At 58.1% G+C, this 57671-nt stretch carries 45 protein-coding genes and 1 tRNA gene (1 of these 46 running past the window's edge); 31 read left to right on the top strand and 15 right to left on the bottom strand.

The genetic code is table 11. The annotated features are described in order from the left end of the window. The 4 genes from GKG36_RS12555 to rpsF all read right to left on the bottom strand — a co-directional run. Positions 1–377, bottom strand: the 5' portion of a protein-coding gene (locus GKG36_RS12555; RefSeq protein WP_154261035.1) for a hypothetical protein. Its footprint begins 340 nt before the window's first position; the window shows 377 of its 717 coding nt (coding positions 1–377); its start codon is at positions 375–377; the stop codon falls past the left edge of the window. A gap of 154 nt (positions 378–531) precedes the next feature. Then, complete coding sequence (gene rpsR / locus GKG36_RS12550; protein ID WP_015538096.1) at positions 532–789, bottom strand: 30S ribosomal protein S18; 258 nt, start codon at positions 787–789, stop codon at positions 532–534. A 46-nt stretch (positions 790–835) separates the two neighbouring features. Beyond that, the gene (gene ssb, locus GKG36_RS12545; RefSeq protein ID WP_120081442.1) at positions 836–1318 is read right to left on the bottom strand and encodes a single-stranded DNA-binding protein; all 483 of its coding nucleotides are present in this window, start codon (positions 1316–1318) and stop codon (positions 836–838) included. A gap of 30 nt (positions 1319–1348) precedes the next feature. Beyond that, entirely contained in the window at positions 1349–1633 is a 285-nt protein-coding gene (gene rpsF / locus GKG36_RS12540; RefSeq protein ID WP_005938979.1) for a 30S ribosomal protein S6, read from the bottom strand. Between the two features lie 329 nt (positions 1634–1962). Here rpsF and GKG36_RS12535 point away from each other — a divergent pair, with 329 nt between their 5' ends. After that, positions 1963–3159, top strand: a complete 1197-nt coding sequence (locus GKG36_RS12535) for a cation:proton antiporter (RefSeq protein WP_173012975.1) — start codon at positions 1963–1965, stop codon at positions 3157–3159. 56 nt (positions 3160–3215) lie between these two features. Here GKG36_RS12535 and GKG36_RS12530 read toward each other — a convergent pair whose 3' ends face one another. Further along, on the bottom strand, positions 3216–4091 hold the full coding sequence (locus GKG36_RS12530) for a UTP--glucose-1-phosphate uridylyltransferase (protein ID WP_154261055.1): 876 nt from the start codon (positions 4089–4091) through the stop codon (positions 3216–3218). 68 nt (positions 4092–4159) lie between these two features. After that, positions 4160–5134, bottom strand: coding sequence for an RING finger protein (locus GKG36_RS12525; protein WP_154261033.1), 975 nt, complete (start codon positions 5132–5134; stop codon positions 4160–4162). Between the two features lie 216 nt (positions 5135–5350). Between GKG36_RS12525 and prfB the strand changes: the two genes are divergently transcribed. Continuing rightward, positions 5351–6472 (top strand): peptide chain release factor 2, encoded by a 1122-nt coding sequence (gene prfB, locus GKG36_RS12520; protein WP_097775423.1) that lies wholly within the window; start codon positions 5351–5353, stop codon positions 6470–6472. A gap of 64 nt (positions 6473–6536) precedes the next feature. Here prfB and GKG36_RS12515 read toward each other — a convergent pair whose 3' ends face one another. Beyond that, a complete protein-coding gene (locus GKG36_RS12515) occupies positions 6537–7085 on the bottom strand; it encodes a DUF1836 domain-containing protein (protein ID WP_005938962.1) in 549 nt (182 codons plus the stop codon). 267 nt (positions 7086–7352) lie between these two features. Here GKG36_RS12515 and GKG36_RS12510 point away from each other — a divergent pair, with 267 nt between their 5' ends. The 18 genes from GKG36_RS12510 (at position 7353) to GKG36_RS12425 (ending at position 30721) form a co-directional block, all read left to right on the top strand. Continuing rightward, a complete protein-coding gene (locus GKG36_RS12510) occupies positions 7353–8195 on the top strand; it encodes a DegV family protein (protein WP_154261031.1) in 843 nt (280 codons plus the stop codon). A 134-nt stretch (positions 8196–8329) separates the two neighbouring features. Next, positions 8330–9871, top strand: a complete 1542-nt coding sequence (cls, locus tag GKG36_RS12505; RefSeq protein ID WP_154261029.1) for a cardiolipin synthase — start codon at positions 8330–8332, stop codon at positions 9869–9871. Between the two features lie 326 nt (positions 9872–10197). Then, positions 10198–11232 (top strand): hypothetical protein, encoded by a 1035-nt coding sequence (locus tag GKG36_RS12500; RefSeq protein ID WP_154261028.1) that lies wholly within the window; start codon positions 10198–10200, stop codon positions 11230–11232. Between the two features lie 231 nt (positions 11233–11463). After that, entirely contained in the window at positions 11464–12303 is an 840-nt protein-coding gene (locus GKG36_RS12495) for a transporter substrate-binding domain-containing protein (RefSeq protein ID WP_154261026.1), read from the top strand. Between the two features lie 170 nt (positions 12304–12473). After that, positions 12474–13118: an amino acid ABC transporter permease gene (locus tag GKG36_RS12490; RefSeq protein ID WP_005938622.1), complete on the top strand. Its 645-nt coding sequence runs from the start codon at positions 12474–12476 to the stop codon at positions 13116–13118. Positions 13119–13139: 21 nt separating this feature from the next. Next, positions 13140–13922: an amino acid ABC transporter ATP-binding protein gene (locus GKG36_RS12485; RefSeq protein ID WP_005938624.1), complete on the top strand. Its 783-nt coding sequence runs from the start codon at positions 13140–13142 to the stop codon at positions 13920–13922. Between the two features lie 192 nt (positions 13923–14114). Further along, positions 14115–15488, top strand: coding sequence for an MATE family efflux transporter (locus tag GKG36_RS12480; RefSeq protein ID WP_097775428.1), 1374 nt, complete (start codon positions 14115–14117; stop codon positions 15486–15488). A gap of 387 nt (positions 15489–15875) precedes the next feature. Continuing rightward, on the top strand, positions 15876–18098 hold the full coding sequence (locus GKG36_RS12475) for an ATP-dependent RecD-like DNA helicase (RefSeq protein WP_097777679.1): 2223 nt from the start codon (positions 15876–15878) through the stop codon (positions 18096–18098). A 353-nt stretch (positions 18099–18451) separates the two neighbouring features. Continuing rightward, positions 18452–19477, top strand: coding sequence for a rod shape-determining protein (locus tag GKG36_RS12470; protein ID WP_097782222.1), 1026 nt, complete (start codon positions 18452–18454; stop codon positions 19475–19477). 163 nt (positions 19478–19640) lie between these two features. Continuing rightward, positions 19641–20000, top strand: a complete 360-nt coding sequence (locus GKG36_RS12465) for an OadG family transporter subunit (RefSeq protein WP_005941465.1) — start codon at positions 19641–19643, stop codon at positions 19998–20000. Between the two features lie 15 nt (positions 20001–20015). Next, entirely contained in the window at positions 20016–21224 is a 1209-nt protein-coding gene (locus GKG36_RS12460; protein WP_154256136.1) for a sodium ion-translocating decarboxylase subunit beta, read from the top strand. Positions 21225–21627: 403 nt separating this feature from the next. Continuing rightward, the gene (locus tag GKG36_RS12455) at positions 21628–24306 is read left to right on the top strand and encodes a UvrD-helicase domain-containing protein (protein WP_154261024.1); all 2679 of its coding nucleotides are present in this window, start codon (positions 21628–21630) and stop codon (positions 24304–24306) included. 7 nt (positions 24307–24313) lie between these two features. Then, a complete protein-coding gene (gene thyX, locus GKG36_RS12450; protein WP_120081495.1) occupies positions 24314–25093 on the top strand; it encodes an FAD-dependent thymidylate synthase in 780 nt (259 codons plus the stop codon). Next, positions 25090–25761: a deoxynucleoside kinase gene (locus GKG36_RS12445; RefSeq protein WP_005941476.1), complete on the top strand. Its 672-nt coding sequence runs from the start codon at positions 25090–25092 to the stop codon at positions 25759–25761. Before thyX ends, GKG36_RS12445 begins: the two co-directional genes overlap by 4 nt. Before the next feature lie 28 nt (positions 25762–25789). Further along, positions 25790–26605 (top strand): hypothetical protein, encoded by an 816-nt coding sequence (locus GKG36_RS12440; RefSeq protein ID WP_154261022.1) that lies wholly within the window; start codon positions 25790–25792, stop codon positions 26603–26605. Positions 26606–26623: 18 nt separating this feature from the next. Then, positions 26624–27763, top strand: coding sequence for an endolytic transglycosylase MltG (gene mltG, locus GKG36_RS12435; protein ID WP_154261020.1), 1140 nt, complete (start codon positions 26624–26626; stop codon positions 27761–27763). A 14-nt stretch (positions 27764–27777) separates the two neighbouring features. Next, positions 27778–29001: a U32 family peptidase gene (locus GKG36_RS12430; protein WP_005941481.1), complete on the top strand. Its 1224-nt coding sequence runs from the start codon at positions 27778–27780 to the stop codon at positions 28999–29001. Between the two features lie 10 nt (positions 29002–29011). Beyond that, positions 29012–30721 carry a PASTA domain-containing protein gene (locus tag GKG36_RS12425; protein ID WP_154261018.1) on the top strand — a complete coding sequence of 570 codons (1710 nt, stop codon included), beginning with the start codon at positions 29012–29014 and terminating at the stop codon, positions 30719–30721. Between the two features lie 76 nt (positions 30722–30797). Here GKG36_RS12425 and GKG36_RS12420 read toward each other — a convergent pair whose 3' ends face one another. The 5 genes from GKG36_RS12420 to GKG36_RS12400 form a co-directional block, all read right to left on the bottom strand. Continuing rightward, entirely contained in the window at positions 30798–32276 is a 1479-nt protein-coding gene (locus tag GKG36_RS12420; protein ID WP_154261016.1) for a glutamate synthase subunit beta, read from the bottom strand. 13 nt (positions 32277–32289) lie between these two features. Then, a complete protein-coding gene (gltB, locus tag GKG36_RS12415; protein WP_243139090.1) occupies positions 32290–36825 on the bottom strand; it encodes a glutamate synthase large subunit in 4536 nt (1511 codons plus the stop codon). 251 nt (positions 36826–37076) lie between these two features. Continuing rightward, complete coding sequence (hcp, locus tag GKG36_RS12410; protein WP_097782211.1) at positions 37077–38657, bottom strand: hydroxylamine reductase; 1581 nt, start codon at positions 38655–38657, stop codon at positions 37077–37079. A 113-nt stretch (positions 38658–38770) separates the two neighbouring features. Continuing rightward, positions 38771–40123: an NADP-specific glutamate dehydrogenase gene (gdhA, locus tag GKG36_RS12405; RefSeq protein WP_097775438.1), complete on the bottom strand. Its 1353-nt coding sequence runs from the start codon at positions 40121–40123 to the stop codon at positions 38771–38773. 427 nt (positions 40124–40550) lie between these two features. Further along, positions 40551–41384, bottom strand: a complete 834-nt coding sequence (locus GKG36_RS12400; RefSeq protein WP_044953699.1) for an Mrp/NBP35 family ATP-binding protein — start codon at positions 41382–41384, stop codon at positions 40551–40553. A gap of 197 nt (positions 41385–41581) precedes the next feature. On the opposite strand from GKG36_RS12400, the gene GKG36_RS12395 reads away from it, so the two are divergent. The 4 genes from GKG36_RS12395 (at position 41582) to GKG36_RS12380 (ending at position 47193) form a co-directional block, all read left to right on the top strand. Then, on the top strand, positions 41582–43153 hold the full coding sequence (locus GKG36_RS12395; protein WP_154261012.1) for an oligosaccharide flippase family protein: 1572 nt from the start codon (positions 41582–41584) through the stop codon (positions 43151–43153). A 168-nt stretch (positions 43154–43321) separates the two neighbouring features. After that, positions 43322–45217 carry a nucleoside-diphosphate sugar epimerase/dehydratase gene (locus GKG36_RS12390; RefSeq protein WP_097782240.1) on the top strand — a complete coding sequence of 632 codons (1896 nt, stop codon included), beginning with the start codon at positions 43322–43324 and terminating at the stop codon, positions 45215–45217. A gap of 272 nt (positions 45218–45489) precedes the next feature. Next, positions 45490–46776, top strand: coding sequence for a diaminopimelate decarboxylase (locus GKG36_RS12385; protein WP_154261010.1), 1287 nt, complete (start codon positions 45490–45492; stop codon positions 46774–46776). Positions 46777–46788: 12 nt separating this feature from the next. Then, a complete protein-coding gene (locus tag GKG36_RS12380; protein ID WP_097777690.1) occupies positions 46789–47193 on the top strand; it encodes a hypothetical protein in 405 nt (134 codons plus the stop codon). A 62-nt stretch (positions 47194–47255) separates the two neighbouring features. Here GKG36_RS12380 and GKG36_RS12375 read toward each other — a convergent pair whose 3' ends face one another. Beyond that, positions 47256–48263 (bottom strand): RluA family pseudouridine synthase, encoded by a 1008-nt coding sequence (locus GKG36_RS12375; RefSeq protein WP_154261009.1) that lies wholly within the window; start codon positions 48261–48263, stop codon positions 47256–47258. A 162-nt stretch (positions 48264–48425) separates the two neighbouring features. Here GKG36_RS12375 and radC point away from each other — a divergent pair, with 162 nt between their 5' ends. The 5 genes from radC to GKG36_RS12350 all read left to right on the top strand — a co-directional run bounded on the left by radC (position 48426) and on the right by GKG36_RS12350 (position 54874). Further along, positions 48426–49145 carry a DNA repair protein RadC gene (gene radC, locus GKG36_RS12370; protein WP_044953632.1) on the top strand — a complete coding sequence of 240 codons (720 nt, stop codon included), beginning with the start codon at positions 48426–48428 and terminating at the stop codon, positions 49143–49145. 111 nt (positions 49146–49256) lie between these two features. Next, complete coding sequence (gene uvrB, locus GKG36_RS12365; RefSeq protein ID WP_097775443.1) at positions 49257–51314, top strand: excinuclease ABC subunit UvrB; 2058 nt, start codon at positions 49257–49259, stop codon at positions 51312–51314. Further along, on the top strand, positions 51301–54162 hold the full coding sequence (gene uvrA, locus GKG36_RS12360) for an excinuclease ABC subunit UvrA (protein WP_154261006.1): 2862 nt from the start codon (positions 51301–51303) through the stop codon (positions 54160–54162). Before uvrB ends, uvrA begins: the two co-directional genes overlap by 14 nt. A 139-nt stretch (positions 54163–54301) precedes the next feature. Then, positions 54302–54379: transfer RNA gene (locus tag GKG36_RS12355), tRNA-Pro, on the top strand. A 243-nt stretch (positions 54380–54622) separates the two neighbouring features. Next, positions 54623–54874 carry a DUF6061 family protein gene (locus GKG36_RS12350; RefSeq protein ID WP_097782164.1) on the top strand — a complete coding sequence of 84 codons (252 nt, stop codon included), beginning with the start codon at positions 54623–54625 and terminating at the stop codon, positions 54872–54874. A 38-nt stretch (positions 54875–54912) separates the two neighbouring features. Here the strand turns inward: GKG36_RS12350 and GKG36_RS12345 are convergent, their stop codons facing one another. Then, positions 54913–55380 (bottom strand): MerR family transcriptional regulator, encoded by a 468-nt coding sequence (locus tag GKG36_RS12345; RefSeq protein WP_154261004.1) that lies wholly within the window; start codon positions 55378–55380, stop codon positions 54913–54915. Between the two features lie 117 nt (positions 55381–55497). Between GKG36_RS12345 and GKG36_RS12340 the strand changes: the two genes are divergently transcribed. Beyond that, positions 55498–56037, top strand: coding sequence for a flavodoxin family protein (locus GKG36_RS12340; protein WP_154261002.1), 540 nt, complete (start codon positions 55498–55500; stop codon positions 56035–56037). Continuing rightward, positions 56037–56789, top strand: a complete 753-nt coding sequence (locus tag GKG36_RS12335) for a carboxymuconolactone decarboxylase family protein (protein ID WP_154261000.1) — start codon at positions 56037–56039, stop codon at positions 56787–56789. Before GKG36_RS12340 ends, GKG36_RS12335 begins: the two co-directional genes overlap by 1 nt. 180 nt (positions 56790–56969) lie before the next feature. Here the strand turns inward: GKG36_RS12335 and GKG36_RS12330 are convergent. Further along, the coding region (locus GKG36_RS12330; protein ID WP_154260998.1) for a DUF4368 domain-containing protein at positions 56970–57671 on the bottom strand (702 nt) is incomplete at its 5' end.

Here is a 57671-nt window from a genome sequence, read left to right as displayed (position 1 = left end):
GTGACCACCTTCAGCGCTTCCTGATATGCCTGCGCAAACTCCTCATCGGTGCATTTGCGCTTGAGAGACTTGTAGTGGGCCAGCTTGTTGATGGCCACCGGCGACCAGACGGAAGAAAACTGCGCTTCGGTCAAAGAAAGCTCGTCATCACCGGCAATGCCGTCCGCAGAAGGTTTGCGGCCTTCGTCAATGCCGTGATCCAGATAATGACGCAGCAGTGCACCCTCGTCATTGCCGCATACGGCCGCAACATCCGGATACTGTGCAGCGTAGTATGCGGCATCAAAGGTAGAAAGCGCAGCAGCGGAAAGACCGGTCTGTGCGGCCAGTAGCACACCGGCTGCCAGCGCCGCAAGTCTAAGATACCGTTTTTTCATGACAAAAACCTCCTCAAAAAGAATAAAACGCCTCCTGAGCTCAGTATAGCACATCCGGGCCGGAGGGAAAAGACAAAAAAGCGCTCCCACCTTGTCATCGGTGAGAGCGCTTTGCTGATTGCTGATTATTTTGATTGAGTTGATTCTTTAAAGATTAGTCACTGACGTAGGGCATCAGAGCAACGTGACGAGCACGCTTGATGGCGATGGTCAGTGCGCGCTGATGATAAGCGCAGGTGCCGGTCACACGGCGGGGAATGATCTTTGCACGCTCAGAGACGTACTTACGCAGACGGGGCACGTCCTTGTAATCGATGGTGTCGATACGATCGACACAGAAGCTGCAAACCTTCTTGCGGCCGCGACGCATGGGGCGTGCGGGGCGAGAGCCTTCGGTTCTTTCAAAAGCCATTGCTTATTACCTCCTATTGGATTTTTAACGGATTGACCGTTTCGTGTCAGAACGGCAGGTCGTCGCTGTCGTCGATGACGGCGAAGTCGTCTGCATTGCCGGCAGAGTAGCTGGGAGCTGCCTCCACAGCGGCCGGGCGGGCAGGCGCTGCGTTCTGGTAGGCGGGAGCAGAATGATTCTGATAATTTGCTCCGCCGCCTGCATTGCTGTTTTTGGAGCCTGCAAAGTTGATATTGTTGGCTACCACTTCCACAGCGGTGCGGTTGTTGCCGTTCTTATCCTGATACTGGCGGGTCTGAAGACTGCCTTCAATGGCGATCAGACTGCCCTTCTGGAAATACTTGCTAACAAACTCGGCCTGCTGACGCCATGCAACGATATCGATGAAATCGGCCTGACGCTGCTCGCCCTGACGCGCAAAATTGCGGTCACAGGCAATGCGGAAGCTGCACACATTGGTACCCTGCGGGGTGGTGCGCAGTTCGGGATCCGCCACAAGACGGCCCATGATGGCAACAACATTCAACATTTTACGGTCTCCCTTTCTGTCACAGAAGAATTACTCCTCGTGAGCAATGATCAGGCTGCGCATAACACCTTCGGTGATCTTGTACACACGGTCCAGCTCAGCAGGGAAGCTGGGCTCGCTGGTGAAGTCGATCACGGTGTAAACGCCTTCCTCCTCGTCGTTGATGGGGTAGGCCAGACGGCGCTTGCCCCACTCGTCGATGGAATCGATCGTACCGTTAGCCTCGATCAGGGACTTGAACTTACCAACCAGAGCGGCGGTAGCCTCCTCGTCGAGAGCGGCGCTGGTAATCAGCATGGTTTCGTACTTTGCCATTTTGTAGCACCTCCTTTTGGACTTAAGGATCCTGCAATCACAGGACCAAGGGTACACACAAAACGCGGCATCGCGCCTTGTGTGCGGCGTGTCTGTTCAGACAGCAATTTATTATAGCAAGCTGTGTGGATTCTGTCAAGCTTTTTCCGAAAAAAGATATAATAAAAAATATTTTGATTTTTTTGTGAAAGAGGAATATAATATAGTGGCTTTCAGAGGATGAACGGCAGGGCAGCCGGGGATCGGCCGTCTCTCTGCTCTCTGTTATCCGTCTTCGAAAGGAATGTATATATGGTTCTGGGAATTTTATAGTAAAGGAAGGATTCTTTGTGTATTCGGTTTTCCGTAACCTGGCAATCATCATCCTCAGCGCAAAGTTCTTTGGTCTGGTGGCCCGCAAGTGCAAGGCCCCGCAGGTGGTGGGTGAGATCCTTGCCGGTTTGATCATCGGCCCCTGTGTGCTGAATCTGGTGCAGACCAGTGATGCCATCTCCACCTTTGCGGAGATCGGCGTGGTCATGCTGATGTTCACCACGGGCCTTGGCACCAATCTGAAGGAACTGATCAAAGCCGGCCCCATCGCCACCCTGGTCGCCTGCGTGGGCGTAGCCGTTCCGCTGGTGGGCGGCACCCTGCTGTACAGTGCGTTCTACGGCTTCTCTGCCGTGGGCAGCCCTGAGTTCTACCGTGCCCTGTTCATCGGCACCATCATGACGGCCACCAGCGTGTCCATTACGGTGGCAACCCTGCAGGAGCTGGGCCACCTGAAGAGCTTTCTCGGCACCACCATCGTCAGTGCCGCCGTCATTGATGATGTCATCGGCATCGTAGTCCTCACCTGCGTACTGGGCGCAAGCTCCGGCACCGGCACGGGTCTGGGCAAGGTGCTCATTAATACGGTGCTGTTCTTTGCCACTGCCGTGGGCGTGGGCGTTGTGGCTCACTTTGCTATGACATGGCTGGACAAGCGCAATCCCCACACCCAGCGCATCACCATCGTGAGCATGGCGTTCTGCTTTGCCATGGCCTACATCGCCGAGGAATACTTCGGCATTGCAGATATCACCGGTGCCTATATCGCCGGTATCGTTCTGTGCACCATGGACGATGCCCCCTACGTGGAGCGCCGCGTGGATATCAGCAATTATATCATTTTTGCGCCCATCTTCTTTGCATCCATCGGCTTGAAGACCGACATCAGCGGCCTGACGCCGGAAATCTTCCTGTTCTGTGTCTGCTTCGTCATTGTGGCACTTATCACCAAGATCATCGGCTGCGGTTTGGCCGCAAAGCTCTGCCGCTTCAACTGGGGCGACTCCCTCAAGATCGGCGTTGGCATGATGACCCGCGGCGAGGTGGCACTGATCGTGGCCCAGAAGGGCCTGGATGTCGGCGTGGTGGACTCGGTCTACTTTACCGCTGTGATCCTGCTGATCGTGGTGTCCAGTGTGGCAACGCCGCTGGTGCTGAAGGCACTCTTTACCAAGATGCCGCCGCAGAAGCACCCCAGTCAGGTAAATGGGTAAACAATAAAAAGATCCTCCGACAGGTCTGCCGGAGGATCTTTTATTTTCAGGATAAGTTACAGTGTCTTGCAGAACTCCTTCAGGTAAGTGCGGAATTCTTCGCCGATCTCCGGATGCTGCAGGGCCAGCTCCACCTGAGCTTCCACCACCTTGAGCTTGTTGCCCATGTCGTAGTGCTTGCCGGTGAACTCTACGGCCGTCATGCCGCCGCGGGTGCGGGCATACTCGGCCATGGCATCGGTCAGCTGGATCTCGCCGCCTGCGCCGGGCTTGGTGTGGGCAAGGATCTCGTAGATCTCCGGGGTCAGCAGCACGCGTCCCAGAATGGAGTAGTTGCTGAACTCCTGTCCCTTCTTGGGCTTCTCAATCATGTCGTCCACAAAGAAATAGTTGTCGTGGATGGGGGTGGTCTTCAGGCTGCAGTACCGGCTCACATCTTCCCATGGCACTGCGGAAACGCCTGCCACCGGGCGGCCGAACTCCTCGTAGGCGCGGATCAGCTGAGCGCAGACCGGGTCCTCGCCCCAGATCACGTCGTCGCCATAGATCACCACGAAGGGATCATCGCCGGTGAAGGCCTTGGCGGTGTTCACAGCATGGCCCAGACCCAGCGTTTGCTTCTGGCGCACAAAGAGGATGTTTGCCATGTTGGCGATGCCAAGGCACTCTTCCAGCGCCTTTTCCTTGCCGGGCTTTGCCAGCTTTTCTTCCAGCTCGGGGCTGCGGTCGAAGTGATCCTCGATGATGCTCTGGTTGCGGCCCAGAATGATGAGGATATCGGTGATGCCGGAACGCACAGCTTCTTCCACCAGATACTGGATGGCAGGCTTGTCCACGATGGGCAGCATGCCCTTGGGCATGGCTTTGGTGGCGGGCAGCACGCGGGTGCCAAGACCGGCGGCAGGGATGACGGCTTTGGTGACTTTCTTCATCATGATCCATATTCTCCTATTACTATTTTGAAATCCGCAATGCCAGCCTCTGCAGGCGGCATTGCAGATCAGAGCATCCCGGCCAAAGCGTCCAGATTTGGACCCATCAGCACGGTAGCGCAGGCACCCAGCACCATCAGCAGTACAAAGGCACCGACCACACCGGCGATGCTCACGCCGCCCTGCGCAGACAGGACCGCACGGCGCTGGGCAGCGTCCGGGAACTCGGCACGGATGCGGCGGATGCGCTCGGCTGCGCTTTTGCGGTACAGCCACTTGGCGTACAGGGTGCGCAGCATCACCAGCGCAAAGCTGAACACTGTCATAATGCGGGAAAGCACGACGATGGCAGTGCTGCTGATGCCCGCAGTGAGCGGACTGCCGGTGGCCTGCATCATGCTCAGCAGGGTGGGCAGGGCCACCACCAGCTCTGCGGCCAGAAAACCAAAGGCCGGCTTCCACGCCTTGCGGTAGAAGAAATAGAACGGGCCGAACACCAGCGCCGAGAAGCACATGGAAATTTTGGTGTGTTGCAGCTGCATCCGGCTGTAATCGTTCAGGTAGACGGGCGCGGCCTTGCCAATATAATCGTTCCAGTCGCTGTAAGGGATGCCGTCGATCAGCTCTTCCTTGCCAAAGGCCGCCTGCACGTTGCGGCGGGTGGGTTCCTCCACCGTCTGCTGATACTGGCGGTAAAGGTCGTTGTAATCAAAGCGTCCGTCTGCGTCGGTGCCGGGTTGGCTTTGGGTGGGCGGCTCCGGGCACTGGCTCTCCGGCGGAAGAACGGCACCGCAGCAGCGGCAGCGCTCTTCGGTGCGCAGGGTGCGCTCACCGCAGCTGGGGCAGGTGCGCAGAGCATCGTCTTTGTACGGGAACGTCCATTCATAGCCCGCGCCATGGGCGGGGGTGTGGATGCAGCGGCCAAGCTTTTCGTAGCACTCGCGGTGATAGGGTGCGCCGCAGTCCGGGCAGACCACGATATCATCGGTCAGCGCCAGCGGTCTGCCGCAGCCTTCACAGGGACAGCCATAATATTTCGGCATGATTTCCTCCTGTTGTATGGTTCATACTGGTATTATACTCCCCTGAAAGAGAAAAGAAAAGGTGAAAATCTTCAAAATTCCAGCAGGATAATCCATTTACCCCTTTACTTTAGCATAGATTCTCGGTATACTAATGAAGTATCTGTGTATAAACTGTGTCTTTTGGCAAGTACAAAGGACTTTATCTTATTTATCATTTCGAGAGGGATTTAGAGAATGATCACGATTGACGAACTGAAGGTGCAGCTTGCCGATTACGGCAAGGCGGTCAAGGACTTGGAAGAAGCCCTTGCCATTGATGCCTCCCGCAAGCGCGTGCAGGAGCTGGAGCACACTATGAGCCGCCCCGGCTTTTATGATGATGCAGACCTGAGCAAGAAGGTCTTTGACGAAGTGGGCGACCTGAAGGGCAAGCTGAGCCGCTTTGAAAAGCTGCAGGGCCTGTACGATGATGCCGAGACCATGCTGGAAATGCTGGATGAAGAATACGACCCCGCCATGATCCCCGAAGCAGAGGAGTCTGTGAACGCTGTGGGCAAGGCAGTGGATGAGCTGCAGCTGATGACCATGCTGAACGGTGAGTACGACCACAGCAACGCCATCCTGACCTTCCATGCTGGTACCGGCGGCACCGAGGCACAGGACTGGGCCGAAATGCTGTACCGCATGTACAACAAGTGGGCTTCCAACCACGGCATGACCGTGGAGGTTCTGGATTATCAGGACGGTGATGAAGCCGGCATGAAGAGCGCCTCCATGATGGTGAAGGGTGCCAACGCCTACGGCCTGCTCAAGAGCGAGAACGGTGTGCACCGTCTGGTGCGCGTGTCGCCCTTTGACGCCAACGCCCGCCGCCAGACCAGCTTTGCTTCGCTGGAAGTGATGCCCGAGCTGGATAACACCATTCAGGTGGATATCCGCCCCGAGGACATTGAGATGCAGGTGTACCGTTCCTCCGGTGCCGGCGGCCAGCACATCAACAAGACCTCTTCCGCTGTGCGTCTGATCCACAAGCCCACCGGCGTCGTGGTCAGCTGCCAGACCCAGCGCAGCCAGTTCCAGAACCGTGACTACGCCATGGAAATGCTGAAGGCAAAGCTGTATCAGATCGCAAAGCAGCAGCACATGGATAAAATCGATGATATCAAGGGCGTGCAGAACGAGATCGCATGGGGTCACCAGATCCGCAGCTATGTGTTCATGCCCTACACCATGGTCAAGGATCACCGCACCAACTACGAGACCGGCAATGTGGATGCCGTGATGGACGGCGATCTGGACGGTTTCATCTTCGCATACCTCAAGGCTGCAAGCCGCGGGGAACTGCAGGATACCTGATCTTGAACGTATAAAATGCAAAGGCCGTGCTTCCTTTTATGGAGGCACGGCCTTTTTTGTGTTCTTACGCCAGATCAGGCAGAATGGTATCCCAGAGATTTTCCTCCTGCCGCAGGGCGTTGAAGCAGCAGTCCAAGTACATTTTGTTTGCCGCTGCAAGGATCGTGCTGCGCAGAAGCAGCTTTTCATCTGCGGCATCCACGGCAAGGTCGCGGATCTCCCTGGTGCAGCCGAATACAAACGGCAGGCAGTTTTCCATCTCGTCGCAGAAGTAGTCGTAAGCTGCCCCGGCGGAACAGTGCGCCCGCTGCATTTTAAACAGGGCATCGATGTTTTCCATTGAGAGCACCGTTTTGGAGACTGCAATGTACATCAGGGATGCGATCTGATCGCGGGCGTACTTCTTGCGCACCGGGTGGGACAAAATGCCCTTTTTAACGTAGTTGCTGACCATGGAAGAGGTGAGCTCCACGCCGCAGAAGGTGCGGAAATAGCTGTTGACGTACTGCACGGTCTGGTCAAGATAAAGCCCCATCTGCGGGAGATCGGCGTACCGGGGCAGGGCAAACCCGGCGGCGCAGGCCGCAACGCGGCATTTGGTTTCAGTTTTCATATCGTAAGCAGTTTTCTAAGGTTGGCGCAGCTGGGCTGCGCGGGATACAGAAAATGGTTTTCTGGCGGTATTATAGCGCAAATCGGTTCTCTGGTCAACGGATTTTTAAAACTTTTGAAAGAATGCATAAAATCCCTTGACAGGTTTTTGAAAAACTGCTATGATGTCTGCAGTGAACCGAAAAACCATGCAGGCGGAAGTGCGTGTAAGGCACGGAAAATAAAAAAATGACCTGCTATCACAAAATAGATTTGGAGCGTGCATTTTATGAAAACCAAGATCGTTGTGGATTCTTCGTCCAACCTGTATGCCCTGCCGGGCGTGGATTTTGCCTGTGTGCCGTTGAAGATCGTCACGGATGAACAGGAATATCTGGATGACGGTACTCTGGATGCTGTGGGCATGGCCCGGTCTCTGCGTACTTACAAGGGCAAGACCAGCACCTCCTGCCCCAATGTGGCAGACTGGCTGGCTGCTTATGAGGGTGCGGAGCAGATCTTTGTTGCCACCATCACGGGCACACTGTCCGGCAGCTACAATGCTGCACTGCTGGCAGCGGAAGAATACAAGGAAACGCACCCGGAGGCCCGTGTTTTTGTTCTGGACAGCCTGTCCGCCGGGCCGGAGCTGCGTCTGCTGGCAGAGCGTCTGCGGGATCTCGTCCGGATCGGGATGGAGTTTGACGAGATCTGCGAGGCGATCCTGGCTTACCACAAGCACACACATCTGCTGTTTTCGTTGGAATCGCTGGCCAATCTGGCCCGCAATGGCCGTGTGAAGCCTGCTGTTGCCGCTGTGGCACGGATGCTGGGCATCCGGGTCATCGGTCAGGCCAGTGAGAGCGGCGAGCTGGAGGTGCTGTGTAAGACCCGCGGCGAGCACGGTGCACTGGAGCGCATCGTGCTGGAATTGAAGGATCACGGCTTTACCGATGGCAAAGTGCACATTGCCCACTGTGATAACCCGGAAGCGGCCAAGCGCCTGAAGCTGATGATCCACGCGGTGTTTGCAGGGGCGCAGGTGGATGTGACCGAGTGCGGCGGCCTGTGCAGCTACTACGCTGAGCAGGGCGGCCTGATGGTGGGCTATGAGGACGGAAAAACAGAGTAAAAGAGTTTTTGATATTGCAAGCAAGCCGGGCCTGCGGGTCTGGCTTGCTTTTTTTGAACAACGCAAAACTTGAAAAAGTTGTAAAACTGCGCTATACTTACACATAATTATAAATGGGAAAGGAGGGCAGGCCCATGCTTTTTCGTTCACCGGTCGTGCGCTTTTTCAGCCGCATTCTGAACCGCGTCACCATCACGGTGGTGTTGGTGGCATTGCAGCTGCTGTGGCTGTGCTGGGTGGCGTTTGCCATCACCACCGGCACGGGCCGCGTGTGGGTGAACGGCCTGCTCAACGCACTGAGCCTGCTCATCGTCCTGTACCTTGTGCGCAAGGATGAGAACAGCGCCTACAAGGTGGGCTGGATCGCGCTGATCGGCATTCTGCCGCTGCTGGGCGGTGCGCTGTATCTGGCCTTTGGCAACAAACGCCCGGCCAAGCGTCTGCGCCTGAAAATGCAGGCGGTGGAGGATGCCCACAAAAAAGACCTTGTACAGGAGCCGGGTGTGCTGGAAGGTCTGGATGCCCGCGAGCAGGGGCAGAGCCGATATGTGGCAAAGTACGGCCCCTATCCGGCGTGGCAGAACACTCGCACGCAGTATTTTGCCTGCGGCGAAGCCATGTATCCGCAGCTGCTGGCCGATCTGGAAAAAGCTGAAAAGAGCATCTTTCTGGAATTTTTCATCGTGAGCCACGGCTGCATGTGGAACGGCATTGAAAAGATCCTGCGCCGCAAGGCTGCGCAGGGCGTGGATGTGCGCCTGATCTACGATGATTTTGGCAGTCTGCTGGGTCTGCCCGCCGATTTCATCGTGCGCATGGAGCGGGCGCACATCCGCTGCATCCCGTTCAACCCGGTGGTGCCGCTGCTCTCGCTGGTGATGAACCACCGCGACCACCGCAAGATCGTAGTCATTGACGGTACGGTGGCCTACACCGGCGGCGTGAATCTGGCAGATGAGTATATCAATGCGGAGCAGCGCTTTGGCTACTGGAAGGACGCAGCCCTGCGTGTGGAAGGCGATGCCGCGTGGAACTTTACGGTGATGTTCCTCAACTTCTGGAACGCCTTCCGCCCCAGCGAGACGGATTATGATGCATTTCGTCCCATGCCGCTGGTGCTGCCGGTATCGGACGGCATCGTGCAGCCCTACGCGGACAGCCCGCTGGACGAGGAACCGATGGCCGAGACGGTGTACCTGAACATCCTTGCGCAGGCACAGCGGTATGTTTATATCTACACGCCCTACCTTGCCGTGGGCGAGGAAATGCTGGACGCACTGAAAAACGCGGCCAAGCGCGGGGTGGACATCCGGCTGGTGCTGCCGGGCATCCCGGACAAAAAGCTGGTGTTCCGGCTGAGCCGGTCGTACTATCTGCCGCTTTTGAGGGCAGGTGTACGCATTTACGAATATACGCCCGGCTTTCTGCATGCCAAGTGCTGGGTAAGCGACGATGTAACTGCCGTAGTGGGCAGCATCAACATGGACTACCGCAGCCTGTTCCTACACTTTGAGTGCGGTGTACTGCTGCAAAAGAACAGTCAGGTGGCAGTTCTGCGGGACGATGTACGGGCCACGCTGCCGCAGTGCCGCGAGATACAGGTGACGGAATGCCGCACCAGCCTGCCCGGCACGGTGCTGGACAGTGTGCTGCGGCTGCTGAGCCCCTTGATGTAAAGAAACTCCCTCAGTCACCTCCGGTGACAGCTCCCTCGGAGAGGGAGCCTCTGGCGAAGAAGAAAAGCTTTCTGCACTGCCAAAGCCTCCCTCCGGGAGACAGACTTCCCCCGGCCGGGACAGATTCTCCCCGCGCCGGGGAGAAATGTCACCACAGGTGACAAAGAGAGGAACAGATGTCACGTAAGTGACAAAAAGGGGAACAGGTGGATGCGAACGAAGTGAGCAGACGGAAGGAGTTCCGTTTTATAAAACGTTCCTTTTCCGGGTAAACTAGCCCAAAAGCCCCTTTACGATGGGGGCAGGAAAGGGAGCGTTTTATTATAATGAAAAAGATACCTCGCATGATCCTGGGCTGCACGCTGGCGGCAGCTCTGGCCCTGACCGCCTGCAGTCGAAGCGATTCCGGTTCCTCCGGCAGCATGAGCACGAACATGGGCGGCAGTTCATCGCAGACGGGGCAGGCGGGCCAGAACGCTGCATACCGCACCGGCCTTGGCATCCTGACCGAAGCGTCTGATCAGGAACGCGCGGGCAAGATCGATACCATCGCAGCTGCCGTTCTGCTGGATGCCGAGGGCAGGGTGGCAGATGTGATGCTGGACGAGGTGGAGATCTCGGTCACGGGGGACAGCACCGGCAAGGTGACGATGCCCACCGACAATCGCACCAAGCGCCAGAAGGGCGATGATTACCCGCTGGCGGCGGTGTCCTCGCTGAAAAAGGGCTGGGCAGAGCAGGCGGATGCCTTTGGCAATTATCTTACCGGCAAAACCCCGGATGAGGTGAAGAAGCTTGCCACCGACGATGACGGCAAGCCGAAGGATGCTGACCTGCTCTCCACCTGCACCATTGCGGTGGACGGCTATCGGGATGCTGTGGTGCGCGCCTGCGAGAATGCAAAGGCAGTCGGCTCGGCCCGCGGCGACCGCGCTGTGCTGGGCGTGTCAGTGCGCAATGACACCAAGGAACTGACCGCCGACGATGACCACGATGTGACCGCGCAGGTGGACATCACAGTGGCAGCCCTGACGCTGGATGCTGACGGCCGTGTGACCGGTGCAGTGGCGGATGTGGCAGAACCTGCCCTTACCGTGGGCGCGGATGGTACGGTGTCGGCACCGGAGATGGTCAAAACCAAGGTGGAACTGGGCGACAGCTACGGGATGCGCGGGGCATCCAGTCTGGACAAGGAATGGTACGAGCACAGCGAGGGCTGGTGCGATTACCTGAAGGGCAGGACCCGTACTGAGATCGCAGGCATCCCGGACGATGGTTCGGATGCCGACCTTGCGGCACTGTGCACCATCTCGGTGACGGAGCTGCAGAAGGCTGCGCTGGCGGCGTTTGCGGAAGAGTAAAGCGGAGAAAAGAGGAAAGGCGCAAAGCTTTTCCTCTTTTCTTTGTGCAATCAGACCAAAGAATTGGCGAAGAAAAGCCTTGAAAAAGACGAACTGCACTAACTTTTGCATTTCCTCTTGCCAAATGGCTGCAAACGCGCTATTCTATAGTCACAGTTTAACACTTTAGCATGATAAAATGCTAAACCGAGAGGGAACACATTTGGGAAACAAAAAGGGGAGGAACCTTTTATGAAACGTCTTGTCTCTGCTTTTCTGGCTGGTGCCATGGCACTGAGCCTTGCCGCCTGCGGCGGTGCCGCATCCACTTCCACCGTGGCATCTTCTGCCTCTGCATCCGGGAGCGCAGCCGCCTCCGAGACCGCAGCCAGCGATCTGGACTACATCAAGGAAAAGGGCAAGATGGTCATTGGCTACACCGTCTATGAGCCGATGAACTACACCGATGCCGACGGCAACTTTACCGGTTTTGATACCGAGCTGGCAACTGCCGTGTGCGAAAAGCTGGGGGTCGAGCCGGAGTTCGTGGAGATCAACTGGGATACCAAGGTGGTGGAGCTGGATGCCAAGAGCATCGACTGCATCTGGAACGGTATGACCCTGACCGATGACATCATGGCCAACACCGCCACTACCAAGGCTTACGCCAAGAACGCACAGGTCGTGGTCGTGAAGGACGGCACCGACTACAGCTCCACTGCGGATCTGGTGGGCAAGACCGTGGTTGCCGAGGCTGGCTCTGCCGGTGAAGCCGCCATTGAGGGCGACGAGAACCTTGCACAGGCCGATTACGTCTCCAAGAGCGTGCAGACCGACTGCCTGATGGAAGTTGCCGCAGGCACTGCTGATGCCGCTGTGCTGGATCTGACTCTGGCCAACGCCATGATCGGTGAGGGCACCGACTATGCAAGCCTGAAAATCGTGGACGAGCTGAACGCTGAAGAGTACGGCGTGGCCTTCCGCAAGGGCAGCGATGCCGCCGCAGCTGCGGATGCCGCCTTTGACGAGCTGAAGGCCGACGGCACCATGCAGGCTCTGGCCGACAAGTACGATCTGGCTCTGGCCGACTGAGTTCTATAAGAATGTAATTACTTCTTCCGTCATCGCTGCGCGATGCCACCTCCCTCGGTGAGGGAGGCTTTTTGTTGCCGATATGCGTGAGGCTCCCTCATTGAGGGAGCTGTCACCGAAGGTGACGGGAGGAGTTCAAAAAACGGATTGATGGGTGTGTTCTTGTGTCTGTGATTCTGAGTCGCCTTTCCGGCGCGTTTCTGCTCAACTGTGAGCTGTTCGCTCTGACCCTGCTGTTTGCGCTGCCGCTGGGTCTGGTGGTGGCTTTCGGCTCCATGAGCCGGTGCAAGCCGCTTTCCGGCGCGGTAAAGACCTTTGTGTGGGTCATCCGCGGCACGCCGCTGATGCTGCAGATCATCGTGATCTACCTTGGCCCCGGCCTGCTGGGCATGAATAACCCTTGGCCCTCCGGCTCCGGCGGACGTATGGTGGCGGCGGTGGTGGCTTTTGCCATCAATTACGCCTGCTACTTCTCCGAGATCTACCGCGGCGGCATCGAAGCCGTTCCCAAGGGCCAGACCGAGGCCGGTCAGGTGCTGGGCATGACCAAGACCCAGATCTTCTTCAAGGTGACGCTGCTGCAGGTGGTCAAGCGCATTCTGGCCCCCATGGGCAATGAGGTGATCACCCTCGTCAAGGATACCTCGCTGGCCAACACCATTGCCAACAAGGAGATCATTATGATGGCCAAGGAGTACAGTGCAAAGGGCTTGATCTGGCCGCTGTTCTCCACTGCCATCTTCTTCCTAGTGTTCGTGGGTGCACTCACCCTGCTGTTTGGCTGGGCCGAAAAGAAACTGGATTATTTCCGCTGATGAAAGGGAGGAAATTGGATCATGGCACTGCTTGAAGCCTCCGGCATCGGCAAAAACTTTGGCGATACCAAAGTACTCAAGGATATCTCACTCACGCTGGAACAGGGCGAAGCGCTGGCGATCATCGGCTCGTCCGGCTCCGGCAAGACCACCCTGCTGCGCTGCCTGAACTTTCTGGAACGGCCGGACACCGGCATCATCAAGGTGAACGGCGAGACCATGTGGGACGCTGCCGACCCCGCCACCCAGCGCGAGAGCGAGATCCGCAAAAAGCGGCTGCACTTTGGTCTGGTATTCCAGAACTTCAACCTTTTCCCGCAGTACACCGCCCTGCAGAACGTAATGCTGGCGGGTGAACTGCTGGCGAAGGAGCGCCCGGACTACAAGGCCAACAAAAAGGCCATCCATGCCGAGCTGGAACAGCAGGCACAGGAACTTCTGGCCCAGATGGGCCTTTCTGCCCGGGCAGGCCACTACCCGCACCAGCTTTCCGGCGGTCAGCAGCAGCGCGTGGCCATTGCCCGCGCACTGGCTCTGCACCCGGACATTCTCTGCTTCGACGAGCCGACCTCGGCCCTCGACCCGGAGCTGACCGGCGAGGTGCTGCGCGTCCTGCGCGACCTTGCCGACCGCAAGACCACCATGATCATCGTCACCCACGAGATGCACTTTGCCCGTGACGTGGCCGACCGCATCATGTTCATGGATGGCGGCGTGGTGGTGGAGGAAGGCCCTGCCAAGCAGCTCATTGAGCACCCGCAGGAGGAGCGCACCAAACAGTTCCTTGCGCATTACTCGGAATAAGCAAAATCACCAATTCTTGCGGCAAAAATTCGTAAATGTTGATGCAATGCAAATCTTGTAAATCCTGCGTCACTCCACTATAATATCATTCATGAATGTACACGACGTCCTGCCCCTTTCCGGCAGGGCGTTTTTCACGGCAAAAATCACGACATCAAGCCGGTTCCCAGTGTGGCAGGAGGATTTTATACTATGACAAAGGATATGACCCAAGGCAGTCCGCTCAAGCTGATCCTTGCGTTTGCGGTGCCGCTGATGCTGGGCAGCCTGTTCCAGCAGTTCTACAATCTGGCCGATACCATCATCGTGGGCCGCTTTGTGGGCGTGGAAGCGCTGGCCGCTGTGGGCAGCGTGGGCGGTTTGAACTATCTGGTGCTGGGCTTTGTGAACGGCATCGCCTGCGGCTTTTCCATCCCCATCTCGTGGACTTTCGGCGCAAAGGACTACAAGGAGATGCGCCGCTACACCGCCAATACCGTGTGGCTGTCCATCTTCTTTGCGGTGGTGCTGACCATTGTCACTGTGGCGCTGACCCGCTCGGTGCTGGTGTGGACGAACACCCCGGAAAACATCATCGACCTTGCGGATATCTACATCCGCACCATTTTTGCAGGCATCCCCTTCACTCTGCTTTATAATGTGACCAGCGCCCTGATGCGTGCACTGGGCGACAGCAAGCGCCCGCTGTATTTCCTGCTGGTGGCAAGCTTTTTGAACATCGGGCTGGATCTGGTGTGCATCATCGTGTTCCAGATGGGGGCATTCGGTGCGGCATTTGCCACTGTGGTCAGTCAGGCTGTGGCGGGTCTGGGCAGTCTTTTGTACATCCTGCGCCACTACCCGGAGCTGCGCTGGAGCAGGGAAGAGGGCTGTTTCAGCCTGACCCACTGCGCAAAGCTGTGCAGCATGGGCATTCCCATGGGCCTGCAGTGCAGCATTACGGCCATTGGCAGCGTGGTGCTGCAGGGTGCGGTGAACGGTCTGGGCAGCGACATCGTGGCCGCGCAGACCGCCGGCGGCAAGGCTGCGCAGTTCCTCTGCGTGCCGCTGGAGAGTATCGGCACAGCGATGACCACCTATGCCAGCCAGAATATGGGCGCAAAGGACCTGGACCGTGTGGACCGGGGTGTGTACACCGCCCTCGGCATCGGCTGCGTATACAGCATTGCGTCCTTCCTCATCCTGCGCGTGACGGATAAGCTGCTCATCGGCCTGTTCCTGGATGCCAGCGAGACCGCCATCATGGCCAATGCCCAGAGCTTTATCTTCTGGAACAGCGTATTCTACATCCCGCTGGCGGTGCTCATTATCTACCGCTACACCATTCAGGGCCTGGGCTTCTCCGGCCTTGCCATGTTTGCCGGTGTGGCCGAGATGATCGCCCGCGCCATGGTGGGCTTCTGGTTCGTGCCGCTGTGGGGCTATTTTGCGGCCTGCATCGCAAGCCCGGTGGCATGGTTCTTTGCCTGCTTCTTCCTGATCCCGGCCTACTTTGTGGTGCGCAAACGCCTGCAGAAGGAAAAGGACGTCGAGAAGGAACACGATGCCCGCACCGCAAACGCTTAAAGAATGTTCGCAAGCTCTCCTGCAAAGGGGAGCTTTTTTGCTGTTCGGGCTGTAGGGAAGCCCTTGGTTTCAGGGAACTTTATCAGGTGCTACTGTAGGAGCGTTATCTGAGAAAGTGACTGATTTTTGACGAATAAACGTGCAAAAAGTCACTTTGTCAAGCTGATAAACTGACGACGGCGTGGCAAACAGAGTCACTTTGTCAGCAGGGGTCACTTTGTCAAATTGACAAACAGACGATTATAAACATAGATGCGTTATAATTTTGCCACTTTGTCACATATTTCTCCCCGGTAGAGCTGCACTGCAGTCTGCCCGGATGATTTACAAATCCCGCCAAAAGCGTTATACTACTTATGATTGTGTAATTTGGCAGGAGGTGAGCGCATGGCAGAGCAGCAGCTGGAACAGATCGAGGGCACCGTGGAGGACATCATCTACGAGAACACCGACAACGGCTATATGGTGTTCGAGGTGTCCGGCGGCGGTGTGGTCACGGTGGTGTGCGGCATTGTGGGTGAACTGCACGCGGGCGAAAGCGTGGTCTGCCGCGGCCGCTACGAGAACCACGCCACCTATGGCCGCCAGTTCCACGCGCAGGAGTGCGAGACCGACATGCCCAAGGATCTGGAAGCGGTGTACGCCTTCCTTGCCAGCCGGTCACTGCCGTACATCGGGGCCAAGACGGCGGATAAGATCATCGACCTGTTCGGTGCCGAGGCGCTTGAGGTGATCGCCAACGACCCGGCCCGGCTCACGCAGGTGCCCGGCATCTCGGCGGACAAGGCCGACCGCATCCAGCAGGAGTTCAAGCGGATGTTTGGGATGCGGGAGCTGATCGCCTATCTGGCGCAGTTCGAGATCAGCCCGCGCCGCGCGATGGAGGTGTTCCGTACCTTCGGCCCCGGGGCCATGCAGGCCATTGCGGCAAATCCCTATCTGCTCTGCGGCGAACCGCTGCAGCTGGATTTCCGCCACGCGGACAGCATTGCCCAGTATTACCACATGGAAGGCGACTGCGCCCAGCGGCTGGAAGCGGCCCTGCTGCGCACCCTGCGCCACAACGCGGGCAACGGCCACACCTGCCTGCCGCGCACCCAGCTGCTGGAAACGGCATCCAATTTTATCCATCAGCCGCCGGAAAAGCTGGCTGCTGCGCTGGACGAGTGCATCCGCACCGAAGAACTGCGGGTGAAGCTGTTTGACGGCACACCGTATATTTATCTGCCCGACCTGCTGGAAGCCGAGGAGGACATTGCTGCCCGGCTTGCCATGCTGACAAAACGGGGCAAGAATACCGCCCACGGGCTGGATAAAAACATTCAAATTCTGGAACTGACGCAGGGCTTTGCCTATGCGCCCCTGCAGAAGGAAGCCATCCGCAAAGCCATGACCGAGAACTGCCTTGTGCTCACCGGCGGCCCCGGCACCGGCAAGACCACCACCGTCAACGCCATTCTGCAGCTGCTGGAAGATCAGGCGGAACGGGTGGCCCTGTGTGCGCCCACCGGCCGCGCGGCTAAACGGCTGAGTGAGCTGACCGGCCGCAAGGCCAGCACCATCCACCGTCTTTTGGAGGTGGACTACACCGGCGGCGTGGTCAGCTTTATCCACAACGACAAGAACCTGCTCAAGTGCGATGTGGTCATTCTGGACGAAATGAGCATGGTGGATGTGAAGCTGTTTCAAGCCCTGATCGCAGCGCTGCGCTACAGCTGCCGCATTATCATGGTAGGTGATGCCGACCAGCTGCCCAGTGTCGGCCCCGGCAATATTCTGGGCGAGATCATCCGCTCCGGGCTGGTGCCCACCGTGTGCCTGAACGAGATCTTCCGGCAGGCAAAGCGCAGCCTGATCGTGGAGAACGCCCACCACATCATCTCAGGTGAACCGCTGCAGAAGGGCGGTAAGACCGACGACTTCTTCTTTTTGGAATCGGACGGCGATGCGGCCCAGCGGTTGGTGTGTGATCTGGTCACCACCCGCCTGCCGCGCAGCTACGGCTTCGATCCGATCCGGGACATTCAGGTGCTGTGCCCCACCAAGCTTGGCCCTACCGGCACACAGGCACTGAATGTGGAACTGCAGAACCTGCTGAACCCGGAACAGACGGGCAAGCCCCAGCTGCAAAGCGCCGCCCGGGTGTTCCGCGTGGGCGATAAGGTGATGCAGGTGCGCAATAATTACGAGATCATCTGGAACCGCATTGGCGGGGAGCAGGGCGTGGGTGCCTACAATGGCGACATCGGCATTGTGGAGAGCATCAACACGCGGGATCGCTCCATGGTGGTGCGCATGGATGACAAGCGGCTGGTCTACCCGGCAGAGAACCTGGGCGAGCTGGAGATCGCCTATGCCATCACGGTACACAAAAGTCAGGGCAGCGAGTTCCCGGCGGTGATCCTGCCGGTGGCGCAGGTTCCGCCGCGGCTGTGCTACCGCAACCTGTTCTACACCGGCGTTACCCGTGCACGGAAGTTGTGCATCGTGGCGGGCCGCAGGGACGTTGTGAACCGCATGATGGGCAACATCCGCCAGAACCTGCGCTACAGCGGCCTTGCCTATCTTTTGCAGGCAGAGCTGCCGCCGGAACAGACGGAAGCAGAATAACTCCTTCCGTCACCTTCGGTGACAGCTCCCTCGGAGAGGGAGCCTCTGGCGAAGAGGAAAAGCTTTCTGCATTGCCAAAGCCTCCCTCCGGGAGACAGACTTCCCCCGGCCGGGACAGATTCTCCCCGCGCCGGGGAGAAATGTCACCACAGGTGACAAAGAGAGGAACAGATGTCACGTAAGTGACAAAAAGGGGAACAGGTGGATGCGAACAAAGTGAGCAGACGGAAGGAGCTCAAAACCGGTATACTTTTTACGGAAACTATGCTATACTGTAAGTTGGTATGATTTCCGGCCTGCATCAACAGGCCGTTGTTTCGATAGAGGAACCAGAGAAAGGAAAAAGAAAACTTATGGCACAGAACGATATCGGTATCGATCTTGGTACCACTACCATTATCATTGCGCAGGAGGGCAAGGGCGTTGTGCTCAACCAGCCCAGCGTTGTGGCAATGGATACCCGCAAGAAGACCGTGCTGGAAGCAGGCGATAAGGCCCTTGCTATGGTGGGCCGCACCCCGAACTATATTTCTGCCATCTTCCCGCTGAAGGACGGTGTGATCAGTGACCATACCATGACCCGTGAGCTGATCTGCCGTTTTGTCAAGCAGGTGTACAGCTCCCACATGGTCAAGCCCCGCGTGGCCGTCTGTGTGCCCGCCGCCATTACCGGCATTGAAAGCGATGCCGTGGTGGAGGCTGTGGTGGCCGCTGGTGCCCGTCAGGTGTACCTGATCGACGAACCCATTGCCGCTGCCCTTGGCTCCGGCATCGACATCACCCAGCCGGAGGGCCGCATGATCATTGATATCGGCGGCGGCACCACCGATATTGCAGTGCTTTCTCTGGGCGGCAAGGTCAAGGCCACCAGCGTGCGCGTGGCCGGCAACCACTACGACGAAGAGATCCTCAAGTTCGTGCGCAACAAGTACAGCGTTGCCATTGGCCAGCGCACCGCCGAAGAGCTGAAAAAGAACGTGGCCTGCTGCCCCCAGAAGACTGATTTCCACGAGACCATGGAGATCAAGGGCCGCAGCCTGCTCACCGGCCTGCCGGTGCGTGTGAATGTTTCCACTGACGATCTGTACGACCCGGTCATGATGCTCAGCGAGCAGATCGGCGCCGCGGCCCATCAGGTGCTGGAAAAGACCCCTCCGGAACTGGCAGGCGATATCTTCCGCAATGGTGTCATGCTGACCGGCGGCGGTGCACAGCTGCACGGCCTTACCGAGTACCTGAGCGAAGAGCTGAAGGTGGAGGTGACGGTTTCGCCCGATCCCGTCAACTGTGTGGCACTGGGCACTGCCATGAGCCTTGGCCTGAACGACAAGCTGGAAACCGGCTTTTTGGATGCAACGCCCCGCATTGGCCGCAGATGACCAAAGCTGCACCATTTATCCATGAATCTGAACAAAAGCGCCAAAAAGAAAAAATATCTATTTTTGTTGAAATAAATTGGAAAATAAGGTATAATGTACCCAAATTGATTTTCTGCTGACGATCTTGTATCGGACGCAGTATACAAGAAACAGGAGGAAAACCATGGATTTAGGTTTTGACGTGGTCGTTACCATTACCGGCATCGTACTGGTGTTCTTGATCCTTATCCTGCTGATGGCGATTATCACGCTGGAAGGCAAGATCTTCGATTCGATGAACGCAAAGAAGAAGGCTGCCAAGGAAGCCGCCAAGGCTCCCGCTGCACAGCCCGCTGCACCCGTGCAGCAGGCCGCAGCTGCTCCCGCTCCTCAGGTGGAAGAGGGCATTCCCGGTGATGTGATCGCCGCCATTATGGCAGCAATCCATGCAATGGGCAACGGCAAGTACACCCTCAAGGCTGTGCGCCGCAGCAAGAACGGCTGGGGCAATGCGGGTGTAAACGACACCACCGCACCGTTTTAACAGAGGAGGAAGAGCATGACACAGTTTATTGATACTCTGGTCGGTATTTTCCAAAGCTCCGGCTTTGCGAAGTTTGGCGAGCCGGGCGGCTACCTGTACGCAGTTATGATCTGCGTGGGCTGCTTTTTGCTGTACCTGGCCATCGTCAAAGAGTTTGAGCCGCTGATCCTGCTGCCCATGGCATTTGGCATGATCCTGGCAAACCTGCCCGGCAGCGGCGTTATCCACATGCAATATTTCGTCGGTGACGGTCTGGAACACCCCATGTGGGTGGAGATCCTGAACAACGGTGGTCTGGCCGATATGCTCTACATGGGCGTTAAGCTGGGCATCTACCCGCCGCTGATCTTCCTGGGCATCGGCACCATGACCGACTTTGCACCCCTGATCTCCAACCCCAAGAGCCTGCTGCTGGGCGCTGCCGCTCAGTTCGGCATCTTCGGTACTTACATGGGCGCTCGTCTGCTGACCGCTACCGGTCTGGTGGACTTCACCCAGAAGCAGTCCGCTGCTATCGCCATCATCGGCGGTGCAGACGGTCCTACCGCTATCTTCGTTACCTCCCGTCTGGCACCTGAGCTGCTTGGCTCCATCGCTGTGGCGGCATACAGCTACATGGCTCTGGTGCCCGTGATCCAGCCGCCCATCATGAAGGCACTGACCACCAAGAAGGAACGTACCGTCGTGATGAAGCAGCTGCGCACCGTCTCCAAGACCGAGAGGGTCATCTTCCCCATCATGGTCACCATCATCGTTTCCCTGATCGTTCCGGATGCCGCCGTTCTGGTGGGTATGCTGATGCTGGGCAACCTGATGAAGGAGTGCGGCGTGGTGGATCGCATCCAGAAGACCGCCGGCAATGAGCTGATGAACATCATCACCATCTTCCTGGCACTGTCTGTTGGCTGCACCACCTCTGCAAACACCTTCCTGAACACCCGCACCCTGTTCATCATCGTGCTGGGCCTGATCGCATTCTCCTTCGGCACTGCCGCAGGTGTGCTGTTCGGCAAGCTGATGTATGTGCTGACCGGCGGTCAGGTGAACCCGCTGATCGGTTCCGCAGGCGTTTCCGCTGTGCCTATGGCCGCTCGCGTTTCCCAGAAGGTTGGCCAGAGCGAGAACCCCTCCAACTTCCTGCTGATGCACGCAATGGGCCCCAATGTGGCCGGTGTTATCGGCTCTGCCGTTGCTGCTGGTATCCTGATCAACATTTTCAGCTAAGCGCTTTCTGAAAAGCATTTTTTCCGCCCGTCGGTTCGCAAGAGCTGCCGGGCGGTTTTTGTTTTACGATTTGAAATGCCCGCCGCGTTTGCTTTGGGCATAAAATAAGGAAATTATATTATTTATTTCGTGTTTGTCGCAGCCTGCGGGCTGCTCCAAACACATTTTCACAAAAAGGCCGTAACGAAAAACGGCTGCTGTTTCATCAGATGCAATTTTTCTCTACGACCTCTTTCGTGAAAAAGTAACTCCGAAAAGCCCGCAGGCTTTTCGGAGTTACAAATTATAAAAATATTTTTTCCGCTGAAAATAGCCAGAGCGAACGCGGCGGCTATTCTCAATCGTTTTGAAATGTGGTATACTGTATTTTGATAGTATAAACATAAAAGGAACAGGGGAAACCATGGCAACAGATCTCACACAGGAATTCTGCGCTCTGCGCGATACCTATATCGAAAAACAGTTTGGCCGCCTGAACGATATGCAGCGGCAGGCAGTGTTCACCACCGATGGCCCGCTGCTCATCCTTGCTGGTGCAGGCAGCGGCAAGACCACCGTGCTGGTAAACCGCATTGCAAACCTCATCCGGTTCGGCTCGGCCCACGGCTCCAAACAGACACCGCGCCCGGCCACGGAGGACGATATCAAGGCTCTGCGCAACGCCATCATGACCGGCACTGCCGCCCCCAGCTGGCTGGACGGGATGCTGCGCCAGAACGCTGTGCGCAGCTGGAACGTGATGGCCATCACCTTTACCAACAAGGCAGCAGGGGAGCTGAAGGAGCGTCTGCGCCGGATGCTGGGCGGCGAAGAGGGCGACGAAGTGTTCGCTTCCACCTTCCACTCGGCCTGTGTGCGCATCCTGCGCCGCTGGGCGGAGGAGATCGGCTACCCGCGCAGCTTTACTATCTACGATACCGATGATTCCCAGCGCGTGATGAAGGCTGTCTACAAAGATCTGAATGTGGACGATAAGTTCCTGCCCATCAAGGCTGCGATCAACCAGATGAGCCGCTGGAAGGATCAGCTTGTCAGCCCGGAACAGGCCCTTGCCAGCCCCGCAAAAGATACCAAAGGCGCGCTGACGGCCCGCATCTACGCGGCCTACGAAAAGCGCCTGAAGGAAGCCGGAGCATTCGACTTTGACGACCTGATCTACCAGACCGTGCAGCTGCTGGCCGAGCACAAGGATGTGCGGGATTTTTACCAGAACAAATACCGCTATCTGCTGGTGGACGAGTATCAGGACACCAGTGTGGCGCAGTTCCGTCTGGTGAGCCTCCTCACCGGCCCGGAAAAGAACATCTGCGTGGTGGGCGATGATGACCAGAGCATCTACCGCTTCCGTGGCGCTACCATTGAGAACATCCTTAATTTCGAGCGCATTTACCCGGGCACCAAAACCATCCGTCTGGAACAAAACTACCGCTCTACGTCCAATATCCTGAACGCTGCGAACTGTGTCATTCAGCACAACACCGAGCGCAAGGGCAAGACCCTGTGGACCAGCAATGGCGAGGGCGACAAGGTGCAGGTGTACACCGCCGAGAACGAGCAGGACGAGGCCAGCCACATCGCGGATGTGATCGGCCAGCACCTGAAAGAGGGCGGACATCTGGCCGACCACGCCATCCTCTACCGCATGAACGCCCAATCGGCCCCCATCGAAAGCTACTTTACCCGTGCAGGCATCCCCCATAAGATCGTGGGCGGCCAGCGCTTCAACGACCGCAAAGAGGTCAAGGATATCCATTCCTACATGTCCATCGTGGCGAACCCCCGCGATGATGTGCGCCTGCGCCGCATCATCAACGAGCCTGCCCGCAAGATCGGTGCCACCACCGTGGAGGTCATTGCCGATCTGGCCGCGCAGGAGGGCGTGAGCATGCTGGACATCATCGGCCATGCCGACCAATATGCAAAGCTCAGCCGCGCCGTAATGCCGCTGCTCAAGTTCTGGCAGATCTATCAGCGCCTGCAGGATTCTTTGGAGACCCGCACGCTGGACGAGTTTGCAGCCGATGTGATCGAGCTGACCGGCTATAAGGCCATGCTGGAAGCCGATGCAGCCAAGGGCCACGAGGATGCGGCTGACCGCCTGCAGAACCTTGGTCAGCTGGTGAATAACGTCAAGAACTACTGCGACCAGCACGGTGAGGAAGCCACGCTGGAAGGCTATCTGGAAGATATCGCCCTCATCAGCGATATCGACAGCTATAACGAGAGCGCCGATCAGGTGGTGCTCATGACCATCCACTCCGCCAAGGGTCTGGAATTTCCGTATGTGTTCCTGATTGGCATGGAGGAGGGCGTGTTCCCCAGCGAGATGAGCAAGTATTCCGAAGCCGATCTGGAAGAGGAGCGCCGCCTTGCCTACGTGGGCATCACCCGCGCCAAGAAGGAGCTGTACATCTCCAACAGCGTTTCCCGGATGCTGTATGGCCGCACCCAGCGCAACGAGCCGAGCCGCTTTTTGCGGGAGATCGAGCCGGAGTATATCGAGGAGACCCGCAGCCCGGTACTGGAACAGCGCTCCCGCTTTGGCGGCTGGGGCGACAGCTATCGTGATACGGTGCCCGGTGGTGCGTCCGGTTACTCCGGGCCGTCCGGATGGGGCCGCAGCGCCAGTGGGTACGGTTCGGGCGGTTACGGAAGCGGCTATAGCAATCGCAGCGGCTACCTGAACCGCGAATACAACGCGGGCGAGGGCCGCGGCTTTGGCTCGGCCTATGCAAACCGGGGCCAGAGCCAGAGCGGATACGGTTCCGGCTATGGCCGCAGCAGCACAGGTACGGGATATGGCTCTAGTTACAGCTCTGCATATTCTGACGGAACAACGCGGAAAAAATCTGAAAAGCAAATCTCCTTTACAGGCGCACCGGCAGCAAAAACCGCTGCAAAAGGAGCAAAACACTATGAGCCGGGCGATCTTGTGGAGCACAAGGTGTTCGGACGAGGTCAGGTAGTGGCTGTGAAGCCCGCCGCCGGAGATCAGATCGTGGAGATCAACTTTGAAAAGGTGGGCATCAAAAAGACCATGGCCAATTTTGCGCCCCTGACCAAAATCACTGCGGAGGAATAACACACTTATGATGACTGTTCGTTTGATCGCACATACCCCGGAACCGGAAAAGGTGGTGGCTGCAGCGGCAAAGCTCTGCTATTCCGATGCGCACATCACCGACCTGCTGGACGGCCTGACCGAGGAAAAGACCGCGAAGTTCCTGACCATGCTCAGCGATCTGGGCCATGCCAGCCCCATTGAACATGCCAGCTTCACCTTTGGCATTGAGGGGGTCAGCCGCACTTTGCTGGCGCAGATCACCCGCCACCGCATTGCATCCTTCAGTGTGCAGAGCCAGCGCTATGTGCGGCTGGACGATTTCCGCTATGTGGTACCGCCTGAGATTGAAGCCATCCCGGAAGCAAAGGAAGCTTTCCTTGCCAGCATGGAAGAGGACGCAAAGCGCTACCTCGACCTTGCCCACAAGCTGGAAGAAGGCCACACCGCCCGCCTGATGGCTGAAGGAATGCCGGAAAAGCAGGCCCGCGCCAAGGCCAGCAAGCAGGCCAACGAGGATGCCCGCTTTGTACTGCCCAACGCCTGCGAGACCAAGATGGTGGTCACCATGAATGCCCGCAGCCTGCAGAACTTTTTCCACCTGCGCTGCTGCAGCCGCGCCCAGTGGGAGATCCGGGAGCTGGCCGAAAAAATGTTTGAGCTGGTGTACCCGGTGGCACCGCATATCTTTGCAAAGTCCGGCCCGGCCTGTGTATCCGGCCCCTGCCCGGAAGGAAAAATGTGCTGCGGCAAAACCGCCGAGGTGCGTGCAAAATATGCATCCATCAAGGAGGCTGCAGGCGTATGAGCAAGGGAAAACTGATCGTACTGGAAGGGCTGGACGGCAGCGGCAAGGCCACGCAGGCAAAGCTGCTGGCAGCACATTTAAAGGAGCAGGGCTTTTCTGTGCGGGAGATCACCTTCCCGAATTATGAGAGCGACTCCAGCGCCCTTGTAAAAATGTATCTGGCAGGGCAGTTCGGCCAGCACCCGGACGATGTAAACGCCTATGCAGCCTCCAGCTTTTATGCGGTGGACCGCTATGCCAGCTACAAAAAGGACTGGGGCAGTTTTTACGAGAATGGCGGCATCATCATTGCCGACCGCTACACCACCTCCAACGCGGTGCACCAGTGCTCCAAGCTGCCGCCGGAGCAGTGGGAGAGTTTTCTCGGCTGGCTGTTTGATTTTGAATTCCATCTGCTGGGCCTGCCTGCGCCGGATGAGGTGATCTACTTACAGGTAGACCCCGCCGTGAGCCAGAAGCTTATGACCCAGCGTTACCACGGCGACGAGAGCAGGAAGGATGTGCACGAGAAGGATACCGAGTATCTTGCCCGCAGCCGCTGCGCCGCCGAGTATTGTGCCGCGCACCTTGGCTGGGCCGTCGTGCATTGCACCAGCGGGGACAACATGCGCAGCATCGAAGACATTCAGGCTGAAGTGCAGGAGATCGTGTTGAAGCAGCTGACATAATTTTCGATAAGAGGGGGCATCCTGACAGATGTATCGTTTGATGCAGCCGGAAGATAAACCGGCAGTGCTGGCTTTATGGCAGAGCCAGCGCAATGAATCAGAAGAATTTGCCAAAAAGGCCATTGAGCAGTTTGCAGGCGAGCAGAACGTCTATGTGGCCGAGGAAAATGACGAGATCGCCGCGGTGGCGCTGGCTGTGCCGGTCACGCTGCAGGGCCGCAGCGGCACCTACCTGTACGGTCTGTGCGGCGCGGGCAGCCTGATCCTGGCGGGCCTTGTAGACTATCTGTGTGCCCAGCAGAAGCTGCGCGGCGCAGGGTTTACAGTGGCGGTGCCCACCAGCCCGGAGCAGGCCGCACTGCTGCAGGATAAGGGCTTTGCATGGGCCTTCGCCCTGCGCTGTCTTCCCCGCGAGGTGGAGCGCAACCTGTGGAGTCAGGCGGAGTTTGATTCCGTCACCGCCAAAAAGCTGTGTGAGCTGCGGGAGCGCTTCTGGCCCGATACTGTGCAGCTGACCCCGGAGCGCATGGCCGTGGTGCTGGGAGATCTGTACTCCTCCGGTGCCACCATCGTTTCCAGCGCCCACGGCTATGGTATTTATTTCCGCAAGGAGGATACGCTTTACTTTGTGGAGCTGCAGGCCGACAATGACCGCGCCGCCGAAGTACTGATGGAAGCCGCCCGCGAAAAGGAAGTCATCGTGGAAAAGGCGGTCATTACCGTGGGCGCATCCCAGCCGCTGTTCCTCGGCGAGGGCACCCGGCAGGACTACGGCATGATCCGCTTTGATGCCGAACCCTTTGATGTAGCCGAAAGCTACATGCGCCTGATGCTGGAAAACTAAGATAAAAGGAAGGTGCTTATGGCACACGAAAAAAACACCCGCAAAAAAGGCGGTGTAGGGAAGATCCTGCTGGTGCTGGTGGTACTGCTGGCGCTGGCCGTTGGCGGGGCGCTGCTGTTTGCGCACAACGAGATCAGCGGCAATGGCAGACCCGGCACGGAGGTAACGGTGAGCATCCCGCAGGGCAGCGGCGTTTCCGTCATTGCGCAAAAGCTCAAGGATGCGGGTGTGATCCGCTCGGCCTATCTGTTCCGCTGGTATGTGGGGCAAAAGGGTGCGGCATCAAAGCTGCAGTATGGCGATTTTACCCTGCAGAAGAGCGCCTGTTCTTACGATGCCATTATTGCGGTCCTGTCCACCTACGCCAAGGCCGAAACGGTGCGCGTGACCATCCCAGAGGGAACCACGGCCATTGCCATTGCCCAGAAGATGGAAGCCGCCGGGCTGTGCAGCGCCGAGGATTTCCTGAAGGAAGCCAACGAGGGCGATTTCAGCGAATACACCTTCTGGCAGTACGTGCCGGACGATGCCGACGCGCCGGACCGCTTTATGAAGTGCGAGGGCTATCTCTTCCCGGAGACCTACGAATTCTTAAAGGACGACACCGTGCACAACTATGTAGCCACCTTCTATGCCCAGTTCGATGCACAGATCACCGATGAGATGTATGCAGAACTTAAAAAGCAGGATATGACCCTGCCCCAGCTGATCACACTGGCATCCTTTGTGCAGGAGGAAGCGGGCAACAGTCAGGACTCGAACGTGGCACAGGTGTTCCGCAACCGTCTGGCTGAGGATTCACCCTACCCGCGCCTGCAGAGCAACACCTCCAGCCACATCCAGAGCGACAGTGACAACAATTACCTCTGGAACTGGGTGGCACCCTACTATGGCGGCTGGGATAATATCCCGGAAAATATCGTGGCTGCGTATGATACCTACAGCTGCAAGGGCCTGCCTGCCGGGCCGATCTCGAACCCCGGCATTGCGGCCATCAGGGCAGCGCTGGCCCCCCAGCCCAATGAGGAGGCCAAGGATGCCTATTTCTTTGTGACCGACCTCAAGGGCAGCTATTATTATGCCCGCACCCTGAGCGAACACAACGCAAACTGCCAGAAGGCAGCACAAGTGAACAAAACTGTGAATACGGAAAAATGAGAGGAATTTGAACTATGCTGCAAATCCCGGAACTGCTGGCCCCGGCAGGCGATCTGGAACGCCTGCGCTATGCCATCAACTACGGTGCCGATGCCGTTTACTGCGGCCTGCCTGAATTTGGAATGCGGTCTGCTCCGGCCAACTTTACGCCGGAACAGCTGGCCGAGGGTGTCATCTACGCTCACGCCCGCGGCCGCAAGGTCTACCTGACCATGAACACCCTGCCCACCAACGAGGAAGCCGACCGCCTGCCCGAGGCCATCAAGGAAGCAGCCAAGGCCGGTGTGGATGCCTTTATCGTGGCAGACCTTGGTGTGCTGGATGCCTGCAAGACCTTTGCACCGGACATCGATGTGCACATGTCCACCCAGACAGGCATCACCAACTGGGCTGCGGCCCGCGCCGCCTACAACATGGGCGCAAAGCGCGTGGTGCTGGCCCGTGAGATGACCCTGCAGGATATTGCGATCCTGCGCGATAAAACACCGCCGGAGCTGGAGATCGAAGCCTTTGTGCACGGTGCTATGTGCATGAGCGTTTCGGGCCGATGCCTGCTTTCCAACTACATGGCGGGCCGCGACGCGAACCGCGGCCAGTGCGCCCAGCCCTGCCGCTGGAAATACTATCTCAGCGAGGAGACCCGTCCGGGCCAGCTGTACGAGATCGGCGAGAACGAGAACGGCAGCTACATCCTCAACGCCAATGATATGTGCACCGCGCCTTTCCTTGATCTGATCTGCAAGGCCGGTGTGGACAGCCTGAAGATCGAGGGCCGTGCCAAGACCTTCTACTATGTGGCAAGCGTTACCGCCGCCTACCGCAGGGCGCTGGACGCTTATCTGGCCGACCCGCTCAACGACAACTTTGAGCTGCCTGCTGAAGTGTACGAGGAGCTTACCCGTACCAGCCACCGCCACTACTCGCCGGGCTTCTACTTTGGCCGCGAGCAGGCCAGACAGGCCACCGACAGCGCTACTTACATCCGCGAGTGGGAGTTTGTGGGCACGGTGGACGGCTGGGAGAACGGCGTTGCCTCCTGCCAGCAGCGCGGCAAGTGGAGCCTGGGCGACACTCTGGAAGCCCTCTGCCCGGATGGCCGCAGCATTCCGCTGAACCCTGAGTGGATCGAAAACGAAGCCGGTGAACGGGTGGAGAGCACCCCGCATGCCATGGAAAAATACACCATTCCCACGCCGGAGCTGCCGCCCATGAGCCTGCTGCGGCGCAAAACGGTATAAGGAGACCACAATGGAAGCAACACGCCTGTGTCCATACTGCCTGCAGCCGCTGCCCGGAGCAGCACAAAGCTGCCCGCACTGCGGCAAAAGCTTTGCCGGGCGCAACCCCGGCGGCACCCTGCCGGTGGGCACCGTGCTGGCCGGGCGCTACACCGTAGGGGAAATGCTGAGCATCGACGGCGAGGGCATCCTCTACCGCGGCGCAGAGAATCTGGGCCGTTTCCGGGTGACCATCAAGGAATATCTGCCCATTACCCTCACGGCGGAGCGCACGGCAGAAAGCACCCTGCGGCCCAAGACCGGCAGTGAGGTGCTGTTCAAGACCACCCGCATGGATTTTGCGGACCTGTACCGCTCCATCCAGCGCATCACTCCGGCCAATGGTCTGGAAGCCGTGCTGGATGTGGTGGAAGCCAATAACAGCGTTTACGCCATTCTGGAAAATCTGGGCGGCACCCCGCTGGATCAGTGGCTGGAAAACCACCCCGGCACCATTCGCCCGGACGATGCCTGCACCATGCTGCAGCCGGTGTTTGAAGGCGTAGCCGCCATGCACAAGATCGGTCTGGTGCACCGCGGTATCTGCCCGGAGAACATCCGCGTGATGGAAAACGACCGCTGCCGTCTGGCAGGCTATGCCACGGTGGGCCTGCGCACGGCGGGCAGCGGCCTGCACGAGCAGCTGTACGAAGGCTATTCCGCCCCGGAGCAGTATTCCACCGCAGAGTTCGAGGGCCGCTATACCGATGAATACAGCCTTGCGGCCGTGTTCTACCGCATGGTGTGCGGGCAGGCCCCGGTGCCTGCAGCGCAGCGCATTGTGGCAGACTCTAACCCACGCGCAAAATCGGTGAACGGCAGCCTGCCGCTGTACGTCTCGCAGGTGCTGCAGCTGGGCCTGCGCCTGCGGCCCATGGAGCGCATCCAGACCGTGCCGCAGCTGTATCAGGCCCTTTCTTCCAAGGAATACACCGCCGAGCTGACCCGCACCATGAAGCCGGAGACTCCGGTGCGCACAGCCCCGCCGGAGCCGGAACGCAAGGAGCATCTGCTCAGCTTAAAAGCGCTGCTGGCGGGCATCGTGATCCTGCTGTCCATCCTCATTCTGCTCACGCTGTGGAGCGTGCTGAGCCAGCACATCCACCAGCCTGCCGCGTCGGCTGCGGAGTCGGAACCGGCCAGCAGCGAGGTGATGGTGCCGCAGAACCTTGTGCCGAACTTTATTGGCATGGACTACACGCAGGTGCAGAACAACCGGGAATATACCAGCATGTATCTGTTCTATGTCACCGAGGAATACAGCGATACCGCCCCGGCGGGCCAGATCATCCAGCAGGAGCCGAGCGCGGACACTGTGCTCAAGGCAGGGGAGACCATACGGCTGGTGGTGAGCAAAGGCCCGCAGATGGCCGAGATGCCCAATATCATCGGCTTTACGCAGGATAGCGCGGTAAAGGAACTGGAAGCGCGGGGCCTTGTGGCCAGCTGCTTTATGGTGGTGAACGATGGCTCCTATGCATCCGGCTGCGTGGTGCGTACCAGCGAGGAGCCGGGCACAAAGGTGGAAGTGGGCACGGTGATCACCGTGTATATTGCGGCAGACCCCAGTGTGCAGAGCACTGTCACACCGGAGGAACCCGCCGCTACCGAACCCACCACGACAGAGCCGGCCCCTCCGGAAACAACAGATCCTACCCCCACGGAATACAATACAGACTAAAAAACAAAAGCAGAAGCGGGAGCCTTGCAAAGGCCCCCGCTTCTGCTTGTTTAGGATAGGAAAGAGAATGGCTTAGTTAGAGGTTGGTGTAGCCCATCAGGTAGCGGTCTACCTCGGCGGCGCAGTCGCGGCCTTCGCGCAGGCCCCATACCACAAGGCTCTGGCCGCGGCGCATATCGCCGCAAACGAACACCTTTTCCACGTTGGTCTTGAAGCTGTGGTCTGCCACGTTGCCGCGGGCGGTCAGCTCCACACCAAATGCATCGGCCACGTAGCTTTCGCAGCCGGTAAAGCCTGCGGCGATGAACGCCAGCTGGCAGTTGTAGGTGAATTCTTCACCGGTAGGCACCATGCTGGTACGGCCGGTCTCGGGGTTCCGTTCCGGCTTCAGGTAGGAGATGATAGCACCGGTCAGATTGCCCGCATCATCCTTCAAAAATTCCTTCACGGTGGTTTGGTACACGCGCGGGTCCTTGCCAAACTTTGCAAGACACTCGGTTTGGCCGTAGTCCACCTTCAGCACACGGGGCCACTCCGGCCACGGGTTGGAGGCTGCACGCTCCTTGGGCGGCTGCGGCATCATTTCCAGTGCCACCAGATCGGTGCAGCCCTGCCGCAGGGCCGTGCCCTGACAGTCGTTGCCGGTATCACCGCCGCCGATCACCAGAACATTCTTGCCCTTGGCATCGATGGCCTTGCCGTCCGCGAACTGGCTGTCCAGCAGACTTCTGGTCACGCTGGTCAGGTAGTCCACGGCAAAGTGCACGCCGTTTGCATCGCGGCCGGGCACATTCAGGTCGCGGGCCTTCTTGGCACCGCAGCACAGCACCACGGCATCGTAGCCGTTCAGCAGCTCTTCGGCGGCAACAGCCCCGCCCACATCCATGTTGGTGCGGAACTCCACGCCCTCAGCCTGCATGATCTTGATGCGGCGCTCGATGACGGATTTGTCCAGCTTCATGTTGGGGATGCCGTACATCAGCAGGCCGCCCACGCGGTCGGCACGCTCGAACACAGTCACGGCGTGGCCGCGCTTGTTCAGGTATTCAGCCACCGAAAGGCCGGAGGGGCCGCTGCCCACCACGGCTACGCTCTTGCCGGTGCGGGAGGGCGGCGGTGCGGCGTGCAGCCAGCCCTTGGCGTAAGCCGTCTCAATAATGGCGTGCTCGTTCTCGCGCACGGTCACGCTGCTGCCGGTCACATCGCCGCAGGTGCAGGCCGCTTCACACAGGGCAGGGCACACCCGGCTGGTGAACTCCGGAAAACGGTTGGTGGCCATCAGCCGATGCATGGCCAGCTCCCACTTGCCATGATAAACAAGGTCGTTCCACTCCGGGATGAGGTTATTCAGCGGGCAGCCGGAGGCCATGCCGCCGATCATCATGCCGGCCTGACAGAAGGGAACACCGCAGTCCATGCAGCGTGCTGCCTGCGTCTGCTGCTCCTCGCGGGAGAGCCAGATATGAAATTCGTTAAAGTTTTCAATGCGTTCCAGCGGCGGAACATCCGTGCTGGTTTTGCGCGTATAGTCGATAAATCCAGTTGTCTTACCCATAACGCTGCCCTCCTTACTTCTTCTTCTGCACCGTGTAGAATGCTTCGATCTGTGCCTGCTCGCCGTCCAGACCGCGCTCCTCAACGGATGCGATCACACGCAGCATACGGTCATAATCGTAGGGCAGAACTTTCTTGAATTTGGGCAGGAATTCGCTGAAGTTGTCAAGGATCTCTTTGCCGCGGGGAGAGCCGGTGGCCTCCACATGTTCGCGGATCAGCTCTTTCAGGGTGGCAACATCGTACTTGTGCTCCACAGGCTCCAGGCTGACGGTCTCCTTGTTCACGCGCTGGTAGAAGTCCCAGTTCTCGTCCAGCACATAGGCGATGCCGCCGGTCATACCGGCTGCAAAGTTCTTGCCGGTCTGGCCCAGAACCACCACCGTGCCGCCGGTCATGTACTCGCAGCCGTGGTCGCCAACGCCCTCCACAACGGCGGTGGCACCGCTGTTGCGCACGGCGAAGCGCTCACCGGCCACGCCGGAAATGAACGCCTTGCCGCTGGTAGCACCGTACAGGGCCACGTTGCCGGTGATAATGTTCTCCTCGGGCTTGAACGTGATGCCCTTGGGCGGGCGCACGACGATCTTGCCGCCGGACAGGCCCTTGCCCATGTAGTCGTTGCAGTCGCCCACAAGGTCCAGCGTCAGGCCGTTGGGGATGAAGGCACCAAAGCTCTGGCCGCCTGCACCCACACAGTGGGCGGTGTAAACATCATCCGGCAGGCTGTTGCCGTATTTGCGGGTGATCTCGCTGCCAAAGATGGCACCAAAGGCGCGGTCGGTGTTGGAGACATCCAGCGTCACGCTCTGGGCATTCTTGCTGCTGAGCTTGAACTTCTTCATCAGCACCTTCATATCGAGGGTGTTTTCCAGATGGAAGTCGTAGGTGTCCTCCTTCACGAAGTGAACATTGCTGTTCTCGATGGCAGGGTTGTGCAGGATGCAGTCGAGATCCATCTTGGAAGCGCGGCTGCCGGGTGCGGCAGGCTTGACCTTGAGCAGGTCGGTGCGGCCCACCAGTTCATCGATGGTGCGCACGCCCAGCTTTGCCATGTACTCGCGCAGCTCCTCGGCCACAAAGGTGAGGTAGTTGATGATGTATTCCGGCTTGCCCTTGAAGTTCTTGCGCAGCTCCGGGTTCTGGGTGCAGATGCCCATGGGGCAGGTATCCAGATTGCACACACGCATCATCACGCAGCCCTCGGCCATCAGCAGGGTAGTGCCGAAGCCGAACTCCTCTGCGCCCAGCATACAGCTGATGGCAACATCGCGGCCGGAGAGCAGCTTGGAGTCGCTCTCAATGCGCACGCGGGTGCGCAGGCCGTTCAGGATCAGGGTCTGATGGGTCTCGGCGATGCCCAGCTCCCACGGCAGGCCAGCGTGCTTGATGGAAGTACGCGGTGCTGCACCGGTGCCGCCGTCGTAGCCGGACACCAGAATGACCTGTGCGCCGCCCTTGGCAACACCGGCCGCAATGGTACCAACGCCGGCCTCACTGACCAGCTTGACATTGATGTTGGCGCTGCGGTTGGCGTTCTTCAGGTCGTAGATCAGCTCTGCAAGGTCCTCGATGGAGTAGATATCGTGGTGCGGCGGGGGAGAGATCAGGCCCACACCGGTGGTGCTGTGGCGGGTCTTTGCAATCCACGGATACACCTTGGCACCGGGCAGATTGCCGCCCTCACCGGGCTTTGCGCCCTGTGCCAGCTTGATCTGGATCTCTTCCGCAGAAACGAGGTATTTGCTCGTTACACCAAAGCGTGCGGAAGCCACCTGCTTGATCTTGGAATTGCTCTCGCTGTGGTAGCGCTCTTCGGGTTCGCCGCCCTCGCCGGTGTTGCTGCGGCCGCCCAGACGGTTCAGGGCAATGGCAATGGTCTCATGGGCTTCACTGCTCAGGGCACCGTAGCTCATGGCTGCGCCCTTGAACCGCTTGACGATGGAGCTTACCGGCTCCACCTCTTCCAGCGGGATGCCGCCGTCAGGAGCATAGTTGAAGTCCAGCAGGCTGCGCAGATGCACGCCGTCAGTACCCATATTGTCCACGGTGTTGGTGAACTGCTTGAAAGCCGAGTAGTCGTTCGTCCAGCAGGCTTTCTGGAACAGGTGGATGGTCTGGGGGTTGAACAGGTGTTCTTCCTTGCCGCTGCGGAACTTGTGTGCGCCGCTGTCGGCCAGCTCCATGTTGATGTCCAGACCCAGCGGGTCGAAGGCTGCGTTGTGCTGGGCTTCCACATCGGCCTGAATGTCCGAAAGGGTAATGCCGCCCACACGGCTCACCGTGCCGGTGAAGTATTTGTCGATGACATCCTTGGAGATGCCCACAGCCTCAAAGATCTGGCTGCTCTGGTAGCTCTGGATGGTGGAAATGCCCATCTTGGAGGCAATCTTCACAATGCCGCTGAGGATGGCGTTGTCGTAGTCCTCCACGGCTGCATAGTAATCTTTGTCCAGCAGGCCTTCGTCGATGAGCTGGCCGATGGTCTCATGTGCCAGATAGGGGTTGATGGCGCAGGCACCGTAGCCCAGCAGAGCGGCAAAGTGGTGCACCTCGCGCGGCTCTGCACTTTCCAGGATCAGGGCCAGTGCGGTGCTCTTCTTGGTGCGGATCAGGTACTGCGAAACCGCGGAAACTGCCAGCAGGCTGGGAATGGTCACGTGGTATTCATCCACATCGCGGTCAGAAAGGATGATGATGTTTGCACCATCCTTGTAGGCGCGGTCGACCTCCAGAAATACACGGTCGATGGCCTTTTCCAGACTGGTATTCTTATAGTAGTTGATGGACACCGTGGCTACCTTGAAGCCGGGCACGTTCATGTATTTGATCTTGAGCAGGTCGGTGCTGGTCAGGATGGGGTTGTGCACCTTGAGCACCTTGCAGTTCTCGGGCTTGTCCTCCAGCAGGTTGCCGTGTGCGCCAATATACACGCTGGTGGAAGTGACCACCTTTTCGCGGATGGCATCGATGGGCGGGTTGGTGACCTGCGCAAAGCGCTGCTTGAAGTAATTGAACAGCGGCGGATGCTGGTTGCTCAGCACAGCAAGCGGGGTGTCGGTGCCCATAGCGCCGGAAGGCTCTGCGCCTGCCCGTGCCATGGAGAGGATCATGGTGTTCACATCCTCATACTTGTAGCCGAACACCTTCTGCAGCCGGGTGAGCTGGTCGCCGGTGTAGCTTTCCACCTTCACGTTGGGAATTTTCAGCCTGGCCAGCTCCACAAGGTTGCGGTCGATCCACTCGCCGTAAGGCTCACGGCTGGCGTAGAACTCCTTGAGCTTTTCGTCGTCCACCACTTCGCCCTTCACGGTGTCCACCAGCAGCATTTTGCCGGGGCGCAGACGATCCTTGACCAAAATATTATCCGGCTCGCATTCCAACACACCCACCTCGGAGGACAGGATCATGCGGCCGTCCTTGGTGATGTAATAGCGGCTGGGGCGCAGACCGTTGCGGTCCAGCACAGCGCCCATCACGTCGCCGTCCGAGAAGAGGATGGCAGCGGGGCCATCCCAAGGCTCCAGCATGGTGGCATAATACTGGTAGAAATCGCGCTTTTTCTGGCTGATGTTCTTGTTGTTCTCCCACGGCTCGGGAATGGTGATCATCACGGCCAGAGGCAGATCCATGCCGTTCATCACCATGAATTCCAGCGCGTTATCCAGCATGGCGGAGTCGGAGCCGGAAGTGTTGATGATGGGCAGGATCTTGTTCATGTCGTCCTGCATGATGGAGCTGGAGATGCTCTCTTCACGGGCCAGCATGGCATCCGTGTTGCCCTTGATGGTGTTGATCTCGCCGTTGTGCAGGATGAAGCGGTTGGGGTGTGCGCGCATCCAGCTGGGGTTGGTGTTGGTGGAGAAGCGGCTGTGCACCATGCCGATAGCGGATTCATAATCCTCGTCCTGCAGGTCGGTATAGAACAGGCGCAGGTCGTGCACAAGGAACATGCCCTTGTACACGATGGTGCGGCTGGACAGGCTGGGCACATAAGTGCCGTTGCTGGCCTGCTCAAACACGCGACGCACAATGTACAGCTTGCGGTCAAAATCGATGCCCTTGCTCACCTTGGCGGGCTTTTTGATGAAGCACTGCCAGATAGCGGGCATACAGTCGCGGGCTTTCTGGCCCACGGCATCCGGGTTCACGGGAACCTTGCGCCATGCCAGAAATTCGAGGCCTTCCTTGCGGGTGACCACCTCGAACAGCTTCATGGCCTGCGCACGCAGATGCTCGCTCTGGGGGAAGAAGAACATGCCCACGCCATATTCACGCTCGTTGCCAAGGCTGATGTTCAGTTCTTCGGCCACCTTGGAGAAGAACTTGTGGCTGATCTGCAGCAAAATGCCCACACCGTCGCCGGTCTTGCCCTCGGCATCCTTGCCGGCACGGTGCTCCAGCCGTTCCACAATGGCCAGTGCGTCGTCCACGGTCTGGTGGCTTTTGCGGCCCTTGATATCCACCACAGCGCCAATGCCGCAGGCATCGTGCTCAAACTGTGGATCGTACAGACCAAGGGTGTTTTTCTGCTCTGTAAAGTTTTCCATAGACTTTCCCATCCTTATCTAAAATCCTCACCGGTGCGGCACCCTCCGCATTTTGACAAAAAAGAAAAGCGCCCCGCAAGGGCATACTTTACCCTTGCAGAACGCCTTTGTTCCGGTAACTATTATTATACTGAACGCTGAAAAATCTTCAAGTGACAGCTGCACCAAATATGACAACTGCTTTACACCACTTCTTGTGCGAAACGCCGCGTATGGCGGTCAGTTGTAGCTATAGTGAGAACAGTGCAGGCTCAATGTCTGCCCAGAATGGCCTGCAGGTCATTTTCCGGCGTTGTTACGGCTTTTAAATCGTACTTTTGCTGCAGGGCAGCCACAACGACCGGCGAGAGGAACGGGGGCAGGGTAGGCCCCAGCCGGATGTTCCGGATGCCCAGCGCCAGCAGCGCGATGAGGATGCACACGGCCTTCTGCTCAAACCAGCACAGCACCAGCGAGAGGGGCAGGTCGTTGACGCCGCAGCCAAAGGCGTCGGCCAGCGCCAATGCGATGCGGATGGCGCTGTAGGCGTCGTTGCACTGGCCCACGTCTAGGATGCGGGGCAGGCCGGTGCCCGGCACGGTGCCAAGGGGCAGGTCGTTCAGGCGGAACTTGCCGCAGGCCAGGGTCAGCAGGATGGTGTCGGGCGGGGTAAGGCGGGCAAACTCGGTGTAGTAGCGGCGGCTGGGCCGGGTGCCGTCGCAGCCGCCCACCAGAAAGAAGTGCCGCAGCTTACCGTCCCGCACCGCCTGCACGATCTCGTCCGCGTGCTGCAGCACGGCGGTGCGGGCAAAACCGGTGGTCACCGTGGAGCCGCCGTTCAGGCCGGGCAGCAGGGTGTCCTGCGCGTAGCCGCCCAGCTCCAGCGCCTTTTCGATCACCGGGGAAAAGTCGCGCCCTTCGTCGATGTGGGGCACGCCGGGGTAAGCCACCACCGAGGTGGTGAACACCCGGTCGGCGTAGCTGGCGCGCAGGGGCATGATGCAGTTGGTGGTGAACAGGATGGGCGCGGGGATGTCCTCGAACTCCCGCTGCTGGTTCTGCCATGCGGTGCCAAAGTTGCCCTTGAGGTGGGGGTAGCGGCGCTTCAGCTCCGGGTAGCCGTGGGCGGGCAGCATCTCCGAGTGGGTGTAGACGTTGACGCCCCGGCCTGCGGTCTGTTCCAGCAGCTGCTGTGCGTCGTAGAGGTCGTGGCCGGAAATCACGATGAACGGCCCCTTTTCAATGGTCAGGGGCACCTGCACCGGTTCCGGATCGCCAAACGCGCCGGTGTTGGCCGCGTCCAGCAGCTCCATGCAGCGGTAGCTGGCTTCTCCTGTGGCCTGCACCAGCTGCCACAGGGCGTCGGTGGTCTGGCCGGGGTCGCCCACGGCCTGCAGGGCGGTACAGAAGAACCGGTCCAGCTCCGGGTCGATGCGGCCCAGCACCCGGGCGTGGTAGTTGTAGGCGGCCATGCCCCGCAGGCTGAACAGCACAAAGCATTTCAGGCTGCGCCGGTCGGCGTCCGGTTCCCGCCAGAGGGCCTGCATGTCGTAGTCCGGGCCGGTGCCGGGGCTGGCGTCGTGCACCCGGCGGGTCAGCGCGTCCACGGCGGCGGGGTCAAAGTTCACGTTGGTAATGGTGGTGAACAGCCCCTGCATCAGCAGCCGGGCCTGTTCCGGGGTCGGGCCGCGCCCCGCCGCGATGAGCTGCCCGGCAAACGCGATGAGCGCCCCGGTGAGCCGGTCCTGTGCGGCGGCTGTCTCGGCCGACTTGCCGCACACCCCCGCTGCGCCGGTGCAGGCGGTGCAGCCCGCCGCCTGCTCACACTGAAAACAAAACATCTGCTCGTCCATACAAAACTCCCTTTCTGCCATAAGATACTGCCAGTGTGGGCAGAGCGGGGCGGGGTTATACCAAAAAAGAGCCGCACCCCTGCGGGCGCGGCTCTTAGACGACGCGGTATGACTTAGTAGGTGATGCCCTGTGCCATCATGGCGGTTGCGACCTTCAGGAAGCCGGCGCAGTTTGCACCGACCATCAGGTTGCCCTCGGAACCGGCAGCCACAGATGCATCGTAGGAAGCATGGAAGATGCCCTCCATGATGCCCTTCAGCTTGGCATCGACCTCTTCAAAGGTCCAGCTCAGGCGCTCGGAGTTCTGGCTCATCTCCAGACCGGAGGTTGCCACGCCGCCTGCGTTGGAAGCCTTTGCAGGTCCGTACAGGATGCCGTTGGACAGGTAGACCTCGATGGCCTCCGGGGTGCTGGGCATGTTGGCACCCTCGCACACGACGGTGCAGCCGCCCTTCACCAGAGCCTCAGCGGACTCCTTGTTGATCTCGTTCTGGGTTGCGCAGGGCAGGGCGATGTCGCAGGGGACAGTCCAGACCTTGGTGCAATCTGCAACATAGGTTACACCCTCGTGGGTCTCGGCGTACTCCTTGATACGGCCGCGGCGCACTTCCTTCAGATCCTTGACGTAGGCCAGATCAATGCCGTTGGGATCGTAGACATAGCCGTTGGAGTCGGACATGGTCACGACCTTGGCACCCAGCTGGGTGGCCTTCTCGCAGGCGTAGATGGCCACGTTGCCGGAACCGGAGATGACCACGGTCTTGCCCTCAAAGCTGTCGTTGCGCATGCACTTCAGAGCCTCAGCAGTGAAGTAGCACAGGCCGTAGCCGGTAGCCTCGGTACGGGCCAGAGAACCGCCGAAGGTCAGGCCCTTGCCGGTGAGCATGCCGCCCTGGAAGCTGTTGGTCAGGCGCTTGTACTGGCCGAACAGATAGCCGACCTCACGGCCGCCGACACCGATATCACCGGCGGGGCAGTCCACGAACTGGCCGATGTGACGGTACAGCTCGGTCATGAAGCTCTGGCAGAAGCGCATCACTTCCATGTCGCTCTTGCCGTGGGGATCAAAGTCGGAGCCGCCCTTGCCGCCGCCCATGGGCAGGGTGGTCAGGCTGTTCTTGAAGGTCTGCTCGAAGCCGAGGAACTTCAGGATGCCCTGATTGACAGAGGGATGGAAGCGCAGGCCGCCCTTGTAGGGGCCGATGGCGCTGTTGAACTGCACACGGTAGCCGCGGTTCACCTGAACCTTGCCCTGATCGTCAACCCAGGGCACACGGAAGGTGATGATGCGCTCCGGCTCGACCAGACGCTCAATCAGAGCGGCCTTCTCGTACTCGGGGTGCTTCTCAACAACGGGCTGGATGCTCTCCAGAACCTCGCGCACAGCCTGCAGGAACTCAGGCTCGTTGGCATTGCGCTTTTCCAGACCTTCGTAAACGCGCTTCAGGTATTCATTCGTCAGCATAGTAGAATACTCCTTTTCCCAATTACTCTATAAAATTTGAAAAAGACGAAACCGCCCGGCCCGCCGCACAGCGGACGCGCTGCTAAAACGCTTTGGGACGATCCCGGATTTCCATTCTTACACACCGGTCTGCTTATGGCTGCAGACCGCTTTATTATTATAAAGCATTTCTGTGGGTTTGACAATAGCGAGAAAGCAGAAAATGCTTCAAAAAAACAGATGAAAAGTTGAGACCGCTTCACAAAACGAAAAATAAAAGAAAAAAACGGCACAGAACCTTGTTTTTTAAAGCGATGGCAGAACAAAAGAAATACGGAAAAGAACGTCTTTTCTCCATTTTGCTGCATTCCGCAGGCGCAGAAAGCCATATTTTCTGCAACCAAAAAGCCCTGCACCACGCAAACGGCACAGGGCAGAGAAACGATTTTTACTTCTTCAGCAGCTTTTCGCAGGCGTCTGCGGCACCTTCCAGATACTCGCCGCCGTAGGTTTCGATCATGCCGGCATCGGAAAGCGCAGCCAGCTGGGGATCGATGGGGCACTTTGCCAGCACGGGCAGGCCGTGCTTTGCAGCCACCTCATCCACATGGCTCTCGCCGAACACATTGATGTGCTTGCCGCAGTCGGGGCAGACGATGTAGCTCATGTTCTCCACAATGCCCAGCATGGGCACCTTCATCATCTCAGCCATGTTCACGGCCTTGGCCACGATCATGCTCACCAGCTCCTGCGGGCTTGCCACCACAACAATGCCGTCCACCGGCAGGCTCTGGAACACGGTCAGGGGCACATCACCGGTTCCCGGAGGCATGTCCACGAACAGAAAGTCCACGTCCTTCCAGACCACATCGGTCCAGAACTGTTTGACGGCACCGGCGATTACCGGGCCGCGCCACACAACGGGGTCTTCCTCATTTTCCACCAGCAGGTTGATGCTCATAACATCAATGCCCATGCGGCTCTGAATGGGCCAGCAGCCCTTGTCGTCGGCCATGGCACGGCCATGAATACCGAACAGCTTGGGAATGGACGGGCCGGTGATGTCGGCATCCAGAATGCCGCAGTGGTAGCCGCGGCGTGCCATGGCGCAGGCCAGCAGAGCGCTGGTCATGCTCTTGCCAACGCCGCCCTTGCCGGACACAACGCCGATGACCTTTTTGACGCTGCTGTTGGGGTTGGGGGCATCGTGCTTGGGCGCTGCATCGCGGGAAGAACATGCTGCTCCACAGCTGGAGCAGTCATGAGTACATTCTTCGCTCATTCTCTTTTTGCGCACGGCTGGCTCAGAGGCATTGGCCGTGTGCTTCCTCCTTAAACAGAATACGGCCATATAAAAGCCGCCCCTTTACTATACCATAAAAGCGCGCAGGAAACAACCCGCCGCGCCGCTCTGCTTTTGCATATCCTGTTCCGCCGCTTCATATGCTGGAACCGGAACATTCCGGCAGGAGGTGCGCCATGCGGCAGAGCTATTTGAAAAATGCGGCGCTGCTCACCGGTTCAGACGTGGTGCTGCGGCTGGCCGGTATGGGCCTGCGCATCTGGCTGGCAAACGAGCTGGGCGGCGAGGGGATGGGCCTTTACCAGCTGGTGCTGGCGGTGTATTCGCTGTTCATCACGCTGGCAACGGCGGGCGTTTCGGTGGCGGCTACCCGGCTCATGGCCGAGGAACTCAGCGGCCCGGCTTCCGCCCGTGGTGCAGCCCGCGGCATGCTGCGCCGTCTGCTGGCGGCAGGACTTGTGCTGGGGCTGTTTGCCGCTGCACTGCAGCTGGCGACAGCGGATCTTGCGGCCCGGTTGTGGCTTGGCGATGTCCGCGCCGTTGGTGCTTTACGCGTTTCAGCGCTGGGAATGCCATGGATGGCGGTCTCGGCGGTGCTGCGGGGCTTTTTCATCGCCCGGCGGCATGTAGCTCCCAATGTGTTCAGCCAGCTTACGGAGCAGACGGTGCGCATCGCGCTGGTGGCACTGGCGCTTACCCGTACCGAGGGCCTTGCGGTGGGCGTGCGCTGTATGCTGGTGCTGGGAGCTACCGCCGTCAGCGAAGCGGTGTCGGCGCTGTGCATGCTGGCCTTTTACCGGCGGGATGCCCGCAGTGCCTTTGCGGGGCAAAAAGCCGTCCGCCCGGCAGACCCGGCCCGCCGTCTGTGGGAGATCCTGTGGCCGGTGGAGGGCGGGCGGGTGCTGGCAAGCGCCCTGCACACGGCGGAGAATATGCTGGTGCCCGCCTGCCTTGCGGTCTATCTGATCAACGCGGGCGGGCGCACCGCCGCGCTGGAGCAGTACGGAGAACTGAAAGGCATGGCTCTGCCGCTGCTTACGTTCCCATTTGGCCTGCTGGGCAGTCTTTCGGTGCTGCTGATGCCGGAGATCACGCAGGCTCATATTCTGGGCCAAACCGAACGGCTCAACGCACTTTTGGACCGGATGCTGCGGCTCACCGGCTATTTTTCCGCGCTGGCAGGGGTGCTGTTCTGGGTGTGGGGACGGCCGCTGGCACAGCTCTTGTACCAAAGTGCGGATGCCGGGTTTTATCTGGAAACGCTGGCTCCTGCCATGCCGCTGATGTATCTGGAAAGCATGGTGGACGGAGCCATGAAAGGGGTGGGGGAGCAGAAGGCGGCCTTCCGCTACAGCGTGTGGGATTCCATCCTGCGCATTGGCGGGGTGGTGGCGCTGCTGCCGCGCTTTGGCATGAAGGGCTTTTTGGCAGTGATCCTGCTTTCCAGCCTGTACACCTGTGCGGCCAACACCGGGCATCTGCTGTTTTCCAGCGGCACGCAGCATGCATTCCGCCGCTGGCTGGGTGCACCGGCACTGGCAGCTGTGCTGGCTGCGGCGGCTGGTATGGCGTTGCGGAAGCTGCTTGCGGATGGGTTTGCGGCTCGGCTGCCTTTGCAGCTGGCCGCGTTGGGCGTAGGCGGCTGCGCTACCACAGGAGTGTTCCTGCTGGCGGCATGGCCGCTGGGCCTTGGAGAGGAAGCAGCCGCGCTCTGGGCTGCGCACCGGCCCGGCAGACCGAAAAAATAGAGGGAGTTTGGCAGCGGATTCAAATTTTCTGGACATTCTGCAGTGTTCTGAGTATAATATAAAGATAGGGCTGTCCGGTGTGCCGGATGCTCTGTGAAACCGGAAGCTTTTCCGGCCAAAACTGCGGCACTTGTGCCGTATGTAAAATATGCAAAAGAGGACTTTTTTGTGAAAGATAAAAAGAACACACCGCAGGTGCTTGCGCGCCGGGCGCTGCTTGTGCTGCTGGATGCAGCCATTGTTGCATTCAGCTTTTATTTTGCGCTTCTGCTGCGGGCAGACGGAGCAGTGGAAGCTGCCTGGTGGCCGCATAACCGTGAGCTTCTGTACGAAAATCTGCCATGGATCGTGGCGGTGTACATTGCCAGCTTTCTGTTCAGCGGGCTGTACTCCGTACTGTGGAAGTATGCCGGTGAACGCGACCTGATGCGTCTGGCGGGAACGGTGGCTGTGCCTACCGTTGTCGTCTACTGTGTCAACCGTCTGTGCATCCACGGCGTGCTGTTCAACTCCGCCAACTGTATGGCGGCGGTGCTCATCTTCCTGCTGGTGGGCGGCAGCCGTCTGGCATGGAGGCTGTTTTTGAACCATCCGCTGGGCGAAAAGCTGCGCGGCGCTGCCAGCAAGGACCCCAACCGTCCGGTGATGATCGTAGGTGCAGGCGAAGCCGGTGCATGGGCCATCAACGTGTGCAAATCCAATAAGGAATATGGTCACGCGGTGGTGGCGGTGGACGATGATCCCACAAAACTCAACCAGACCATCCACGGGGTGCCGGTGAAGGGCACGCTGGAGGATATCCCGGACCTGTGCAAGCGCTACGGCATCCACAGCATCATCATCGCCATTCCTACCCTGAAGGGCAGCAAGCTGAACCATGTCATCGATCTGTGCGTCAGCACCCATTGTGCGGTGCAGCTGCTCAGTGACCCGCAGCTGGTGGGCAGCGGTACACCGCAGCAGGGAGCCTTCCGCGAGTTGAACCCGGCGGACTTCCTTTCCCGCGAGGAAGTGACGCTGGATACCGATCAGATCTCCGGCTACCTCACCGGCAAGACCGTTCTGGTCACGGGCGGCGGCGGCTCCATCGGCAGCGAACTGTGCCGTCAGGTGATGCGCTTCAAGCCCGGCAAGCTGCTTATTTTTGATATCTACGAGAACTGCGCCTATGAGCTTTTGATGGAGCTGCAGCAGAAGTACGGCCGGGATATCCCGGTAACGGTGCTCATTGGCTCCATCCGCGATAAAAAGCGTCTGGATGAGGTTTTTGAAACCTATCATCCCACTGTGGTGTTCCATGCAGCAGCACACAAGCATGTGCCGCTGATGGAGGTCAGCCCTGCAGAAGCGGTCAAGAACAATGTTCTGGGCACCAAAAATCTGCTGGTGAGCGCCAGCGAACACGACGTGGAGCGGTTCGTGCAGCTTTCCACCGATAAGGCTGTGAACCCCACCAGCGTGATGGGCTGTACCAAGCGCATCTGCGAAATGCTCATCCAGACCTTTGCGGGCAACACGGATATGAAGTGTGTGGCTGTGCGTTTTGGCAATGTGCTGGGCAGCCACGGCAGCGTCATTCCGCTGTTTGAGGCCCAGATCAAAAAAGGCGGGCCTGTCACCCTGACGGATCCCAACATTGAGCGCTACTTTATGACCATTCCGGAAGCGGCCCAGCTGGTGCTGCAGGCCGGTGCGCTGGCCGAAAGCGGCAATATCTATGTGCTGGACATGGGCGAGCCGGTCAAGATCATGGATCTTGCCAAGCAGCTCATCCGCTTTTACGGCTATGAGCCGGGCGTGAATATGGAGATCAAGATCGTGGGTCTGCGCCCGGGCGAAAAGCTCTACGAAGAGCTGATGATGGACGAGGAGCAGGATAAGATGCGCCGCACCCAGCACAATAAAATTTTTGTGGCTTCGCCGCGCAGCATCGATCTGGCCGAGTTCTACGGGCAGCTGCAGGAGCTTGCCGCTGCGGCAGAGCACAACGACGAGGGTGTGGTGCAGCAGCTGGCAAAGATGATCCCGACATTCACCCCCACCCGCCAGAATCTGAAGCTGTAAACTCCCCCAGTCTGCTGCGCAGACAGCCCCCTCAAAGAGGGAGCCTGTCCGTGCGGCAAAGCCTCCCTCATTGAGAAAGACTTCCCCCGGCCGGGACAGATTCTCCCCGCGCCGGGGAGAAATGTCACCACAGGTGACAAAGAGAGGAACAGATGTCGCGCCAGCGACAAAAAGGGGAATGGGTGGCATCGCATCAGCGATGACGAAAGGAGTTTCTACTGATGCCACTGCGGCGATCGGCCGCGTGCATATAAAATGAGAGGGATGTTACTATGGAAAAGAAACCGTTTCTGACCGAGGCGATGGCACAGGAGATCATTCAGGATGTGCCCACGCCGTTCCATGTCTACGATGAGAAGGGCATCCGTGAAAATGCCCGCCGCATCAACAAGGCATTCAGCTGGAACAAAGGCTTCAAGGAGTATTTTGCCGTCAAGGCTCTGCCGAACCCTGTCATCCTGCAGATCCTCAAGGAGGAGGGCTGCGGCGTGGACTGCTCGTCCCTGACTGAGCTGATGCTCAGCGAGGTGTGCGGTTTCTCCGGCAGCGAAATCATGTTCTCCTCCAACCAGACTCCCGTGGAGGATATGAAGAAGGCCTACGAGCTGGGCTCCTACATCAATCTGGACGATGCCACCATGGTGGAATTTCTGGAGCGTGTCGCCGGTGTGCCGGAGAACATCTTCTGCCGCTATAACCCGGGCGGCACCTTCAGTCTGGGCGAGAGCGAAGAGGGCTTTCAGGTCATGGACAAGCCCGGCGATGCCAAGTACGGCATGACCGAGGAGCAGATGATCGAAAGCTACAAGAAGCTGGCCGCCAAGGGTGCCAAGAACTTCGGCATCCACGCTTTCCTTGCTTCCAATACCATTTCCGATGAGTATTACCCGGAGCTGGCAGGTATCCTGTTCCAGCTGGCTGTCCGGGTGCAGAAGGCCACCGGTGTGCACATCGGTTATATCAACCTGTCCGGCGGTGTGGGCATCCCGTACCGCCCGGAGCAGACCGAGAACGATATCATGGCCATCGGCGAGGGTGTGCGCAAGAAGTTTGAGGAAATTCTGGTGCCCGCAGGCATGGGCGATGTGGCCATCTTTACTGAGATGGGCCGCTTTACCACCGGCCCCTACGGCGCACTGGTGGCAACTGCCATCCATGAAAAGCACATCTATAAGGAATACATCGGTCTGGATGCCTGCGCAGCCAACCTGATGCGCCCGGCCATGTACGGCGCTTACCACCACATCACTGTGCTGGGTAAGGAAAATGAGCCTTGCGACCATATGTACGATGTGGTGGGCGGTCTGTGCGAGAACAACGACAAGTTTGCCATTGACCGGATGCTGCCCAAGATCGACATTGGCGATATCATTTATATCCACGACACCGGTGCACACGGCTCTGCCATGGGCTACAACTACAACGGCAAGCTGCGCAGCGCCGAAGTGCTGCTGTGCGAGGATGGCACCCACCGTTTGATCCGCCGTGCCGAGACGCCGCGCGATTACTTTGCAACGCTGGATTTCCTGCCCCTGATGAAGCCGCTGTTTGAAGATTAAGAGGTATCATAAATGTTTTTTGGCTTTCAGCTCACCCTTGGCCTGATGATGGTATTCTACGGCTATTCGGTCATGAAAAATCCCCGTGTCTGGGGCGATCAGGGCCGCCGTGCCGTCAAAGCGGAGCACTTTGAGGAATACTGCCGCCAGAACGGCCTGTTCTTTTTGAAGGCAGGCTGCGTGGTGGCGGTGATCGGTGCACTGGATGCACTCATCACGCTGGATGCCCTGCTGTACGCTCTGCTGTACCTCTTCGGTCTGGCTTTCGCCTTCTATCCGCTGGTCAAATGGTGCCGTGAGAACGAGGGCTTCAGCTGGCCTTGGCCCCATGTCCAGAGCGAGAGAAAGCGCATCAAAGAGCTGCGCCGTGAACAGGAATCGCAGGAAAAGGCGGAGCAGGACTCCGACAAAAAGTAAAGAACAAAGAGAAAAACGGCTGCTGTACGGTAAAGTACAGCAGCCGCTTTTTTGTTTCCACTTTATGCAGGGTGGTTTTCCTCGCTGTTTTTGCTCTTATCCAGCGCATCGAACTGCTTTATGATCTGCGGGTCCTTCAGCTTGACGACCTTGCCGGAGAGATAATGCAGGGTGTTTTCCTCGGGAATATCAAGGAAAGTGATCCGCACAGCGCACAGGGCCTGCGTTTTGGTGCCGGTGCGCTCGTTCATCTTGCGGTTGCCGTACTTGATGTCGCCCAGAACCGGACGGCCCAGATAGGCCAGATGTGCACGGATCTGGTGGGTGCGGCCGGTGACAAGGCCGATCTTGCACAGGGCGAACGGCCCGGCGGTGCGCAGCACGTCCACGTCCGTAATGATCTGCTTGCGGCGCTCGTCCTGCGACTGGTGTGCATGGATGCTTACCTTGTTGTTCTTCTCGTCGTGCTCCCACCATGCGGTGAACCGCCCGGACTGCGGGATACCCACCGTGATGGTGTAGTACTCCTTTTTGAGTAGGTCAGTGCGGATGATCTCGTTCATGTCCCGCAGGGCGGTGTAGCTCTTGGCGGCGATCACAAGGCCCTCGGTGCCGCGGTCCAGCCGGTTGCAAATGCCGGGCTTGAACCGGTTCTCGCCGTGGGGATCGTACTCGCCTTTTTCGGACAGATACTGGGTAAAAGCGTCCACAAGGTTTGCATCGCCGGTGCGGTCACTGTGGCACAAAAGGTGGGTGGGTTTGTACAGCACAGCAATGTTTTCGTCCTCATAAATGACATTGACCTTGGGCTGATTCTGCTTTTTTTTCGGCGCGGCCTTCTGCACGGTTTTTGCGCCTTCCGGCGGGAAAAACTCGTCGTTGATGTACAGCTCGATCAGGTCGCCTGCCTGAATGCGGTACTCCGGCACGGCCTTTTTTCCGTTTACCTTCACGCGCTTATTGCGGAAGCTCTTGTACAAAAGGCTGGTGGGAAAATCGCGGGTCACGCTCTGCACAAAGCGGGAAAGACGAACGCCGTCGTCGTTGGCGGTTGCGGTATATTGTTTCATAAATGTTCCTCAATTTTCAAGAGATACCTTTATAGTAATACAGCCTTGGCTGCAAGTCAACGCGGAAACGCCCCGGATCAAAACTATTTTACCGCAAAGCCTTGAGTTCCGGGCGCAAAATGGGTACTATTATAAGGAATGAATCAGAAGGAGAGTACCGCAATGGCAGAACACAAACGGCATCAGGGACACCGCCAGCGGATGCGCGAACGGGTGCAGAACTACGGTCTGGACAGTCTGGCCGAGCACGAAGCGCTGGAATATGTGCTGTACCTCACCAACGCCCAGAAGGACACCAACGGCATCGCTCACGACCTGATCGACCGCTTTGGCGATTTTGCCGCTGTGCTGGAAGCCAGCGAGGAAGAGCTGTGCACTGTGGAGGGCGTAGGCCCGGCCACAGCCCGGATGCTGCATCTGCTGCCGGAGATCAGTCGCTACTATGGCCGCAGCCGTACCAGCACTACCCGCTGCATCAGAACTACGGAGCAGATGGGCAGCTATCTGATGGCGAAGTTTGCGTGGTCGGATTACGAGCGTGCAATGCTGGTCAGTCTGGACAGCCGTAAGCGGGTGCGCGCGGCGGTCTGGCTGCGGGAAGGCACCACCGACCGGGTAAGTCTGGACATCAAGGATGTGGTATCTGCGGCCATCAAGGGCGGCACTGACACGGTGGTGCTCAGCCACAACCACCCCAACGGTGCGGCCTTGCCCTCCATGGAGGATCTGGAGGCCACTGGCAATATTGCCCGGGCATTGGGCCTTGTGAACATCCATCTGCTGGATCACTTCATCCTGACCGATACGGAGTATTTCTCCATGAGGGACGCAAACCGCCTGCCGATCTATGACTTTAAAACAGGTACGCTTTTCTGGCCTTGATCTGTGAAACAACAAAAAAGTGTTTACATTATAAAACTGGTGTGCTATAATCAAACCGTAAAATACAACTGATTGTGGTTCTTTGCGCGAGGGCCGGAGAGGAGAGGGAAGATGGCAGACGAAAAATTTGAACTGGTATCCTCTTACCAGCCCACCGGCGACCAGCCGCAGGCCATTGAAACACTGGTGAAAGGCGTGGAGCGGGGCGACCGTTGCCAGACCCTGCTGGGTGTTACCGGCAGCGGAAAGACCTTTACCATGGCAAATGTTATTGCAAAATGCAACCGGCCCACGCTGGTTCTGGCCCACAACAAAACGCTGGCGGCCCAGCTGTGCACCGAGTTCCGGTCGTTTTTCCCCAACAACGCGGTGGAGTATTTCGTCTCCTACTACGATTACTACCAGCCGGAAGCCTATATCCCCAGCACGGATACCTATATTGAAAAGGACAGCGCCATCAACGACGAGATCGACCGCCTGCGCCATTCGGCCACGGCGGCGCTTTCGGAGCGGCGGGATGTGATCATTGTAGCATCGGTGTCCTGCATCTACTCGCTGGGCGACCCCATCGACTACCGCAGCATGGTCATCAGCCTGCGCCCCGGCATGCAGATGGAGCGCGATGCGCTGTGCCAGAAGCTGGTCACTCTGCAATATGAGCGAAACGACGTGAATTTTGTGCGCAATAAGTTCCGTGTGCACGGCGATATCGTGGACATCTACCTTGCCTATATGAGCGAGCTTGCCATCCGTGTGGAATTTTTTGGGGACGAGATCGACCGCATCACGGAGTTCAACCCTCTCACCGGTGCCAAACAGAATGTAGTCAAGCATGTAGCCATCTTCCCGGCCAGCCACTATATCGTCAGCGCCGAGAAGAAGGCCGCAGCACTGGAAAAGATCCGCGCCGAGTGCGACGCACAGGTGAAGCAGTTCACCGCCGAGGGCAAGCTGATCGAGGCGCAGCGCATTGCCCAGCGCACCAATTACGACATTGAGATGCTCAACGAGGTTGGCATGTGCAAAGGCATCGAGAACTATTCGGCGGTGCTTTCGGGCCGTGCGCCGGGCAGTATGCCCACCACTCTGCTGGATTATTTCCCGGATGATTTTCTGCTGTTTGTGGACGAGAGCCATGTTACCCTGCCGCAGGTGCGCGCCATGTACGGCGGCGACTATGCCCGCAAAAAAACGCTGGTGGAGTACGGCTTCCGCCTGCCGTCCGCCTTCGATAACCGCCCGCTCAAGTTTGAGGAAGTGGAGTCCAAGCTGAACCAGATGATCTTCGTTTCGGCTACGCCCGGCGACTACGAGCGGCAGAACAGCACGCAGGTGGCGCAGCAGGTCATCCGGCCCACCGGCCTTTTGGACCCGCTCATTTCGGTGCGCCCGGTGGAAGGGCAGGTGGTGGATCTGTTGGGCGAGATCAATACCCGTATCCAGCGGCACGAGCGCGTTCTCGTGACCACCCTGACCAAGAAAATGGCCGAAGACCTGACCGACTACCTTACCGAACAGGGCATCAAAGTCAAGTATATGCACCACGAGGTGGACACCTTTGAGCGCATGGAGATCATCAAGGACCTGCGCCTTGGCTCCATTGATGTTGTGGTGGGCATCAACCTGCTGCGCGAGGGTCTTGACCTGCCCGAGGTGAGCCTTGTGGCCATTCTGGATGCCGACAAAGAGGGCTTTCTGCGCAGCGAGACCAGCCTGATCCAGACCATTGGCCGCGCGGCCCGCAATGCCGAGGGCCTTGTCATCATGTACGCGGATGTCGTCACCGACAGTATGGACCGCGCCATCACTGAGACCGAGCGCCGCCGCGCCATCCAGATGGCCTACAATAAAGAACATGGCATCGTGCCAAAAACCATCGTCAAGGCCATTGCAGACAGCATCGAGATCAGCGATAAAGCGGAGAACGCTAAGCTGAACACCCGCCGCATGGGCAGGATGGAGCGGGAGGCCGCCATCGAGCGCCTGACCCGTGAGATGAAGGAAGCGGCGAAGCTGCTGGAGTTTGAGCACGCGGCCTTCCTGCGTGACCAGATCGACCGACTGCGCCGGGGCGAGAACCCGACGGTGGACTCTGCGGCAGAAACGGAGCGCAAACAGAATCATTCACAGACACAACGAAAAGGGAGAAAATACCTTGGCAAACGATAAGATCGTCATCAAAGGTGCCCGCGAGCACAACCTGAAAAATGTTAACCTGACCCTCCCGAGGGAAAAGCTGATCGTTATGACCGGCCTTTCCGGTTCGGGCAAGTCGAGCCTTGCGTTCGACACCATCTATGCCGACGGCCAGCGCCGCTATGTGGAAAGCCTTTCCAGCTACGCACGCATGTTTTTGGGCCGCATGGACAAGCCCGATGTGGACGAGATTACCGGCCTGTCACCGGCAATTTCCATCGACCAGAAAACCACCAGCCACAACCCGCGTTCCACCGTGGGCACCGTGACGGAGATCTACGATTATCTGCGACTTCTGTACGCCCGCGTGGGCGTGCCCCACTGCCCGGTGTGCGGGCGGGTAATCAGCCAGCAGACCGTGGACGAAATGGTGGACGCGGTGCTCAAACTGGACGAAGGTACGAGGTTTCAGGTGCTGGCTCCTGTGGTGCGCCAGCGCAAAGGCACCCAGCAGAAAGAGCTGGATGCTGCCCGCCGTGGTGGCTATGCTCGTGTGAAGATCGATGGCAACCTGTATGATCTTGACGAAGAGATCAAGCTGGAAAAGAACATCAAGCATACGGTGGAGATCGTGGTGGACCGCCTTGCCATGCGCAAGGGCATCCGGGGCCGTCTGGCAGATTCGCTGGAAACCGCGCTGGCGCTTACCGGCGGCATCGCCGAAGTGGACGTGATCGGCGGCGATTGTATGACCTTCAGCCAGAACTTTGCCTGCCCGGAGCACGGCATTTCCATCAGCGACCTGTCACCCCGGCTCTTCTCCTTCAATAACCCGCTGGGAGCCTGCGAAAAGTGTACCGGCCTTGGCACTTTTATGCGAGTGGACGAGGAACGCATCCTGCCCAACCGGAACCTTTCCATCCGTGAGGGTGCCATCAAGGCCAGCGGCTGGTACTATGCCGAGGGGTCTGTATCCGAAATGTATTATCTGGGTCTTGGCAAAAAGTACGGATTTACGCTGGATACGCCCATCAAAGAGATGAGCACCGAAGCTGTCAATGCGTTGCTGTACGGAACCAATGGCGAAAAAATCGAGATGCACCGCACGAATGAGTTCGGCAGCGGTGTGTATTATAACACCTTCGAGGGCATCGTGGAGAACCTTGAGCGCCGCTTCCGCGAGACCAACAGCGAGTGGATGAAGGAAGAAATCGGCAGCTTCATGTCCGGCGTGGAGTGCCCGGACTGCCACGGCAAGCGCCTGAAACCCGTGGTGCTGGCTGTGACCATCGGGGATAAGAACATCAGCGATTTCTGCGAAATGTCCATCCGGGACGAGCTGAAATTCATTGCCGAGAACGAACCGAACCTGACCGAAAAACAGAAGCAGATTGGCGGGCAGATCATGAAGGAAATCCGGAACCGCCTGCAGTTTTTGCAGAGCGTGGGTCTGGATTATCTCACGCTGGCCCGCTCAGCAGGCACTCTTTCCGGCGGCGAGAGCCAGCGCATCCGCCTGACCACTCAAATCGGCAGTGCGCTTTCCGGCGTGCTCTATGTGCTGGACGAGCCGTCCATCGGCTTGCATCAGCGCGATAACGACAAGCTTATTGCCACCCTGAAAAATCTCCGCGACCTCGGCAACACAGTCATTGTGGTGGAGCATGATGAAGATACCATGCGCAGCGCGGATTATATCGTGGATGTAGGCCCGGGCGCAGGCGTGCATGGCGGTGAGATCGTAGCCGCTGGCAGCGTGAAGGACATCTGCAAGGCAAAGCGCAGTATCACCGGCGATTATCTCTCCGGCCGCAAACGCATTGCCGTACCGCAGACCCGCCGCACCGGCAACGGCAATTACCTTACTGTACGGGGTGCACGGGAAAATAACCTGCGCAATATCGACGTGAAATTCCCGCTGGGAGAGTTTATTTGCGTTACCGGCATTTCCGGCTCCGGCAAGTCCAGCCTCATCAACGAAATTCTGTATAAGACGCTTGCCTGCGAGCTGAACGGTGCGCGTTCCCGCGCAGGCAAATGCGATGGGGTAGAAGGGCTGGAATTTGTGGATAAGGTCATCGGTATCGACCAGCAGCCCATTGGCCGTACGCCGCGCTCCAATCCGGCCACTTATACCGGTGTGTTCAATGATATCCGCACGGTATTCTCCCAGACACAGGATGCCAAAATGCGCGGTTACGGCCCGGGGCGTTTCAGCTTTAATGTCAAGGGCGGCCGCTGCGAAGCCTGTGAGGGCAACGGTATTCTGCAGATCGAGATGCACTTCCTGCCGGATGTGTATGTGCCCTGCGAGGTATGCAAGGGTGCGCGTTACAACCGCGAAACGCTGGAAGTGAAGTATAAGGAAAAGACTATCTCCGATGTGCTGAACATGACCGTGGAGGAAGCAGTGGTGTTCTTTTCCAACCAGCCCAAGATCGCCCGCAAGCTGCAGACCCTGCTGGACGTGGGTCTTGGTTATGTAACACTGGGCCAGAGCGCCACCACCCTTTCCGGCGGCGAAGCACAGCGCGTGAAGCTGGCAAACGAGCTGGCCCGCCGCAGCACTGGCAAGACCGTGTATATTCTGGACGAGCCTACTACCGGCCTGCATATTGCAGATGTGCACCGCCTGATCGAGGTGCTGCAGAAGCTGGTAGATGCGGGCAACACGGTTATTGTCATCGAGCACAATCTGGATCTTATCAAGTGCGCCGACCATATCATTGACCTTGGCCCTGAAGGCGGCAGCGCAGGCGGCGAGATCGTGGCCGAAGGCACGCCGGAACAGGTGGCAGAGGTGCCAGGCAGCTTTACCGGTCAATATCTGAAACCGCTTTTGGAAAAAGACAAGCTTCTGCAAGCGAAAGAGCAAAAATGAATAAAGCGCGTACTTTCGCAAAAATCAGACTTTTTACGAAAAAAGCAAAGAAAATTGTAAAAATCTGTTGACAAAACTGCTGTATCTGAGTATAATATTTCATGTCGCCACGCTTCGGTAGGGAAGCGGCGGTCGATATCCGGGTGTAGCGCAGTTTTGGTAGCGCGCTTGAATGGGGTTCAAGAGGCCGTGAGTTCGATTCTCGCCACTCGGACCAAACAAAAATAATCCGAACTTGTTTCCGATAGGAGATGGGTTCGGATTATTTGTTTTCTTCGGAAAATTAGCGTTTGCGAAGCAATGAAAGCCCCAGTGGGGCTTTTAAGCGACGGAACGGTCTGCGTTAGCAGATGGAGGGGCTTTGCCCCGACAAGTTCCATGCAGGCGTCCGTGGAAGATGAAATCCGAAATCATAGATTGACCGACATAAGCTACGACATGATTTCAGGAGGAAACGAACATGAAGTACGATGAAAGAACCTGCAAATTCAACATGGACACCGGGTGCGTGGAACTGCTGCTCCGGGATGGGAGAATGATCTCCATCGACTGCACCGGGGTCGAGAATGCGCTGGACGTGACTATAGCACAGAGGTCGGAATTGGATTACCTCATCTACAATGATCCGCTGGGCTATGCGGACTTGATTCTGAACGGTGACCCGGAGGGATACTTGAAAAACGTAACCGGGAGCCATGGGTTAGAAGATTAAGAAAAATGCCGTTCCAAAAGCAACTGGAACGGCATTTCTTATCTTTCGATATTCGGCATCTTCTGTCCCCGCAGCTCCTGTCGGATGGCACGGAACTGATCAGGGACATCCGCATCGGCCATCGCACCGGGGACATCCACTGTCCCAGCGGCTTTGGCGGCTTCATAGAACCAGCACTTGTATTCCACAGTTTCCAGTGTGTGCTGTAACTGCTGGATCTGTTGGGTGAGCACCTCGCGCTGATGCCGGAACATTTCCAGCCGGGTGTCAATGGTGTCGTCTCCCTGCATGGAAAGCTCAATATACTGCCGGATATCCTTGATGGACATTCCGGCTTTTTTCATGCAGCGGATGACCTGCAGCCACTCGAAGTCGTTTTCCCGGAACATCCGAATGCCGCCGGAGGAACGCTCCACAAAGGGAAGTAACCCTTCTTTGTCGTAGTAGCGCAGGGTGGAGGCAGGTACGCCCAGCTTTTGTGCCATTTCACCTACGGTATAGATCATCTGAAACCTCCGTTTTTTCAAAAATCCCTTGACTTAAAGTGCGCTTTAAGTTGTATGATAAAATCAAACTTTATCAACATCATAATGCGGATGCACTCCGCTGTCAAGGAGGTTCCTATGAGCAAGAAGGTATTGATTTTGTCTGGCAGTCCCCGGAAGGGCGGTAACTCTGATATTCTATGCGATGAATTTCTGCGTGGAGCGCAGGATGCCGGGCACAAAGCAGAAAAGATCCGGGTCGCTGAGAAAAAGGTGGCTCCCTGTTCTGGCTGCTACTACTGCAGCACCCACGGCGGAGCCTGCGTCCACAAGGATGATATGGCAGACATCCTGCAAAAGATGATCGATGCCGATGTCATTGTGCTGGCAAGCCCGGTATACTTCTACTCCATCAGTGCCCAGTTGAAGGCAGTGATCGACCGTACCGTGGCACGGTGGCTTGAGGTCAAAGACAAGGAATTTTACTACATCACCACCATGGCAGACGAGGAAAAATCCTCTGCAGATACTACGCTGGCCTGCTTCCGGGGCTATGCAGACTGTGTGGAAGGTGCCGTGGAAAAGGGAGTCCTTGTAGCAGGTGGTGTTTACGAGCCGGGTGCAGTGTGCGGTACGCCTGCCATGGCACAGGCTTACGAGATGGGGAGGAACGTATAATGGCAGTGAAACAGACAGCAGGGCGGGATGCTCTGGGCGAATTTGCGCCCAAATTTGCGGAACTTAACGATGAAGTACTATTCGGGCAGGTGTGGAGCCGAGAGGATAAACTCTCCCTCCGGGACCGCAGCCTTGTGACAGTGGTGGCACTGATGGCGCAGGGACTGACAGACTTCTCGTTTCGGTATCACCTGACGGCAGCGAAAAACAACGGTATTACCCGGACTGAGATTGCAGAGATCCTGACCCATGCGGCGTTTTATGTGGGTTGGCCCAAGGCGTGGGCGGCTTTCCGCATGGCCAAGGAAGTCTGGGCAGAGGACGCTGCAGAGGATGCCAAGGCAAAGCACCAGAGTGAAATGGTGTTCCCCATCGGTGCACCCAACGACGGTTTTGCACAATATTTCAGCGGAAAAAGCTATCTGGCACCCTTGTCCACCGCACAGGTTGGCATTTACAACGTCACCTTTGAGCCGGGCTGCCGGAACAACTGGCACATCCATCATGCCGCAAAGGGTGGCGGGCAGATCCTTGTCTGCGTGGCAGGCCGGGGCTACTATCAGGAATGGGGCAAAGCTCCGCTGGAGCTGCATCCGGGCGATGTGGTGAACATTCCCCCGGAGGTTAAGCATTGGCACGGTGCTGCACCCGATTGCTGGTTCTCTCATCTGGCAGTGGAAGTGCCCGGCGAAGGCACCTCTAACGAGTGGTGCGAGCCGGTGCCGGAAGAAACCTATAAGGAGTTGCGGTGATGCGGTTTGATGTACACCCAACCACGATGAAACAAAAACAGGGTGCGTCCACCCGGACGCACCCTGCCAAAAGCCACAGACGATAGCGATATGTACAACAGGGAGTTCCCCAGAGCAGAGTTCCCATAAAACAGTATTTGCAAAAGTTCCCTAAATGGGGAAGATTTGGCGTGACTTCGGTCACGCCTTTTCTTTTGCTTCCAGTTCATCCAGAGGGATGTACCCCAGCCCGTCGTACTTGATATGGATGTGCTGCACCCGCTTTCCGCTGGACTTATCCGGGGCATCTACATAGATAGCCGACACCAGTTCACGGAGAGCATAGGGAGTGAGTTCTTCAATATGAACGTACTTGTGCGCTTTCTGGACGAATTTTTCAATATTCTCGATTTGCTGTTCCTGTACTTCGATTTCCTGTTGGATAGAGAGGGATTCCTCTTCCAGCTGCTTCTGTTCGGCATCGTAGCTCTGGCTCATCATGTCGAAGCGGTCATCGCTCAGCTTTCCATTGGCGTTGTCCTCGTAGATTTTCATGAACAGCCGTTTGAGGTCTACAATCCGCTTCTCATTCCGGGCAAGCTGCTTCTTCAGGACGGTCAGCTTTTCGCTGCTTTCCACACGAAGCTGCTCCTCCATGACCTTGCGGAAGTAGTTTTCATGACGGAGAATGTAGTCCGTCACCCGCTGAACATGACTCAGCACACGTCCTTCCAGAACCTTTACCCGGATGAAATGTCCCTTGCACTTGCTCCCGTTCTTCTTGTGCAGAGAGCAATCAAAGAAGTCTTGACTGAAGTCCCTGTTATTGGACGAACCATATTGCATCTTGGAACCGCAGTCAGCGCAGTAGACCATACCGGAGAAAATGCTGCTCTTGCCTGT

Source organism: Faecalibacterium sp. BIOML-A1, from assembly GCF_009679715.1.
Taxonomy (GTDB): domain Bacteria; phylum Bacillota; class Clostridia; order Oscillospirales; family Ruminococcaceae; genus Faecalibacterium; species Faecalibacterium taiwanense.
This window is presented reverse-complemented; position numbering and strand designations above follow the sequence as displayed.

Excerpts from the sequence above, each read along its gene's own strand:
- rpsR (WP_015538096.1), bottom strand. The coding sequence starts at position 789 with ATGGCTTTTGAAAGAACCGAAGGCTCTCGCCCCGCACGCCCCATGCGT.
- ssb (WP_120081442.1), bottom strand. The coding sequence starts at position 1,318 with ATGTTGAATGTTGTTGCCATCATGGGCCGTCTTGTGGCGGATCCCGAA.
- rpsF (WP_005938979.1), bottom strand. The coding sequence starts at position 1,633 with ATGGCAAAGTACGAAACCATGCTGATTACCAGCGCCGCTCTCGACGAG.
- GKG36_RS12530 (WP_154261055.1), bottom strand. The coding sequence starts at position 4,091 with ATGAAGAAAGTCACCAAAGCCGTCATCCCTGCCGCCGGTCTTGGCACC.
- GKG36_RS12525 (WP_154261033.1), bottom strand. The coding sequence starts at position 5,134 with ATGCCGAAATATTATGGCTGTCCCTGTGAAGGCTGCGGCAGACCGCTG.
- prfB (WP_097775423.1), top strand. The coding sequence starts at position 5,351 with ATGATCACGATTGACGAACTGAAGGTGCAGCTTGCCGATTACGGCAAG.
- GKG36_RS12515 (WP_005938962.1), bottom strand. The coding sequence starts at position 7,085 with ATGAAAACTGAAACCAAATGCCGCGTTGCGGCCTGCGCCGCCGGGTTT.
- GKG36_RS12510 (WP_154261031.1), top strand. The coding sequence starts at position 7,353 with ATGAAAACCAAGATCGTTGTGGATTCTTCGTCCAACCTGTATGCCCTG.
- cls (WP_154261029.1), top strand. The coding sequence starts at position 8,330 with ATGCTTTTTCGTTCACCGGTCGTGCGCTTTTTCAGCCGCATTCTGAAC.
- GKG36_RS12500 (WP_154261028.1), top strand. The coding sequence starts at position 10,198 with ATGAAAAAGATACCTCGCATGATCCTGGGCTGCACGCTGGCGGCAGCT.
- GKG36_RS12495 (WP_154261026.1), top strand. The coding sequence starts at position 11,464 with ATGAAACGTCTTGTCTCTGCTTTTCTGGCTGGTGCCATGGCACTGAGC.
- GKG36_RS12485 (WP_005938624.1), top strand. The coding sequence starts at position 13,140 with ATGGCACTGCTTGAAGCCTCCGGCATCGGCAAAAACTTTGGCGATACC.
- GKG36_RS12480 (WP_097775428.1), top strand. The coding sequence starts at position 14,115 with ATGACAAAGGATATGACCCAAGGCAGTCCGCTCAAGCTGATCCTTGCG.
- GKG36_RS12475 (WP_097777679.1), top strand. The coding sequence starts at position 15,876 with ATGGCAGAGCAGCAGCTGGAACAGATCGAGGGCACCGTGGAGGACATC.
- GKG36_RS12470 (WP_097782222.1), top strand. The coding sequence starts at position 18,452 with ATGGCACAGAACGATATCGGTATCGATCTTGGTACCACTACCATTATC.
- GKG36_RS12465 (WP_005941465.1), top strand. The coding sequence starts at position 19,641 with ATGGATTTAGGTTTTGACGTGGTCGTTACCATTACCGGCATCGTACTG.
- GKG36_RS12460 (WP_154256136.1), top strand. The coding sequence starts at position 20,016 with ATGACACAGTTTATTGATACTCTGGTCGGTATTTTCCAAAGCTCCGGC.
- GKG36_RS12455 (WP_154261024.1), top strand. The coding sequence starts at position 21,628 with ATGGCAACAGATCTCACACAGGAATTCTGCGCTCTGCGCGATACCTAT.
- thyX (WP_120081495.1), top strand. The coding sequence starts at position 24,314 with ATGATGACTGTTCGTTTGATCGCACATACCCCGGAACCGGAAAAGGTG.
- GKG36_RS12445 (WP_005941476.1), top strand. The coding sequence starts at position 25,090 with ATGAGCAAGGGAAAACTGATCGTACTGGAAGGGCTGGACGGCAGCGGC.
- GKG36_RS12440 (WP_154261022.1), top strand. The coding sequence starts at position 25,790 with ATGTATCGTTTGATGCAGCCGGAAGATAAACCGGCAGTGCTGGCTTTA.
- mltG (WP_154261020.1), top strand. The coding sequence starts at position 26,624 with ATGGCACACGAAAAAAACACCCGCAAAAAAGGCGGTGTAGGGAAGATC.
- GKG36_RS12430 (WP_005941481.1), top strand. The coding sequence starts at position 27,778 with ATGCTGCAAATCCCGGAACTGCTGGCCCCGGCAGGCGATCTGGAACGC.
- GKG36_RS12425 (WP_154261018.1), top strand. The coding sequence starts at position 29,012 with ATGGAAGCAACACGCCTGTGTCCATACTGCCTGCAGCCGCTGCCCGGA.
- GKG36_RS12420 (WP_154261016.1), bottom strand. The coding sequence starts at position 32,276 with ATGGGTAAGACAACTGGATTTATCGACTATACGCGCAAAACCAGCACG.
- gltB (WP_243139090.1), bottom strand. The coding sequence starts at position 36,825 with ATGGAAAACTTTACAGAGCAGAAAAACACCCTTGGTCTGTACGATCCA.
- hcp (WP_097782211.1), bottom strand. The coding sequence starts at position 38,657 with ATGGACGAGCAGATGTTTTGTTTTCAGTGTGAGCAGGCGGCGGGCTGC.
- gdhA (WP_097775438.1), bottom strand. The coding sequence starts at position 40,123 with ATGCTGACGAATGAATACCTGAAGCGCGTTTACGAAGGTCTGGAAAAG.
- GKG36_RS12400 (WP_044953699.1), bottom strand. The coding sequence starts at position 41,384 with ATGAGCGAAGAATGTACTCATGACTGCTCCAGCTGTGGAGCAGCATGT.
- GKG36_RS12395 (WP_154261012.1), top strand. The coding sequence starts at position 41,582 with ATGCGGCAGAGCTATTTGAAAAATGCGGCGCTGCTCACCGGTTCAGAC.
- GKG36_RS12385 (WP_154261010.1), top strand. The coding sequence starts at position 45,490 with ATGGAAAAGAAACCGTTTCTGACCGAGGCGATGGCACAGGAGATCATT.
- GKG36_RS12380 (WP_097777690.1), top strand. The coding sequence starts at position 46,789 with ATGTTTTTTGGCTTTCAGCTCACCCTTGGCCTGATGATGGTATTCTAC.
- GKG36_RS12375 (WP_154261009.1), bottom strand. The coding sequence starts at position 48,263 with ATGAAACAATATACCGCAACCGCCAACGACGACGGCGTTCGTCTTTCC.
- radC (WP_044953632.1), top strand. The coding sequence starts at position 48,426 with ATGGCAGAACACAAACGGCATCAGGGACACCGCCAGCGGATGCGCGAA.
- uvrB (WP_097775443.1), top strand. The coding sequence starts at position 49,257 with ATGGCAGACGAAAAATTTGAACTGGTATCCTCTTACCAGCCCACCGGC.
- GKG36_RS12350 (WP_097782164.1), top strand. The coding sequence starts at position 54,623 with ATGAAGTACGATGAAAGAACCTGCAAATTCAACATGGACACCGGGTGC.
- GKG36_RS12345 (WP_154261004.1), bottom strand. The coding sequence starts at position 55,380 with ATGATCTATACCGTAGGTGAAATGGCACAAAAGCTGGGCGTACCTGCC.
- GKG36_RS12340 (WP_154261002.1), top strand. The coding sequence starts at position 55,498 with ATGAGCAAGAAGGTATTGATTTTGTCTGGCAGTCCCCGGAAGGGCGGT.
- GKG36_RS12335 (WP_154261000.1), top strand. The coding sequence starts at position 56,037 with ATGGCAGTGAAACAGACAGCAGGGCGGGATGCTCTGGGCGAATTTGCG.